Here is a 57,528-nt window from a genome sequence, read left to right as displayed (position 1 = left end):
ACCGCCCCTTGCAGCAAGAAGACGCGCAAAATTTGCCCACGGGTGGCCCCCATCGCACGCAAAATGCCAATCTCACGGCCTTTTTGCACCACCGATACCACCAGCACGCTGGCAATGCCCAACACCACCACCGCCAACACGACACCCCGGATGATGCTGGTGCTAATGGATTGGGCATTGAGTGCCGACACCAGCTGCGCGTTGTTCTCTTGCCAGCTTTCTATTTTGTACGGAAACTGGCGGCGCAGGGTGTCGGTCAGGGTTTGGGCTATCCAGACATCGTGCAGTGTTAAATCCAAGCCAGTGGCTCCGCCGGGCAGGGCCAGCAAATTTTGTGCGGTACGCAGCGGCACAATCACAGTGCGCCGGTTGAGGTCTTTGATGCCCAAATCGACCAATGCGGTCACGCGCAGGGATTCGTTCAGGTTGCCGCTGGTTTGTACGCTCAGGCGGTCTCCTACGCGCAGGCCCAAGTCTTGCGCCAGCTCACGCCCAATGATGGCTTCGCCCGGTGCCAGGCGCGCCGCGCCCGCAACTACCTTGGCGCGCAGGCCAATCATGCGGTCGTAGCGTTCTAGCTCTACGCCGGTCAGGGCAATGGATTGCACCGCCTCGCCACGCAAGGCCAATCCCGAGCCTGACACCATCGGCGAGACTCCGGCCACGCCCGGCCATTGTTCTAACAAGGGCATGAGTGCTTGCCAGTTGGCCACGGAGCGCAGGCGCTGCGCGCGCGGTTGCACATCGCTCAGGGTGGTGGTGCCATTGGGGTAGAGTGCCGCCGGTGTAACGACATCGTTGGGGGCGCGCAGGCTGATATGGGCTTGCGCTCCTAGTGTTTTGGCCAAGGTATTGCTTTGCAAGCCATTGATCAAGGCCGAGATGTAAGCAATCACCGCCACCCCGGCGGCCACCCCTACCATGATGAGCAGGGTTTGCATTCGGCCCTCGCGCAAAAAACGCAGGGCCACGCGCCATTCAAAGCCAAGCCACATAGCAGATTGGGCCTAACGGCCCATCGCGTTGGTCATGGCCGAACCAGCGTCACCGCCCGGTTTGCCCGCTGCCGCGCTGGCCGAGAGGGCGGTGCCGGGTGTCCACACCAGAGGCCGGGTTTGCACCCGTTGCCCCGCTGGTAAGCTGGCGCTGTGCAACACGGTATCACCGGGACGCAGGCCATCGAGTACCTCTACCGCATCGAGGGTGCGTAGCCCCAAACGCAGATTGCGCGGCTGGGCGCGGCCTTGGTCTAGCACCAGCACCGTAGCCTGCTGGCTGCTTGGGGTGCTGCCAGAATGCAGGGCCGACAGCGGCAGGGCCAGCGCTTGCTCGCGCCGGGCGGTTTCTACCTCTACCGACAGCGTCATGTCTTCACGCAGATAGGCGGGGGCTTGCTGCTCCAAACTGAGCTTGACTTCTACGGCACCGCGTTGGGCATCCACGGTCGGGGCAATCGACAGCACCCGTGCCGCAAAGGCTTGTGCTGGAAAAGCATCGGCCACCACGCTGGCCGGTTGGCCGGTTTGCAGTTGGTCTAAAAAGCGCTCATCGACTTGGGCCACCAATTGCGTCGGGCCAGCCAACGCCAGCCGCAGCAGGGCTTTACCAGCTTGCACGATTTGGCCTGGCTCTACCGTGCGTTGCAATACTTGGCCGGGCAGCGGCGCGCGCAGTTGGGTTTGCTCTAGCCGCGCTTGGGCGCTGGCCGTGGCAGCACGGGCGGCTTCCGCTTGGGCTTGGGCTTGGGCGATGTCGCTGCCCGCATCGGCATTGGCTTGTAGCTGGGCTTGGGCGCTCTGGTATTGCGCTTGGGCCACGGCCACGGCACGGCGGGATTCGTCCAATTGGGCCTTGCTGTAAAAGCCTTGGGCGACCAATTGTTCTGCTCGGCCTAAGCTGGCTTGGGCGGTGCGTAGCGTAGCCTGTGCTTGCGCCAGTGCGGCTTGGCTACTGGTGCGGCCGGTGCTACGCAAGCCCGCCAAACGGGCTTGGGCTTGGCGCTCGGCGGCCACGGCTTGGGCCAGGGCGCTACGTTGCTCATCGGCTTCTAGCTGCACCAGTGGCTCGCCTTGGCGCACGCTTTGGCCTTCTTGCACCAGCACCTGTTGCACGCGCCCGGTGATGGTACTGCCAATCTCTACCCGCGACAGCGTGGCCACACGCGCCGAAAACTGCAAAGTGCGTACCAGTGGCGCCGCCTGTACGGTTATCGCATCGACGGTTGGGGCGCGCAGTGCCAGCACTGCCGCTAGGCCCGCTCCCAGTAGCAGCACAACGGTAATTCCCACTACGGTGCGGCGGTTCAAAATAAGCCTCCGGCCACAGCCACCTGGGGCGGTGGTGTTACACCCAAATGGCGATAAGCGGCCTGGGTGGCGATGCGCCCACGCGGCGTGCGTTGCACATAGCCTTGTTGAATCAAATACGGTTCAATCACATCCTCAATCGTGCCGGACTCTTCGCCAATGCTGGCGGCAATGTTGTCCAAGCCGACCGGGCCACCATCAAAGCGGTGGATCAGTGCTTCTAAAAATTTACGATCCATGACATCAAAACCTTGCGGATCGACATCCAGCATCGCCAAGGCGCGTTGGGCAATTTCTTGGGTAATGTGACCATCGCCTTTGACATCGGCATAGTCGCGCACGCGGCGCAACAGCCGGTTGGCAATGCGCGGCGTACCGCGCGAACGCCGGGCCAGTTCAAAACCCCCGGCTGCGTCCATTGGTGTACCCAGCAAACCAGCGCTGCGCATGACAATCAAAGCCAACTCTTCCGGAGTGTAAAACTCTAAGCGCGCCACAATGCCAAAGCGGTCGCGCAGCGGGTTGGTCAACATGCCTGCGCGCGTGGTGGCCCCCACCAGGGTAAAGGGTTGTAAATCGAGCTTGATAGAGCGTGCTGCGGGCCCTTCGCCAATCATGATGTCGATTTGGTAATCTTCTAACGCTGGGTAGAGGATTTCTTCCACCACCGGCGAGAGGCGATGGATTTCATCAATAAACAGCACATCGTTGGCCTCTAAATTGGTCAGCAGTGCCGCCAAGTCTTTGGGTTTTTCTAGCACCGGGCCGCTGGTTTGGCGCAGATTGACCCCCAATTCGGCGGCGATGATGTGGCTGAGGGTGGTTTTGCCCAAGCCCGGCGGGCCAAACAGCAGCACATGGTCTAGCGCTTCTTGGCGCTTGCGCGCGGCACCAATAAAAATCTCTAATTGCTCACGCGCTTTGGCTTGGCCCACATACTCTTGCAGCAGCTTGGGGCGCAAGGCGCGCTCAATGGCTTCTTCTTGCGGCGAGGCCGGGGCAGCAGACACCATGCGCTTGGGCGGTGCGGGGGCAAAATCGTCGGTGTGGATGGTCACGGTGGTTTGGGCAGGCAAGGCAAGCGCAAACTATAGCTTGCCCGGCCCCATAGTGCGCCTTGTGCAGTTAAAGTGCGCTTCTGCCAGCTTGTGTTTGCCCTCGCTTTTTTGCCGTCAATTACTCCATCCTGAAGAATGGGGCCTGAAGCCGAAAGGATTTAAGCCAGGTTGACCAGGGAAAGCGGTAACCAATCCGCTACGTTGACAACAGGTCGTTCAGACGCACCAGCAAATGCTTCCTCAGTTTGCTGCTCTGCAAGGTTTTGATCATGCTGGGCCAAGGTAAAAGCCCGAAGGTTGAAACCGCAGCTTGCAAAAGCTGGAGCCGATTGCCGACATTCCCGAGGGGAGCGACATCGAAAGATGTCCGTCACTAGGCCCGTAAGGGCTGACTGCTGGAAAGACAGCTGATTTTTTGGAGAGATACATGGCAGTTTTTGTGTTGGATTTCCATGGTAAGGCATTGATGCCCTGCACCGAAAAGCGCGCCCGGCTGCTGCTGGCACGTGGTCGGGCGCGGGTGCATCGAATCGTGCCGATGGTGATTCGACTCACAGACCGTCAAATAGCTTCTTGTGATTTGCAACCTCTGCATTTGAAATTGGACCCCGGCAGCAAAACCACCGGTTTGGCCTTGGTGCGCGATGCTGAAATCATCGACCAGCAAAGCGGCGAAGTGCAAGCTGCTGCCGTGGTGCTGAACCTGATGGAGTTAATCCATCGCGGTAAGCAGATTTCCGAGGCGCTAACCGCACGGCGACAAATGCGCCGTCGGCGCAGGGGACATTTGCGCTACCGCGCGCCACGTTTCCTAAAAACCAACCTCACACTGGCTTGCGCCTGCTGCAACCAGAAAAAAGCCGCGCGCAGCATAGAAGAGTTTTTAGCCAAAGACCCCAAGCGCTTGGCCAAGATACTCGCAGATGCAAAAAAGCCCCTGCGTGATGCCGCCGCCGTCAATGCTACCCGTTGGGCGCTGGCCAATACCCTCAAATCCACCAACTTGCCGGTCGAGCTGGCTTCGGGTGGGCAAACCAAATTTAATCGCTGCACGTTGGGCATCCCGAAAACCCATGCGCTTGATGCTGCTTGCGTCGGAAAAATACAAGCCATCGAAAACTGGCAATGCCCCACGCTCACCCTCAAGGCCACAGGCCGGGGTAGCTACCAGCGCACCCGCTTGAATAAATTTGGCTTTCCAAGGGGTTACCTGATGCGCCGTAAGCGTGTGCATGGTTTTGGCACCGGCGACATGGTGCGCGCGGAGGTGCCCTCGGGCCTCAAGGCTGGCATCCATATCGGACGGGTGGCGATTCGAGCCAGCGGTTCTTTTAACATTCAAAGCTACCAAGATGGTCAATTCGTCGTAGTGCAAGGCATCAGCCACAAGCGTTGCCGCGTGATTCAGCGCGCTGATGGTTATGGCTACTTCTTCAACCGGGCCAACAGCGCAAAACGTGAACCGGCAAGGCCCCAAGCCAGGAACGCTGCGCGTTCCGCGCTCTGCCTCCCCGGCATGAATGCCGAGGTTTCACGCGCAATCTGATGAACCCTACTCCTGTTTCTTTTCTGCCTATCTTGCGCCGCTGCGGCTCGGCCAGTGCTGTGTTGGCAGGTTTGCTGCTGGGGCAAACGGTCAGGGCCGCAGAACCCGCACCTGAACCAGCGGCCAAAACCGCCCCTACCCCGGCCCCAGCGGCACCCGCTGCACCCGCCCCACTGCGCCTGAGCAACCCCGAAGAGCGCGCCTTGCTGATTGAGCGCATCAACGAGGTGATAGAGCGTACCAACCAAAAGTATGCTTCGCCCTCTCGGCGCAGTAGCCGTGCGGGCCGGGGCAAACGCAAAGCAGAGCCACCCACTATCCCCACCTTCGCGGTGGAGTTGGGCCGCCCCACTTCGCGCCCTGCGTCGAAAAAGACCAGCAAACGCACCCACAAAAAGCCCACCGCTGTTGCGGCTACGGCTGCCGCTGCCGCAACCAGCGCCGCTGCGGCTGTGCCAGCCCTTGACGAGACCACCGCGCCACCAGCGCCTCCCCTGAACACGCTGGCCCCCAGCGCAGCGCCAACGTCCAGCACCGCCACCCCAGTGGTAGCGCCAGCGCCCGAGATGGCGGTGGCTACTCCCAGCGCCAGCCGTCGCTATATTGCCGAGCGCGCCGCCCTGTTGGCGGCCACCGTGCCAGCACAAAATGCTGCTGCATCTCTCACCTCCCCCCTCGCACCCTTCAGCCTAGAACCATCCACACCACAAGCAGCGTGGAGCTACGCCGGGGCCACTGGCCCACAGGCGTGGGGGCAATTGCACCCCAGCTTTGCCCTGTGTGGCAGCGGCCAGCGCCAATCACCCATTGAATGGAGCGCACCGCCAGACAAAACCGGCCCCACAGCCCACTTGCCCTTGGGCAATCAAGTCTTCACTGGGGTGCTAGAACACACCGGGCGCTTTTTGCAACTGCAAGTGCAGGGCCTTAGCACCTTGGATTTGCGCGGCATGGAGTGGGAATTGCAGCGCATACAGCTGCACTACCCAGCCGAGGAACGCATCGGCAGCACCGACGAAGTGGTGATGGCAGTGGATTTGCTTTACCGCGCCCCGACCCAGCAATGGGCGGTGGTGTCGGTGCCCTTGCAGTTGGGGGCCGCTAACCCCTTTTTGGCCCAGCTGTGGGCCTATTTGCCCTTGCACGCGGGGGAGCGTGTAACCCTGACACCCGGTCAATTGCAGTTACACGATTTGTTGCCTGCCCAACGGCAGTATTACCAGTATTTAGGCTCGTTCACCCAACCGCCTTGCACCGAGGGGGTGTTGCGCTTGGTGCTAAAAAATCCTGCCAGCATCGCGCCAGAACAATTGCAACGCCTGATGGCCTTGCTGCCTCCCCATGCCCGGCCTGTGCAACCTTTGTATGGGCGACAGGTACTGCTGGGGCCTTAGGCGCTTTAGGCGCTTTAGGCGCTTTGGGCGCTTTGGGCAGCGGCGTGGCACCCTTCAGCCTTGGCTGCTGCGTTGCGTTATGCGCGCTCTAACTGAAACGCTGCCACCGCTTGCAACAACTGCTGCGATTGCTGCTGCAAACTATCGGCGGCGACCGTGCTTTGCTGCACACGCAAAGCATTTTGCTGGGTGGCTTGGTCAATTTGCACAATCGCTTGCCCTACTTGGCTCACGCCCGCATCTTGCTCGGTGCTGGCAGCGCTGATTTGGCCCACAATGGCACTCACCTGCTGAATCGCCGAGACCACATCGGTCATGGTTTCTCCGGCCTGATCCACCAACTGGCTGCCTTGGGCAACGCGGTCCACGCTGGTTTGAATCAGGGTTTTGATTTCTTTGGCCGCTTGGGCGCTGCGCCCAGCCAAGCTACGCACCTCCGAGGCCACCACGGCAAAGCCTCGGCCTTGCTCGCCCGCCCGCGCGGCCTCTACTGCTGCATTGAGTGCCAAAATATTGGTTTGGAAGGCGATGCCATCAATCACGCCAATGATGTCGGCAATTTGGCGCGAGGCTTGGTTGATTTCGCCCATGCGCTGCACCACCTGCCCGACCACTTCACCACCTTGCACCGCCACGGTGGAGGCATTCACGGCCAAAGATTTAGCCCGGTGGGCATGGTCAGCGTTTTGACGCACCGTGGCCGTGAGCTGCTCCATCGCGGCAGCGGTTTGCTCAATGGCCGCCGCTTGCTGCTCGGTACGGGCCGATAAATCGTGGTTGCCTTGGGCAATATCGGTGGCCGCACTGGTCATGTGCATGGCACCTTGGCGCACTTGCGTCACCAACTGGCGCAGGTGTTGCTGCATTCTGAGCAAATCGGCCATCAAGCCGGTAGCTTGGCCTTGCAGATGCAAATCGTGGCTGAGGTTGCCTTGGGCAATATGGCGCAGGGCTTGGCTGGCATCGGCGGGGTCACCGCCCAACTCGCGCTGCAAGGTGCGCGCCATCACACCGCCCAGCGCTACCGCCACCACAGCCGCCAGCAAGGCCAGCACCGTAACGGCAATTTGCGCCCGGTCGGCCCGCAGTTGCGTTTCTGCATGGGCTTGTTCAGGCGTTTTACGCGCGCTGCTGATTTGCTCCATCAGGGTAGCGCGCATGGCACGCCAAGCGGGTATTTCTTGTTGATTAATGGCAGCCGCAGCGGCAGCAGCATCGGTGCGTGCCAACTCCATAATGTGGTTTTGAATGGCAATTTGTTGGCTACGCTGCTGTGCTAAGGCGCGCAAGGGGGCCTCAAACGGCGTGCCTTGGGCGTGGCGTAGCGTTTCATCGTAGGCGCTGGCATAGGCATCCATAGCGGCGCGCACGTTGTCATAGGCGTTTTTGTTGTTGGGGTTGAGCGCAATGTTACGCAAGGCTTGGCCGCCCTGCAAACCTTGGGCATACAGCTCAGACAACCCAACCACCACGGCCTGCTCGGTGCCAATGTAGCGGTTAAAGTCGTGTTGTGTACGTACCAGCGCCCATAAACTGGTGGCCAAGGCCAACACAAACAACAAGGCCGGGGCCGCAGTACACAGAATCAGCCGGGTAGTAAAACGCATAGGATGGCCACAAAAAAATAAAGAGCGATACGGGGATGCCGAAAAAATAGCCCACCCCCTTTTTCCAATCAGGCCAAGTAGCGCCGGTGCCAGCCTAAGCCCTCCGAGGTGTTGCCCGCCGGGCGGTATTCACAACCCACCCAGCCAGCGTAGCCTAAGCTGTCCAGCACGTCGAACAAATAAGGGTAGTGCAATTCCCCTTTGTCCGGCTCTTGGCGCTCGGGCACGCCCGCTATTTGCACATGGGCCACCCGGCCTGTGGGCAGGTATTGGCGCAATTTGCTGGCCACATCGCCCTCGCTTACTTGGCAATGGTACAAATCCATCAGCACCTTGAGCTGGGGCGAATCGACGGCATCCAGCAGCGCATGGGCTTGTGCTTGGCGCTGCAAAAAATAGCCCGGCATATCGCGTGGGTTGATAGGCTCCATCAACAATTCACAGCCTTGGGCAGCGGCTTGCTGGCAAGCCCAGCGCAGGTTGTCTATCAAGGTGGCCTGCATGGTGGCCCCATCAGCCCCCACCGGCACGAGGCCACTCATCACATGGATGCGTGGGCACTCTAGCGCCGCTGCGTAGCGCAAAGCCGCTTGAATGCCAGCCCGAAAAACGGCCTCTTGCCCCGGCAATGCCGCTGTGCCACGCGCACCGCTGTCCCACGCGGCGGCCATGTCGGCCGGTGTGCTGCCAGCAGCGGGCGCATTAAACAACACTTGGCGCAGTCCGTGGGCGCGCAGGCGCGCGGCCAGTTCAGCCGCTGGCCAAGGGTAGGGGGCCAAATACTCTACGGCCTTAAAGCCATCGGTGGCGGCGGCTTCAAAGCGCTCTAAAAAGGGCAAATCGGGATAAAGCCAACTGAGATTGGCCGCAAATTGGGGCATGGTGACACGCACAAAAAAAAGAAAAAACCCTACACAGCCAGCACTGCCAGCGCGCCAGCACCTACGGCAGCATCAACTTTTAATGCAGCAGGCGCTCGGGGTTGGCATCGAGTTTGGCCAGCGCATCGCGGGCGGCGCGCACCGTCAGACCTTCTTCGTCTTGCACCGTGAGCAAACCGGTTTGCAGGTAAGCCGCCAAGCGGCGCAGTTGCAGCAGGTAACTGCGTCCATTGGGGCTGGCAAATAAATGCAGCTGCTGGCGCTGGCTGTGCCACACGTATTGCACCGGGCTGGTGTTGCCATTGTGGTCCAGGGTGAACCACGCTCCCACATGCAATTGGCGCGCCCAATCCACCATCGCCGCTTCTACGGGGGCCTCGTTGTCGGCAATCACGACCAAGCCGGACATATCCATGCCCAGCAGCATCTCGATGGCCTCGGCATCCAGGGGCATATCGCCCATCACGGCCTCGGTGATGCAATCTTCTAAATTTTCTAGGCGTTTGGACAGCGCTTCAATCTGCTCGTCGGCAATCGGCTCGGTTTTGGCCACAAAAGCTTCGGCCAGCACATCGGTCAGGGTTTTGAGGTGGGTTTCTTGGACCTCGGGGGCCATGTTCACCAGCGCCAGCCCTTGGCGCAGGCGCTCTAGCAAGCCGGGCAGGCTTTGAATGACTTTGGTGCGGTCGCTGCGGTGTGGTTTGGCCCCAGCGGCCCAGACCAAATCGGCAGCGGTGCGCTTAAAGGCCAAGGTGTCGGCATGTTGCGCCCCAGCGCGTACCCCGGACAAGGCCAGCACTTCGGCCCAAATTTTGAATAAAAAATCACGGATTTCATCGCGCACCGGCATGTCTTTGAGCATGGCACGCAATTCGATGGTGTATTGGATGGTCAGGGTTTCGCGCTGCTCTACCTGTTGCGCTACCGTCACTACGCGGGCAGTGGATTGCTTTTGCGTCAGGAATTTGGCCAAGAAGGCTTCAAACTCCTCGCGTACCAACTGAAATACCTTGCGCCCGGTTTCGGGGTATTGCTCAATCACTTGCACCACGCGGCGGATTTCGGCCTCCAAAGCGCTTCCGTCAATCGCGGTGGTATCAAAGCCCATCACGCAAGCGCCCATGCGGTCAATCAGCAGGCGCGTGGGGTGGTTTAAGTCGCTAAAAAAATCTGGCTCGGCCAGTGCTACGCGCAACACCGGCACCTGCAAGCGCGCAAACAACACGCGCACCGCCGGTGGAATGCGGTCTTCGGACAAAATGCTTTGGAACATCAGCGCCACCACCTCGATGATGGCTTTTTCGCTATCGGTGCCGGCCTTTTTCTTCAGCTCGGCGGAGCGCTCGCGCACCGTGCCCACTGCGCCCACCAATTGCACCGCGCCCACCGGACCGGCTTGGGGGGCCATCGCCGCCATGCTGCTGTAATAGGTTTGCGCCTGCATCTGCTGCTGGGCCAAGGCTTGGGCCAAGGCGGCAGAAGCCAAGGGTGCTGGCGCTGCGGGCTGCTGCATGGCGGCTGGACCAGCGGCACCAGCGGGCAAAGGGCCGCCAATGGAAGCCCCCACCGGCCCCATCATGGAAGACATCGGCCCGCCCATCATCATGGCGGGGCCGGTTTGGGGGCCACCTGCTGGCATACCCGGCCACATCAGGCGGCGCAGTTGGCCCATCACGCCATAGGCACGCTGGCGGGCGCGCATCAGTGGCGTGCCATTGGCTGCGTCTGGCGGCATGGAGGCCATCATGCTGGATGGCTGTGCAGCCAGCGCGGGGCCTGGCCCCGACATGGGGCCACTGGGCATCGCCGCCAAGCGAGAGGGCTGGGTGCCCTCTATGGCCCCCAAACCCGTGGCCGCGCCAGTACCACCGGGCGGGCGACTGACGCGCAAGCGCACATCGGGCTGGGCTACGCCTTGGCTGGCCAAAAAATCATTGCATTGTTGGTAAGCTGCTTGGGCTTGTACGGCCAACTCGCGTTGCAAAGAATCCATCACTGCTTGCAAATTGGCGCGCGGCAGCCCGGTAGCTATCCATTGTTCTACCAACAACAAACAGAAGGTTTCGGGGCGCAACACATCGCCGCTGCTCAGTTCTTGGCCTTCTAGCGCTTGAATGCGCCGTCGCAGGGCATCGAAAGGGCCACTGACCGCCTCCAATACCGTCAGGGCGATGCGCGAGGCCACAATTTTGTTTTCTACCACATCGTCGCTGAGCAGCTCTAGGCTCAAATCAAGGCTAAAAGCGCTGGAGCTTTTCTGGGGTGCGGCAGTAGGGTTGACGGGCGTTTGGCTGGCCTGCAACCAAATTTTTTGCGTGGCCTGCACCCAAGCGCTGCGGTGCTGGCCATACAGTTGCCAAGCATCGCGGTGCCCTTGCATCTCGCGCTGGGTGCCCGTTTGGTTGAGCAAGGCCGTCAGGAAATCCAAAATCACCTGATCGACACTGCCCAAACCAGCGTTGAGCGTTGTAACAAATTGCTGGCGAACCTGGCGCGCCAGATCACGTTGCGGAGAGGGTGGCACGGGCGCAGACATGGCGCAATCGTAATCGGGAAAACCAGTTTATGCTTAAACCGTGGCGCCAGCGTTGGGGTCGTTGGGGTCTTCTTGCTTGTTAGCAGTCTTTACCAAGTCCTCGCGCTTGACCCCCAGCCACATGGCAATGGCGGCGGCCACAAACACCGACGAGTAAATGCCAAACAAAATGCCAATCGTCAGGGCCATTGCAAAATAATGCAAGCTGGGGCCACCAAAGAACAGCATCGACAACACCATCGCTTCGGTGGAGGCGTGGGTGATGATGGTACGGCTCATGGTGCTGGTGATGGCGTGGTCAATCACCTCGGAGGTCGTCATCTTGCGGTACTTGCGGAAGGCTTCGCGGATGCGGTCAAAAATCACCACCGATTCATTGACCGAGTAGCCCAGCACGGCCAGCACCCCGGCCAACACGGCCAAAGAGAACTCCCACTGGAAGAAGGCAAAAAAGCCCAAAATAATCACCACATCGTGCAAGTTGGCAATGATGGCGGCCACGCCGTACTTCCACTCAAAGCGCATCGCCAGATAAATCACAATGCCCAGCACCACCATGCCCAGCGCCATCAGGCCGCCATGCACCAGCTCCTCGCCCACCTGCGGCCCGACAAATTCGGTGCGGCGCAGGGTCACGCCCGCATCAGCAGCCTTGAGCGCGGCCAATACCTGCTCGCTTTGTTGCGCCGAAGTGACCCCTTTTTGCACCGGCAAGCGAATCATGACATCGCGCGAGGTGCCAAAATTTTGTACCGTCACTTCGGTGTAGCCCAATTGGGCCACCGTGTCGCGCACCTTGCCAATATCGGCCGTTTGCTGGTAGGCCACCTCCATCACGGTGCCGCCGGTAAACTCCACCGACAAATGCAGCCCGCGCGAGAACAAAAAGAACACCGCCAGCGCAAAGGTGATGAAGGAAATCGCGTTGAACACCAACGCGTGCTTCATGAAGGGGATGTCTTTTCTGATACGGAAAAATTCCATGACCGGCTGTCCTTTAGTTGGTTTTGGCCACGCTGGTATCGTTGCCCTCGGGCTTCCACACCTGACCGATGGACACACTCTTGAGCTTCTTGGTGCCGCCGTACCAGAGGTTGACCAGCCCGCGCGAGAAGAACACCGCCGAGAACATGCTGGTGAGAATGCCTATGCAATGCACCACGGCAAAGCCGCGCACTGGGCCAGAACCAAACGCCAACAGCGCCAAGCCCACAATCAAGGTGGTGACGTTGGAGTCCAAAATGGTGGCCCAAGCACGCTCGTAACCGGCATGAATCGCCATTTGCGCCGATACGCCATCGCGCAGTTCTTCGCGGATGCGCTCGTTAATCAGCACGTTGGAGTCAATCGCCACGCCCAGCGCCAGCGCCATCGCGGCAATGCCCGGCAGCGTCAGGGTGGCTTGCAACATCGACAAAATCGCCAACAGCAGCAAGACGTTGACCGACAGCGCCAGCGTAGAAAAAATACCAAACAGTCGGTAATACAGGCACATAAATGCGGCCACGGCCACCATGCCCCAAACCACCGAATTAATGCCGCGCTCGATGTTGTCGGCGCCCAGGCTCGGGCCAATGGTGTATTCCTCGATGATTTCCATCGGTGCCGCCAAAGAGCCAGCGCGCAACAACAACGCGGTATCGTTGGCCTCTACGGTACTCATGCTGCCAGAGATTTGTACCCGACCACCGCCAATTTCGGCGCGAATCACGGGGGCCGTGACCACTTCGCCCTTGCCCTTTTCAAACAAAACAATGGCCATGCGCTTGCCGATGTTCTCGCGCGTGATGTCTTTGAAAATGCGCGCACCCTTGGCATCGAGGGTTAAGTTGACCGTGGGGTCTTGGGTTTGGCCATCAAAACCGGCTTGGGCATCGGTCAGGTTTTCACCCGTCAGTACCACCTGCTTTTTGACGATGATGGGGCGGGCATCGCGGTCTAGGTAGCGCTCGGAGCCAAACGGCACCGGGCCACTGCCCAGCTCAGCCGAGCGCGCCTCGGCGCTTTCGTCCACCATACGCACTTCTAGCGTGGCGGTGCGGCCCAAAATATCTTTGGCCTTGGCGGTATCTTGCACGCCGGGCAGTTGCACCACGATGCGGTCCAGGCCCTGCTGCTGAATCACCGGCTCGGCCACGCCCAGCTCGTTGATGCGGTTGTGCAGCGTGGTCATGTTTTGCTTGAGCGCTTGCTCTTGCACGCGGCGCAGGGCCTCGGGCTTGATGCTGGCTTGCAACACAAACTCGCCATTGGCAGCGCTGGCAAGCACTTGCAAATCGGGGAACTGGTCGGCCATCAGGTTGCGCGCAGCGGTTTGCGTAGCAGCATCGCGCAGTTTGACACTGACATTTTGGCCATCGCGGCTGATACCACTGTGGCGGATATTTTTGTCGCGCAGGGCGCTGCGAATATCACCGGCATAAGACTCGGCTTTTTTGGTCAGGGCGGCCTGCATATCCACTTGCAACATGAAATGCACACCACCGCGTAAGTCCAGCCCCAAATACATCGGTGCAGCGTGCAAAGAGGTCAGCCACGCCGGAGAGCGCGACACCAAATTGAGCGCCACGATATACATCGGGTCAGCGGCATCGGGCACCAGGGCCTTTTGCAGGATGTCTTTGGCCTTGAGCTGGTTATCGGGGGTATCAAAACGCGCCCGCACTGAAGTGCCCTCTAGGCGCAGCACATCGGGTTTGAGTTGGGCGGCATCGAGGGCCGCCTGCACGCGCTCCAGCACGGCGGCATCGACCTTGACCGTTGCCTTGGCCGAGGACACTTGCACCGCCGGTGCTTCACCAAAGAAATTGGGCAGGGTATAAAGCACCCCCACCAGCAGCGCAATCACCAAGATTGCGTACTTCCAGACCGGGTAACGGTTCATCGCGCTTGGACTTTCAGGACAACAGACGCAGCCCACGCACACAGGCCCAGGCCGACAGAAACAACAGCCTGCCAGGCTTTACTTGAGGGTGCCCTTGGGCAGCACTTGCGAGATAGCCATACGCTGCACTTGAATTTCGACCCCATTGGCCACTTCGATGTGCAAAACTTGCTCGGACAGGCGGGTCACTTTGCCCAGCAAACCGCCACCAATCACCACTTCGTCGCCCTTGGCCAAGGCATCAATCATGGCCTTGTGCTCTTTTTGGCGCTTCATTTGCGGGCGAATCATGACAAAGTACAGCACCACAAACATCAGCACCAGCGGCAACATGCTTTGCAGCGTGGACATGAGGTCACCCCCCCCAGCAGCGGCAGCGGGGGCGGTTTGGGCAAAAGCAGAAGAAATGAACACGCAAACTCCCAGAAAAACCAAAAATAACAGGACTGTCCAGCCCAGACGCAGGCCCATGTCTGTTGGAAAGACAAAGGCGCGATTGTATGCGGCAGGCCATCAGCCCCTCAAAGCGCTAGGCTGCTGGCGCATACACCTGCCTGCACCCTAGCCGCCACCAAACAACCAGCTGAGCAAGCGGCGCACCCAGAACCAATAAAACAAGCAAGCCATCAGCCCCCAATAAAACACCCACAGCCAGCGGCTGGGCACCATGCGCGTGCCTTGGCTAGAGACTACCTCCCAGCCACCGGGGCGCAGCAAAGGTTTGCCAGCGGCATCGAACACATTAAAGTTCTTTATCGAGGGCAACGAGCGAGCGTAGAGCTGGTCTATATCACCATCCATTTTGACGATGAGTACCAAACTGAGACAGTAGCCTGCCACACCGATGATGAGAAACTCCCAAAAGCCGGTGCTGCCAATCACCAGCCATAGCCCCATCATGGTAAAAAATACCACCGCACACACCGATGCTAAATACAAGCGTGCATAGTTAAACTTCATTTGCTGGGCGCATTGAAGCACCAAGGTACGGCACACGTTGCCGTGGGCGCTGGTATAGGCTTCGGTGTTGGGTTTTTGCAGGGCATCGCGGTTGTCAGCGGTAGCCACAAAGCGCTGCAATACCCTTTGCGGGGTTTTGTAGTCCAACATGGACAACTGCTGGGCCGTAATTTTTTGGCCTACCAGGCGTAGTTCTTCAAAATCGGATTCTTGCAGGCTCTCGACAATGCCGCCTTGGGTGAGCCATTGCCGGTTTTTGCCGTAGGCCACTGCCTTGTATTTTTTGCTGTTGCAGGCCACCTCGATGGATTCAATATCAATGCGGCCACCATAGACAATTTTGAGCATCCGGTGGTTGTCTAGGCCACTCCAGCCGTCATATTCTTGCTGCACCACAGAGGTGGATAAGTTAGCAATTTGGATGGGGTCTTGTTCTAGCTCAAAAATCTTTTTGGCGTATTCGGACGACTGCGGCGGTAAGCTGGTGTGGTGGTGAATTTTGAGGTCTATCGAACCCTCGTACATTTGCCCGGTTTCGTGCGAGCCAGCGCATTGCGGGCAGCTGAGTCGGCCGGTTTTTTTGCATTTTTCGCACGGACAAGCCCCCTTGCCGTTGCAGCGCGGGCAGGGCACGAGGGCATTGCCCCGGCAGGCCAAGCAGGGCACCGTCCCCTTAACGCATTCGGCATTGGGGCAAGGAATCATCTCCTTGACGGTTTGGTATTTGACCGACTGTGGCGAGCCATCCTTACCCCCCGTGAACTCATAAGGCACGTCTTTTTCTTGCACCACTTCGCCGCTGCCCAAGCAGGTCATGCACATGGTGCGGCCTTGGTCACAGCCGGGGGCGCGGCAGGGCAGTTTTTGGTTGCCTTTGCATTGCGGGCAGACATATTCGCGGTTGCCCGCGCACATATCGCAAACGATTTCGCCGTCTTTATTGCAGGTTTGGCATTTGTGCAGACTCCAAAAGCGCGTGGCGGTGCCCAAGTAGATGCCTTCTTCTAAATCCAAAGGCAGGCCGGGGTGGTCTTTGACCTTGTCGTCTAAGCGCTTTTCGGCATCGGTTTGCAGTTTTTCAATCAAGGCCACCATGCCACTTTGGGCCAGCTCGTCGGTGGGGCTGCGAATGTCTTTAGACTGGGACTTAAAGTAGCCATTGACCGGCGTGACCTTGATGTTCTTGTACAGAATAAAGGTGGCACTGAGCTTAAATTCTTGCTCGACCAGCTTGTCTTGTACCAGCTGCACCTCACTGGCCTTGAAACTGGTTTTTTCAGCCACCGTTTGCTGAATTTGTTGCAGCAACCAGCTGCTGCGCTGGCTTAGTGCGGCGATAGGTGCTGGAGCTGCGTTGGCATCAGAAGGGGGTGGGCTGGCAGAGGGCTTGTTCATAACGGACAGGGCAAAAATGGACGGTGGAGCAGTACAGGCACTGCCATGTTGCACCAGTTGCCATTTTTATCCGATTTTTGCCCCCGATAGCGAGACTCTGCGGCGCTAATCTTAGTAATAGCGGTTGGGCGCGGCCAATACGGCCATCGTAACGCGCGAAATGCAGACCAGTTTGCCCGCCTCGTTGCTGATGCGTACCTCCCAGACTTGGCTGCTGCGCCCAATATGTACCGGTTTGGCTACGCCATAGACCCAGCCCTCGGCCACAGCGCGGATATGGTTGGCGTTGATTTCTTGGCCCACGCAATGGAATTGCGCCGGGTCCACCACATGCGCTGCGGCCCACGAGGCCAACGTTTCGGCAAACAGCACCGAGGCACCACCGTGCAGCACCCCGGCGGGTTGGCGCGTGCGCGCATCCACCGGCATCCTGCCTTTGAGGTAGTCGTCCCCGGTTTCGAGCAGCTCAATGCCCAAATTGCCATTCACGCATTGGGCACCGCGCTCGTTCAATACATCCAGCGGTACGCCAGAAAACCAGATGGCCATAAGTTTTTCTCCTGATAGGGTGTGTGGGGCGCTACTTTAATGCGCTTTAATGCTTGGCAGCGCCCAAGTAGGCTTCTACCACTTTCGGGTTCTTTGCCAAGTCGGCGGCTTTGCCTTCTAGGGTGATGTCGCCCACCTCTAGCACATAGCCGTAATCGGACACTTGCAAGGCAGCGCGCGAGTTTTGTTCAATCAGCAAGGTGGCCACGCCGGTTTCGCGCAGGCGCGAAATCACTTGGAACACTTCGGCCATAACACGCGGGGCCAGCCCTAGCGAGGGTTCATCCAACATCAGCACTTTAGGGTCACTCATGAGGGCGCGGCCCAAGGCAATCATTTGGCGCTCGCCCCCCGACATGGTGCCCGCCAGTTGCAAGCGGCGCTCTTTCAGGCGTGGGAAGGTGGTGTAGATGCCCTCCAGCCCATCGCGGTACGACCAACCCGGTTTGCGCCGCCGGTAGGCTCCCAGCACCAAGTTGTCTTCTACCGTCATGGTGGAGAACAGTTCGCGCTTTTCGGGCACCAGCGCCAAGCCTTGGCCCAAGCGTTGCTCAACGCTGTCGTGGGACACATCACGGCCTTGGTAGTGGATTTGGCCATCAGCGTGCCCAGGCGCAGGCAGCACCCCCATAATGGAATTGAGCAGGGTGGATTTGCCCGCACCATTGGGGCCAATCACAGTCACGATTTGCCCAGCACGCACTTGGATGTTGGCGTTACGCAGTGCCTCGACCTTGCCATAGCGGGCGCTCAGGCCATTGGTACTGAGTACAACCGGGTGTTTGTCCTTGCTCATTCAATACCTCCCAAATAGGCGGCCAACACGGCCTCGTTGTTTTGGATTTCGGTGGGCAGGCCCTCGGCAATCTTGCTGCCAAACTCCATCACCACCAGCCGGTCGGTAATGCCCATGACAAAGTCCATGTCATGCTCTACCAGCAGCACCGACATGCCTTCAGACTTGAGCTGCTTGAGCAACTCGGACAGGGCTTGCTTTTCTTTCAGGCGCAAACCCGCCGCAGGCTCATCCAACAGCAACAACACCGGGTCGGTACACAGGGCGCGGGCAATTTCCAAAATGCGCTGTTGCCCCAAAGCCAAGCTACCGGCGGGGGTGTGCATAAACTCGCCCAAACCGACGCGCTTGATTTGCTCCGCTGCCAAATACAGCAGGCGCGCTTCTTCGGCCCGGTCCAGGCGCAAGGCAGCGCGCACGGGGTCCATATGGCCGCGCAGGTGCGTACCCATCGCCACGTTCTCTAGCACCGACAGGTGCGGAATCAAATGCACATGCTGGAAGCTGCGGCCAATGCCACGCTGCACGATGCGGCGCGAATCCAGCGTATCAATGCGTTCGCCACAGAAGCGGATTTCACCACTGGTCACGGGCAGCACGCCAGTGACCAAGTTGAACATGGTGGATTTACCAGCACCGTTGGGGCCAATCAGACCGACGATTTCACCGGCACGCAGGTCAAACTGCATGTCCTTCACAGCCACCAAGCCGCCAAACTGCTTGCGCGCCTCGTTCACTTCCAAAATGATGCTGCCGGGCGCGGGTTTGGCACGGCGTGGCATATCGCTGTAACCTTCAGGGGCAATTTCGGGGGCAACGACTTCTGGCTCGGGCGGATGTACGCGCGCCCACAGCGCCGTTACATTGGGCCAAATACCATAGCGTGCGTGGTGCAATAGCAAAATTACCATGATGCCGAAGAACAGCATTTCGTAGTTGCCATTGCTGCCCAGCAGCAGCGGCAGCCAGTCTTGCAATTGGCTTTTCAGGCCGGTGAGCAAGCCCGCACCCAAAATAGCCCCCCAGACATGGCCGACACCACCCACCACCGCCATGAACAGGTATTCAATGCCCATGTTCAGGCCAAAGGGCGTGGCACTGACGGAACGCTGCAAGTGCGCGTAGAGCCAGCCGGACAAACTGGCCATCAGGGCGGCCAACACAAACACCAGCACTTTGTATTGCGCCGTGTGGATGCCCATCGCCTCGGGCATGGTCTTGCCTTTGGCCAGCGCATGGATGGCGCGGCCCGGACGCGAATTGAGCAAGTTCAGCACTAACCAAACACAACCGCCTAAGCAGAACCAAATCAGGCCATACATGACGCGCGGATTAGACAAATCAAAGCCAAACAGCGTCAGCGGTGGAATGCCCGAGATACCGTCGTACTTGCCCAAAAATTCGAGCGTGCCAAACAGGTAATACAGCGACAAGCTCCAAGCAATGGTGGCCAGTGGCAGATAGTGGCCCGACAGGCGCACCGTCATCGCGCCAATCGCCAACGCGGCCGCGCCCGACACCAGCAAGCCCATCGGCAAGCCCAGCCAAGGCGACCAGCCCAGCGTGGTGGACAGGTAGGCGGTGGTGTAAGCGCCCAAGCCGACAAAAGCCGCTTGACCAAAGGAAGTCAGGCCACCCACACCCGTGAGCAGCACCAAGCCCAAAGCGGCAATGGAGTACAAACCGATATAGTTGCCCAAAGTGACCCAAAAGCTGGGTACGGGCAAAAACGGAAACAGAAAGAACCACGCAAACACAAGCCATTGCAGCTTTTTGGTGGAGAGAGAAGCAAGCAGACGCATGGGAATCGGGCTCAAGGTTGGAGGGGTGGCATCAACAAGACAGTCCGCATGACCATCACTCTTCATCGCTGTGCGGCGAGCGCCACGAGCGCCAAGCCAACACCGGCAGAATCAAGGTGAAGACAATCACCTCCTTGTAATCACTGGCCCAAAATGAGGAGTAGCTCTCTAGCAGCCCGACCAGCACCGCACCAATGGCGGCCAGTGGGTAGCTGGCCAGCCCACCAATGATGGCGGCCACAAAGCCTTTCAGGGCCACGACAAAGCCGGTGTCGTATTGCACCGTGTTCATGGGGCCAATCAATACACCGGCCAAAGACCCCAAGCCCGCCGACAAGCCAAAGGCCAAACGCCCCGCTTGGTTGGTGCCAATGCCCACCAGTCGCGCCCCATTGCGGTTGACCGCTGTGGCACGCAAGGCTTTGCCCATCAGGGTGCGCTCAAAGAACAAATACAGCAGCGCAATCAATGACAGCGACACCACAATCACCAGCGCGCTTTGGCCGGAAATGAGCAAGGCACCCACCGAGGTACTCCACTCAGTAAACGGCAGGGTACGCGAGCCTTCGGGGCCAAACACCAACAGGCCCAAACTCAACAGGGCAAAATGCACCGCCACCGAGACAATCAACAGCACCAGCACCGAAGCCTCGGCCACACGTTGGTAGGCCAAGCGGTAAATCATCAAACCCATCGGCACCGTGATGCCCAGCACCAACAAAATTTGCAACACCATCGGCATGGTGTGCCAAGGCAAGGCCGAGGCCAACGCCCACACCAGCAGGGGATAGAGCAGGTTCTCGGCGGCACTCCAGCCCAGCAACTTGGCCGATAGTGGTTTGTAGCGGCGTGCATACAAAGCCGCGCCCAACTCTGTCAAGAAGGTGGCGACTCCCAGCACCAGCAACAGCATCACCAAGCGCGGAAACTGCTCGGTTTGCAAAGCAGCCAGCGTCAAAGCGCCAAAGCCAATAAATTCACCTTGGGGCAAAAAAATCACCCGCGTGACGGAAAACACCAACACCAGCGCCATCGCCAGCAAGGCATAAATAGCTCCGTTGGTGATGCCATCTTGGGCCAAGATGGCGACGATACTTAAATCCATGTTCTCTCCTGATGCAGCCGGGCACTCGCTGGGGCTGTTACGGTGGTTCGGTGGGCGGGGGGTCAGGCGGTATTGATAACGAAAGCGTCGCAGTAGAAATGCGTAGCTGGCAGACCGGCTTGGGCAGTGAAAGCGGCACGGGCGGCATCAATCATCAGTGGATTGCCGCAGGCATAGACTTCGTGGGCCGATAAATCGGGCAGGTCTTGCAACACCGCTGCATGGACAAAGCCGGTACGGCCTTGCCAATCGGCATCGGGTTCGGACAACACCGGCACCAAGCGCACGCCGGGGAATTGCGCCTGCCACGCAGCCACCGATTCCACCGCGTACAAATCGCTCCAACGCCGTCCGCCCCAGTACAGCACCGCGCCACGTTGGGCGATGGCCGCACCGTGGGTACGCAGCAAAGCGGCAATCGGCGCGTAACCGGTGCCCGAGGCCAACAGCACGATGGGGGCGGTACCTTCGTGCAGCACAAACGTGCCATACGGCCCTTGGATACGCAACAAATCGCGGGCTTTCAGTTTGTCGTAAGCGTGTGGCGAGAAGCGTCCGCCCTCCATGCGACGCACATGCAGCTCTAACAGCCCTTCGGGGTTGGGCAGATTGGCCAAGCTATAACTGCGCCGCGCGCCATCCTTGAGCAACACATCCACATATTGCCCGGCTTGGAAGTTGAACCCCGAGGCCGCTGGCACCTGCAACTGCACGATAGCCACATCAGCACTGGGGCGTTGCACGTCCAACACCCGCGCACCCACCGTAACGACACGCTGGCCGGGCGCTTGGGGCACCTCTGGGGCTTGCAGCACCAAATCACCCAAAGGGAAGGCTTGACAAGTGCGGCATTGGCCCACAGGCACCGGCTCTGCACCCGCCGGGGCCGGTTCGGCATGGCGCACGCTGCCCGCTTCTAGCTCCAGATGGCAACTGTTGCAAGTGCCAGCACGGCAACTGTGCGGCAACCAGTAACCGGCGGCAATGGCAGCGTCCAATACCGTTTGCTCGGGCGTGCAGCTAAAGTGGCCGCCGTGGGGTTGTAGTTGTATCTGAAAAGTCTCGGACATGGTGATGCCGCCTGCAACCTTGGGGGCCGCTGCGCGGTGCGAGGGATTAAAAAAAACAGTGCGCCGTGGCCTGAACAAGCCACCAGCGCACCCGTGGGGGCAGCCTTAGCCGCAAACAATCACGGCTTCGGGGCGCGGCTTGCTGTGCAGCAGTTGCACCTTGTCGGCGCGGCGCTTGAGTACGGCACGCTGGTTGATATAGCCCTTGTCGGTGATTTCGCCTTCGTCCATGCTGGGCAGCTCGTCCAGCACCAGCGCCCGTTGGGCACTTTGCGAGGAGCCACCGCCTTCGGCCTTGAGCTTGCGCAGCCCCACTTGGATATGGGCGGCCAATTCCTCGGCAGACAGCCCTTTTGCAGCGGGACTCGGAAACACCAACAGCCCCACTTCATCGGCATCGTGCCCAGTGACCACCACATCTTGTGCCCACGGAGCCAGTGCTGTAACGGCTTTGACGCGCAAGGTGCCCACCGAGACCCAAGTGCCGGTGGTCAACTTGAAGTCTTCGGCCACGCGGCCATTGAACAGCACGCCCTTTTCCGGGCGCTGCTCATCCACCAACAGACCGGCATCGCCAATGATGTAGTAGCCTTCTTCGTCAAAGGCTTTGGCGGTTTGCTCGGGGTTGTCCAAGTATTCGTTGAACACTTGCGGCCCCTTGACGCGCATTTCCAGCTTGCCGTTGTTGGGCAAAAATTTGATACTGGTACCGGGCACGGGCAGGCCGATACAGCCGGGGCCGTCGAGCTTCCAATGCACATTGGTAATCAGGGGCGAGGTTTCGGTAGCTCCCCAAGCGGCGGTAAACCAAACGGATTCGCCCAGCACGCTCTTGGCGCTGCGCTCTAAGCGATCCCAAGTGGCTTGGGGCAAGGCGGCAGCCGCATAGAACACACCGCGCAAGCGGCCAAAGAAGTCGCGGGCAAAGCTCTCGTCCTCTTCCAAAAAGGCAATCAAGGCATCAAAGCCCTTGGGCACGTTGAAGTACAAATTGGGCTGCACTTCGCGCAGATTGCGGACTGATTTCTCCATCAAGCCCGGCACGGGGCGGCCTTCGTCGATGTAGAAGCTGCCACCGTTGCACAACGCCATGTTCAGGTTGTGGTTGGTGCCAAAAGTGTGGCTCCAAGGCAACCACGAGACAATGACCGGCTTTTCTTCGCGCAGAAACGTCCAAGTTTGGCGAATTTGCTCTTGGTTGGCGCACAACATGCGGTGCGTGTTGACGGCAATTTTGGGTTTGCCAGTCGAGCCAGACGTGAGCAGGTATTTGGCGTGCGTCTCGGGCGTGATGCGGGCAAAGGCGTCCATCACCGCTGGGGTTTCTTTGGCGCGGGCCAATTCGGCGAACGAGCGCCCCAACGAGACGCTGTAAGCGTTGTGGCTCAACACCACCGGGCAATCCAGACCGGCAGCACGGATGGCCGGGCCATAGATGGCACCATCGGCGGCGTAAATCAGGCCGGGCTGCAACTCGTGCAGGATGCCCGAGATTTTGCTGTATTCCTTAGCCAAGCGCGAATAAGCACTGGTGATGGCAGTGAAGGGGCGGCCAATGTGCATGGTGGCAAACATCAGCAGCGCTTGGTCTAGGCTGTTGTCTGACAGGCACACCACGGGCGCGTTTTCGGCCAAACCCCAATCCAGCAGCCCTTGGGCAATCGCGCCGATTTTGTCGCGCGTTTGGGCATAGGTCAGTTTGACCCATTCGCCATCGGGGCCACGTTCGGCCAAAAACAAGGCGTTGGGCGTGGTGCGCGCCCAATGCTCTAGCCAGTCGCCGATGCAGCGGGCCACGTTACCCAAAGGCTCCGGCGATGTCAGGATGAAGCCGCCGTTGGGCAGGTCTTGCTTGAGTACCGCTGGCGTGGCCAGCATGGCGGGGTTGGTAAAAAACGAGCTACTCATGGTGTGCGATTCCTGCGTGGTATTACTTCAAGAGCTTCCAAGCGTTCTTTTCAATCGTCACCAGCACGCGGCCATCAGCCCCAAAACCGGAGTGGTCGGTCGGGCTCATGGTGATGACGCCGTGGGTCACGGGCAGCTTGTTGGTTTTTTCGATGGCATCGCGCAGTGCAGTGCGGAACTCGGGCGTGCCGGGCTTGTTTTGCTTGGCCACGGTGGTGACGGCTTTGTCCAGCACCAAATAGGCATCGTGGGCATAGGCACCAAACGGACTGCGCGAACCGGCACCGTGCTTGCCTTCATAGGCTTTCAGGTAATCCAAACCGGGCTTTTTGCTGGGGTGGCTGTCGGGCAGTTGCTCACTGACCAGCACGTTCCCGGTGGGCAGCACCACGCCTTCATCGGCCGTGCCCGAAACGCGCAAGAAGTCATTGTTGGCCACGCCGTGGGTTTGGTAGAACTGGCCCTTATAGCCACGGTCACGCAAAGCACGCATGGGCAAAGCAGCAGGCGTGCCACTGGCGGCAATGAATACTGCTTGCGGATTGCTTTGCATCAGCTTGAGGGTTTGGGCCGTCACGCTTTGGTCGCTACGGGCATAGCGCTCTACCGCCGCCACTTTGATACCGTATTGAGCCGCGCCTTTTTGCACATCCTTGAGCCAGCCTTCGCCATAGGCATCGCTAAAGCCAATAAAGGCGATGTTTTCGATTTTGTTGGCCTTCATGTGCTCAAACAAGGCCGAGGACATCACACCGACCGATTGCGGCAGCGGAAACACCCATTCAATTTGCTTGGGCTGGAACGGGGCCAAGGCAACTTGTGGGGTCTTGCTGGCGGTGGCAGCTTCGGCAATCGCCAGCGAGGTCGGCACGGTGGTCGAGCCAATGATGGCATCTACCTTATCCGAGTCGATAAAGCGGCGCGCATTTTTAGCGGCTTGGCTGGGGTCAGAGGCATCATCCAACAGGATGTAATTGACGGGCAAACCACCCAAAGTTTTGGGCAGCAGTTCGATGCTGTTTTTTTCGGCAATGCCCAAGGAGGCGGCAGGGCCAGTGGTGCTGAGCGACACGCCGACATTGATGGTTTGTGCCTGTGCCAAAGCAGGTAAGGCCAAGCTGGCGGCGATGGCCAAGGCAGTCAGTGCGTTGCGACGTTTCATGGATTTGTCTCCTGTGGATTGCTGTTGTGAAAAAGTAAAAAGGACGCTCAGCGCATCGGGCGGATTTCCCAGCCGCAATCGCTTTGGATAATGGCCGCCGTGGTGGCGCGGCTATTGGCTTTGGAGGCCAACAAGACGTAATGGCCGGTGTGGTCTTCGGGCTGGGCAATAAACTTCAAGGGCATGACGTTGGCCACGTTGTCTTCAAAGCCCGGCAATTCGGACAGGCGTTTTTCTTGTTTGCCCAAGCTGGCTGGGCCGCGCAGCGGCGTGACCGTGCCGCCGGGGGCCACGCCATTCACGCGCACTTCGGGGGCAAATTCGTAGGCCAACTGCTTAATCAAACCAACCCCGGCGTGCTTGGAGGCCACATACAGCGGGCCACCACCACCGGCATGAAAGGCCGAGTTGGACAGGGTAAAAATCATGCTGCCACCGCTGGCGCGCAAATGCGGCGCGGCGGCACTGGCGGCCAGCACATAGCCTTTGACGTTCACGCCAAAGATTTCGTCAAAGCTCTCGGCCACCTGTTCGGTGGACATCTTTTCTAACTTGGTAAAAAAGTCCCACACCCCGGCATTGCCTACCAAGGTATCGAGCTTGCCAAAGCGCGCCACGGTCGCCTCGACCGCTGCCACATTGGCCGCAGGCGAGCGCACATCGCCCACCGAGACCACCACTTTGTCGCCAAACTCGGCCAGTAAGCCCTCGGCCTGCTCAGCGCTACGCACCATGACGCCCACACCGGCACAACCTTCGGCAATAAAACGCTTGACCACCGCGCGTCCGATGCCCGAGGCTCCGCCTGTGACCAAGGCCACATACCCATCTAGCCAACCCATAACCGCTCCTTGTGTGTGTACAGAAAACAACCCCGGCTGCAAGCCGGGGGTATCAGAGCCAAGCGCTTGCGCGCCAGGGACTTGGTCTTAGAGGAAGGTGTTGAGGTTCTTGGACATGAACACCGATTGGGTAATCAAAATCTTGCGCTTGGCAATCTTGAAGCTGTCACCGTCGGCACGGATTACATCCTCGCGGCGGCCCACCAGCAGGTCGTTGTCTTTTTCTACACGGCTGCGGTAGTTGACAAAGCTGGAATGCACCACAAACTCGCCCGGCTTGTCGCCTTGATAGACCTCCACACCACTGACCACGTGGGCGTGGCGTGTGGCCGGGTCTTCGGCCCAAGCGCTGGGCTGCTTGAAGCGGGTGATGCGGCGCGTCAGGTCCAGCAGGTTGTCGTTGTAGAGTGCGCCGCCATCAATTTGGTAAGCGCCTTTCTTGTCGTAACGACGGCGGTTTTCCATGGTCGGCATCCAATAGTGGATGTCTTCGGCCAGCAGCGCCAGCCAATCGTCCCAACGCTCGTTATCCAGCAGACGGGCTTCGCGGTACAAGAATTGCTCAATGCGGCGCTGGGTTTCAGCATCGACAGAAATCTCAGCCTGGGGTGTGGCGACGGCGTTCATGCGGCCTCCTTAGCGTTGGTGGTGGGCAGGGTAGGAACGTCACGTTGCGGCACGTCTTGCCATTCCTGCGCTTTCATCAAATCCAGCCAGCGTTGGTAGAACGCACGCTGGTTGGCTTCATTGACCTGACCACGGAACACGTTGCAGGGCATATCGGTGTCGGTGATGCGGGTGTTTTGGCCCAAGCCCAGATACAGGTCTTGCTGGCGCGTGACGAAACCGGCGTTGGTCTTGGTGCTGTATTCCCAGTTCTCGCCGTCGTCCATCTCAAACACGCCCGAGGGGCTGAAGGTCATCATGGTGCCCTTGCGCCACTTGTCCTTGATTTCTTGCGGAGCGTTCTTGTTGACGAAAGTCCAAGTGTGCAGCTCGATTTGGCCGGGGCCGCGTGGATGCCAAGTGCGGAAGGTGTTTTGACCGGGCAAGAACGAGGTGTTGGGGAACAGCGTGCAAGACGAGATGGCACCAATCATCTTGGAGCGCACTTCACCCAAACGCTCTTGCACCTTGGGTTGCAGCACGTACAGGTACTTCATCAGGTCTTTGTCGCCCAGCGTGGCGCAGTTGCCCACGATGTCTTGGTTGAACTCCCAGCCGTGGCCGTTAAAGTTGACTTGGTAGGATTGGTCGGCAAACTTGTGCACTTCGGCCACCGAACCACCCACCATCGCGTGGGCACCCGAGTCGTGCGTCCAGCCAGCGTGCAGGATGTCGCCCACAAAGTTTTCCGAAGCGTATTTCCAGTTGCACTGGATGACCGACTTGACGCAACCGCCAACAAACTCGGTGCCGCCTTCGTCCATATCAAAAATGGCATCAAGGTAGTAACGGAAATCACCCAAGTATTCGGCCAGCGAGGGGGCATTCGGGTCCAGCGTGGCAAAAATCAAACCCTTGTAGGTATCGATTTTTGCTACCGGGTGCAGGCTATGCTCGTTCTTGTCCATGCCGGTAGCTTCATAAGCCTCGGAGGCGTGCATCCCCTTGAGCGCACCGTCAATACCAAAGGCCCAGCCGTGGTAGTTGCAAACAAACTGGCGTGCGTTGCCCAAATCGGCAAACGTGACCTTGTTGCCACGGTGTGGGCAGGTGTTCAGGAAGCCACGGATGCTGTTGTCCTTTTGGCGCACGATGATGACGTTGTCTTCGCCCATGTAGGTCGAGAGAAAATCGCCCGACTTGGGGATTTGCGACTCGTGGCCGACAAACAGCCAGCAGCGGGCAAAGATTTTTTCCAATTCTTGCTCGTAAATGTCGCGGTCCCAAAAGATGTCGCGCGACATGCGGCCCTTGTCCAAGTCCATGACACGGTCTAGGTTGGCAATCGCCTCGGCCACAGGCCGACGCTTGAGCCGTTCAGGGGAAGTGGGTGTGTTTTGACTCACGTTGTTTGCTCCTTAAATGCCACCAGCCGCTTCGTCGGCTTCCTGGCTTAAATCCACCAGTACATCGTCACCTTGCGTTGTTACCTTGTAGGTACGCAACGCTACTTCGCAGGGCCAGCCCATAGGCTGGCCACTGGGAATATGGAAAGTCCCGTCATGCACGGGGCAGGCAATCAAGTCGCCATCGACAATCTCGCCTTCAGCCAGCGAGGCGGTGGCGTGGGTGCAGCCGTCTTGGGTGGCATAGAACGTGCCATCCACGTTATAGACCGCCAACTCACAAGCCCCTACCACCTGCTTACGCACCTGACCGGCGGGCAGCTCGCCCTTTTTGAACAGATAAATCGGTTGTTCGCTCATGGAAAATTCTTTCAGGCGTGCAACTGCACGAAGCCCAAGCCGGTGACCCATTCGGGCACAGCGGCGTAATCGATGATTTCGCCCTTGGCACCGGGCATAGCACCCATCGCGCAGGCCCACTGGCGGATTTCCATGCCACCGTTGCCACCGTTGGCGAGGATGTAGTCGTCGCTCAGTGCCCCGATACCGGCCACATCGCCACGCACGGCGTAGTCCATGATTTCGCGGTCAAAGGCTTCATTCACCTTGCCCATTTCGGGCACGCCCACCCAGTGGCTGATGCCGCCGCTGCCAATCACCACCACGCGCTCATCATCAGGGCTGGCCTCGACTGCCGCCTTGATAGCGCCGCCCACCTGAATGGCACGCTGCATCTTGATGAAGGGGTCCACCCCCGAGGCCAAATACACCGGAATCGTGCCGATGTGCTGGCCCTTGGCACGCACCGGCTCGATGATGAGCTGGTTCGGAATGGCCACCGCATGGTCCACCGTGAAAGCGCGGCCCACGGCCCAGTCAAAGCCATTGTCTTTGCCATGTTCGGCAATAAAGCTGGCCAGCTTTTGGTTGTCTGGAATCACGCCCCGGCGCAGGCCGGGCAGGGGGTCAATCGGGCCATCCACGTCGCCGGTGCCAATCAGGTACTGCGGCAGGCAGCCGGTACCAAACAGCATGTAGTGGTCCGCGCCAATCACCACCACGCTGGTGGCGTTCAGGTCGGCCAGACGCTCGGCACAGGAGGCAAACGCGCCCCACATGCGCTGGGCCACATCTTCTTGTGGCGCCTTGGGCGCAATGAACATCACCGGATCGTGCGGCACTAAAAAGCCGCCAACAATTTTTCCCACAGCCAGTTCCTTGGTTTATTGTTTGAGGGCAGCAGAGAACACCGGCTCTGTTGCGCTGGATTCGGGGCGCAGGGCCTTCATGTAGGCACTGGGCGAGCGGTTGGGGGCGTTCTCTTGCCAGAAGCCCATCGTCAGCATCGGGTGTACGCCGTGCTTTTGCAGCGCGGCTACATCGAAGGTTTGCACCCAATGGCGCTCTTGCTCGGTCAAGGCATAGCGGTCGAGCAGCTTGTCGGCCTCTTCCTTGAAGCGTTGTTTGATGCTGCGGTCAATACACAGTTGGTACAGCAGCTTTTCCACCACATTACGGCTCATGGAGTGATTCCTCTTACGCGCAGAAATCGCGCACCAGTTGCAGGAAGCGGGCGCGGTGCTCTGTTTGCACCCAATGACCGCACTGACCAAACAAATGGAACTCGGCTTTGGGGATGGCATGGGCCAACAACCAGCCGCATTGCACCGGCACCACCTTGTCTTCGCGGCCATGCAGCACCAGCGTGGGCGCTTGCACCTTCGCCAGCACGGCTTCGGGGAAGCCTTTGAGGATGGTGGGGCCGTCGGGATTCGGCTTGGGGATGAGCTGGCTCAGGGCCTCTTGGGCACCGGGGCGGGCGCTGGCCTCGTAGCGGGTGCGAACCATCTCTTCGGTGATGATGGATTGGTCAAACGGGAACAGGCGCATGGTGCGCTCCATGTTCTCCATCGACGGCTCATATTCGGTGGCCGAGCGCAGGCCGGGGGTTTGCTCAAACTCGCCAGCGGGTGTGCCCAACAGCACCAGTTTTTCGACGCGGTCGGGGGCAAAGGTGGCCAGACCAATCGCCAGCGCACCACCAAACGAGTTACCAACAAACGAAGCCTTATCGATGCCCAGTGCATCCAGAATGCCCAGCAGGTGGCGCACCCAGAGTTTCATGTCGTACTTGCTGCCCGATTTGAACTCGGTAAAGCCAAAACCAGCAATGTCCGGGGCAATCACGCGGAACTGGTCGGCCAAGTCGGGCATGACCTTGCTCCAGTTGGTCCACGCGGACACGCCGGGGCCGGAACCGTGCAGCAAAAACAGCGGCTTGCCCGTGCCTTGTTCAAGGTAGTTGGTCTGGTGGTCGGCGGCAACGAGGGTCTTGCCAATGCCGGGGTGCTGACTCATGGGGGTTTTCCTCCATACAGATGTGTATGTGTATGGGACGCGATTTTGATTTATCTCAAACTCTTTCTGCCTAGGGTATTCCCTAGGATTGAAGGATATTTATTTTTTTATCTTTGAAAAACAAAGACTTATGACAATTTTTTGAAAATTCCCTAGAAAAAGACTACAGTTCTTCACACCCGCAGCAGCACCGCCCTAGGTAGGCATGGCCGCGCCCCCTCCCTAGAATGGCAACCCGCTTTGTGTCTGTTTGCGCTATGCCCCCCCATTCTTCTGCTTCTCCTGACGATGCCACGCACGCGCCGGCGGCATCACCCCCCACCAAAGTCCAGCTCACGCCAGCCGACTGGATTGCCGCTGCCACCGATGTACTGCGCGACAAAAGCATTGATGCGGTGCGGGTCGATGTACTGGCTAAGGTACTCAAGGTGACCCGTGGCAGCTTTTACTGGCACTTCAAAGACCGCAACGACCTGCTAGAGCGCGTGTTGCAACGTTGGCGCGATGCGGCCACCGAGCAAATCATCGAGCGCTTTGAGAAAACGCCGCCGCTGCAACGCATTGGGGAGTTTTTAACCTTGCCCTTTCGTGGCCAAACGGCGCAAAACTCGGCCTCGATAGAGCTGGCGATTCGGGCGTGGGCGCGGCGCGACGCTTTGGCGCGCCAAGCGGTAGAAACCATCGACAGCTACCGACTGGCCTACGTAGCCCAATGCTTTGGCGATCTGGGCTTTAGCACCGAAGAAGCCAAAATGCGCGCCTTTGTGGTCTATGGCTACATGGTGAGCGAGGCTTTGCTACGCCAACAAGGCAGCGAAAGCGAACGCTTGGCGCGGCGCGCTTTTGTCGAGCGGATAGTATTGGCGCCGTCAATTACCCCATCCTGAAGGATGGGGCTTGAAGCCGAAAGGATTTAAGCCGGGTTGACCAGGGAAAGCGGTAACCAGCCCGCTACGTTGACAACAGGTCGTTGAGACGCACCAGCAAATGCTTCCTCAGTTTGCTGCTCTGCAAGGTTTTGATCATGCTGGGCCAAGGTAAAAGCCCGAAGCTTGAAACCGCAGCTTGTAAAAGCTGGAGCCGGTTGCTGACATTCCCGAGGGGAGCGATATCGCAAGATGTCCGTCACTAGGCCCGTAAGGGCTGACTGCTGGAAAGACAGCTGATTTTGGAGAGATACGTGGCAGTTTTTGTGTTCGATACCCAAGGTAAGGCATTGATGCCCTGCACCGAAAAGCGCGCCCGGCTACTGCTGGCGCGTGGTCGGGCGCGGGTACATCGCCTTGTGCCGATGGTGATTCGACTCACAGACCGTCAAATAGCTTCTTGTGATTTGCAGCCACTGCGTTTGAAACTCGACCCCGGCAGCAAAACCACCGGCTTGGCCTTGGTGCGCGATGCTGAAATCATCGACCAGCAAACTGGCGAGGTACAAACCGCTGCTGTGGTGCTGAACTTGATGGAGTTAATCCATCGCGGCAGGCAAATTTCTGAAGCTTTAACCGCTCGCCGCCAGATGCGCCGTCGGCGTAGAAACCAGTTGCGCCACCGTGCGCCGCGTTTTTTGAACCGTGGCAACCAGAAAGAAGGCTGGCTGGCCCCCTCGTTGCAACACCGGGTCGATACCTGCATGGCGTGGGTGCGGCGCATTCAGCGCTGGGTACCACTCAAAGCCATCAGCTCTGAGCTGGTGCGCTTTGATATGCAAGCCCTGCAAAACCCGGAAATTTCAGGGATTGAATACCAGCAAGGCACTTTGTTCGGCTACGAACTGCGCGAGTATCTGCTGGAAAAATGGGGCCGCCAATGCGCGTATTGCGATGCCCAAGACGTGCCATTGCAAATCGAACATATCCACCCTAAAGCGCAAGGCGGCAGCAATCGGACATCCAACCTCACAGTGGCTTGCGCCTGCTGCAACCAGAAAAAAGCCGCGCGTAGCATTGAAGATTTTTTAGCCAAAGACCCTAAGCGCTTGGCCAAGATACTCGCAGATGCGAAAAAGCCCCTGCGCGATGCAGCAGCCGTCAATGCTACCCGCTGGGCGCTGGCCAATGCCCTCAAATCCACCGGCCTGCCGGTCGAACTGGCTTCCGGTGGGCAAACCAAATTTAACCGTTGCACGCTGGGCATCCCGAAAACCCATGCACTCGATGCTGCTTGCGTCGGAACCCTGCAAGTTCTGCAAAACTGGCAATGCCCCACGCTAACACTCAAAGCCACAGGCCGAGGCAGTTACCAACGCACAAGGCTGAACAAATTTGGCTTTCCAAGGGGCTACCTCATGCGCCGTAAACGGGTGCATGGTTTTGGCACTGGCGACATGGTACGCGCCGAAGTGCCCTCGGGGGTCAAAGCTGGCATCCACATCGGTCGTGTGGCGATTCGAGCCAGTGGTTCTTTTAACATCCAAAGCTACCAAGACGGACAATCCGTCGTGGTGCAAGGCATCAGCCACAAACATTGTCGCGTGATTCAGCGTGGTGATGGCTATGGCTACTTCTTCAACCGGGCCAACAGCGCAAAACGTGAACCGGCAAGGCCCCAAGCCAGGAACGCTGCGCGTTCCGCGCTCTGCCTCCCCGGCATGAATGCCGAGGTTTCACGCGCACACTGATGATTGGACGTTTACAGGGCAGTTTGGCCCAAAAAAATCCGCCCCAAGTGTTGATTGATTGCCACGGCGTGGGCTACGAGGTAGATGTGCCCATGAGTACCTTCTACCAATTGCCCCACTTGGGCGAAGCCGTGACCTTGCTCACCCATTTGGTGGTGCGCGAAGATGCCCAACTGCTGTACGGCTTTGCCACGGCCTCAGAGCGCGATGCTTTTCGCCAACTCATCAAAATTTCTGGCGTGGGGCCACGCATGGCACTGGGTATTTTGAGTGGCATGGGGGTGGCCGATTTGGCCCAAGCCATCACCCTGCAAGAGAGTGGCCGCTTGGTCAAAGTACCGGGCATTGGCAAAAAAACCGCCGAGCGCCTGCTGTTAGAACTCAAAGGCAAGCTGGGCGCGGACATCGGCGCACCGGCGCAGGTTTCTAGCCCGGCACAGGCGGATATTTTGCAAGCCTTGCTGGCACTGGGCTACAACGACAAAGAGGCCGCCGCTGCCCTCAAAGCCCTGCCCGCCGAGGTGGGCGTCAGCGAGGGTATCAAGCTGGCCCTGCGCGCCTTGGCGCGCTAAGCCGCCAACGCCCCCCTGCCAGAAAAAAAGGCCGCGCGATAGCGCAAAAATTGCTGCTGCTCTAGGTGCTGTGGCAGCCCCGCGCTGCGGGCTTGCCCTATGTCCCTGTCGGGCACAATGTCATCTAAAAATTAATAATTTTCAGGGGACTTTTTTCATGATTAGCAGCCTGCGTACACGCCTGACGCTTTTTAGTATTGCCATCACGGCCATTTCTTTGTTGGTGCTCACGGGTGCAACGCTGTGGATGGTGTACGCTCACCTGCTGGAGGCCCAAGACCAACGCATGGGAGAACTCACCAAGCTACACGCCGCCGAGTTGGCTGCCTTGGTCCAAGACAAGCGCAAGGCCACCAGCGCCATCAAGGCGGCTGTAAGCACCGCAGCGCCAGAGGCTCCGGTACCAGACCCCATCCCGATGCTCAAGGTGATTAAAGCAGCTGGTGGCCTCGATGGCGCATTTTTTGTTTATACCGACAAACGCTTTGCCTTCATCCGTGATATGCCTGCCGATTTTGATGGTACCCAGCGCCCTTGGTACAAGCAGGCGGTGGCTACGGGCGGCTCTATCCTGACCGCGCCCTACATCGACATGATTTACAAAAAGCTCACTTTTGCCTTTGCCGAGCCAGTCACGCACAACGGGCAAGTGATTGCGGTGGTAGGCTCCAACATGACGATTGACAGCATCAACCGCACCGTCGCCAGCATTCAGCCCACCAAGAAGAGTTTTGCCTTCTTAATCAATGACGATGGCAACATTTTGGCCTACCCCAAGGCTGATTTGGTACTCAAGCCGGTATCGACCCTTGCGCCTAGCCTTAGCACCGCGCTACTCCAGCAACTGAGCAGCCAAAATAGCCATACCACGGTTGCCATCCAAGGGGCCGAACACCTGCTGTATGCGGCCAAAGTGGAAGGTACCCCTTGGCTGTTGGCGATTGGCGTGGATTACAACGAAGCCATGCAGCCACTGCACCAGCAATTGCAGTTGGCAAGCATCATCGCCGTGCTGTGCATACTGACCGCCATCGTGGCCATCAAAACCGTGCTGGGTAGCCAACTGCACCGCCTGACGCGCGTGCGTGATGCCCTGCAAGACATCGCCAGCGGTGAAGGGGACCTGACCCGGCGCATCGCCGATAACGGCAACGATGAACTGACACAAATTGCCACAGCCTTCAACCAGTTTGTCGATAAGATGGCCTCGGTGTTGCAGCAGATTCGGGCCTCGTCTGATGAGGTGCGTATGGCCTCGCACGAAATCGCCAATGGCAACCAAGATTTGTCTATTCGCACCGAGCAGCAAGCCAGCTCCTTGCAGCAAACCGCCAGCGCGATGGAAAATTTAACCAGCACTGTGCAGCAAAACGCCGAAAATGCCCGCCAAGCCAATCAACTGGCCAGTGAAGCTTCGCAAATTGCTGTCCACGGTGGACAGGTGGTCGGACAGGTGGTGCAGACAATGGGCGGCATTGACACCGCATCGCGCAAAATTGTGGACATCATCAGCGTGATTGACGGCATTGCTTTCCAAACCAATATCTTGGCACTCAATGCTGCCGTAGAGGCCGCCCGCGCAGGCGAGCAAGGGCGCGGCTTTGCCGTTGTCGCTGCCGAAGTACGCACCCTGGCACAGCGCAGTGCCACGGCCGCCAAAGAAATCAAGACCTTGATTGACGATTCAGTCACCCAAGTGAATGCAGGCAGTCAACTGGTACACGATGCCGGCATCACGATGGAAAAGGTGGTCGATAGCATCCGCCGCGTCAGTGCTATCGTGGCGGAAATCAGTGCCGCCAGCCAAGCGCAGAGCAGCGGCATTGCTGGCGTAGGCCAGTCCGTGGCGCTAATGGACCAAAGCACGCAGCAAAATGCGGCCTTGGTCGAGCAAGCGGCAGCGGCAGCGCAGTCGCTACAGCAACAAGCCAGCCAGCTGGCGGATGTGGTGGCGGGCTTCAGACTGTCGCATCAACCGTCTGCGTCTGCTGCCATGCAAACAGCGCCAACGCGGCGCTTGCGCTGACCGGCCACCCAAACCGGCGGCCAAATCATTCAAACGGTTGTGGACGCTTGGTTTGGTCGCTAGAAGGCGGCAAGATAGGCAAGGTGATTTGGGGCTGCTTGCCGGTCAGGGTTTTGAGGAAGGCCACAATGTCGGCGTTTTCGTTGGGGGTGAATCTGCGCCCCAGTTGCAAGCGCCCCATCGTGTCCACCGCTTCGCTCAAGGTGTTGGCGGCCCCATCGTGAAAATACGGATAGGTCAGGGCCACATTGCGTAGCGTAGGCACCTTGAAGTTGAAACGGTCGGCATCTTTGCCGGTTACGCCTGCGCGCCCTTCGGCGGGGTTGTCGGTTTGGTAGGGTTCGACAATGCCCATTTTTTGGAACGAATTGCCGCCCACGTTCACGCCGTTGTGGCAGGCGACGCAGCCGCTGTTCTTAAAGGTTTGGTAACCGCGCAGTTCTTGGGCATTGAGGGCCTTTTTGTTGCCCTTGAGCCATTGGTCAAAACGCGCATCGGGGGTGACCAGCGTTTCTTCGAAGGCCGCAATGGCCAGCGTGACCTCGTCAATGCTGAGTTTGTCGTTGCCAAATACCTTTTTGAACTCGGCTACATACTCGGGAATAGAGCGCAGCATATCGACAGCCAAATCGTGCGTGAAGGCCATTTCACCGGGGTTGGCAATCGGGCCACCGGCTTGCTCACGCAGGTCTTTGGCGCGGCCATCCCAAAATTGGGCCAAATTGAGGCTAGAGTTGAGTACCGTGGGCGAGTTAATCGGGCCTTTTTGCCATTTGTCGCCAATCGAGGTTTTGATATTGTCGGAACCGCCCATGCTCAGGTTGTGGCAGGAGTTGCACGAAATAAAACCCGAGCGCGACAGGCGTGGGTCAAAAAACAGCTTTTTGCCCAGCTCCACCTTGGCCGGATGGGTGACTTTGGCCGCTGGCACGGGCTGTATTGACTCTGGGTCAAGCTCTTTGGCCTGTACGGCACCGGCGGCCAGCAGGGCAGCGAATGCTACCCCTGTCAGGATGGTGCGAAAAATAGAATGTTGTGTCATTAAGCAGTCCTCCGTGCGAATCGAGTCGATTGGCACATTGTGGGGGCAAAAACCGTTGACTATTTGATACAACGCAAAGACAAAAGCTATCGCGCTCAAGCCTCCGGCCCCACGCGCACAGCAGGCCTACTTACCAAGGTGGTTTGAACCTGCTGTTTTAAGCTGCGCCAGCTTTATCATCGGGCCAGTTTTTGCACTTTTGTGCGTTTCTTATTTCACCCCGAAAGAGTACCATGCAGCACCAATTGGAAGTCCACGGCATGACCTGTGGCCATTGCGAACGCGCCGTCATCGAGGCGCTGCAAACCGTCGATCCACAAGCCCAAGTCCGCATTGACCGGGCGCAAAACCGGGTTGAGGTGGACAGTCAGCAGCCGCGCGAGGCACTGGCCGCAGCCATCACCGAAGAAGGTTACCGCGTCGCCGCTTGAGCCACTCAAAAACCCAAGCCATCCGCTGGCTCTAGCGTTACAGGCACTCGGGTGGCCAGCGCACACATCAGCTCATAGCCTACGGTGCCCGCTGCGTGGGCTACTTCGTCAATGGGCAACACGGTGCCGGTGCTGGCGCGTCCCCACAGGGTGACTTCGCTGCCCAAGCCGGCCGGCAGGCCAGCGGCCAGCACTGGGTTCAAATCAACCGTGATCATGTCCATACTGACCCGCCCCAGCAGCTGGGTACGAATGCCATTCACCAGCACGGGTGTGCCCGTGGGGGCGTGGCGTGGGTAACCGTCGGCATAACCACAGGCGGCCACGCCCAGCTGCACAGGGCCAGCAGCGGTAAAGCAAGAGCCATAGCCCACGCTATCGCCCGCTTGTAACGCTTGCAGGCCAATCAGGCGAGTGCTTAAAGTCATGGCGGGTTGTAAATCCCAGTCGCTGGCGCGGTGTTCGGGGTGGTCGGGCGAGCTGCCATACAGAGCGATACCTTCACGCAACCAATCGCCGCGCGCTTGCACATTCTGGCTATGGCGCAAGGTGGCGGCACTGTTGCCCAAAGTGCATTCACCGGGCAGGTCTTGGGTGGCGCTGGCAAAGGCGGCCAGTTGGTGGGCAATACCGCGTGGGCCATCGGCATCGCTAAAGTGCGTCATGAAGGAGATTTCTTCTACCTGCGGCAGCGCGTTGAGGCGCGCCCACGCACTGCGAAAACGCTGTGGCGTAAACCCTAGGCGGTTCATGCCCGAGTTCATTTTTAAGAAGACCCGGTGTGGCACTTGGGTTTTGTGCGCGGCCAGCCAGTCAATTTGGGCCTCGCAGTGGATGGTGTGCCACAGCCCCAAGCGCGAACACAGTTCCAAATCGCGCGCTTCAAACACGCCTTCGAGCAGCAAAATGGGGCCGCGCCAGCCCAGTTGGCGCACGCGCGCGGCTTCGTCCAAATCCAGCAGCGCAAAGCCATCGGCAGCGCGCAGGCCGTCAAAAACGCGCTCAATGCCGTGGCCGTAGGCATTGGCTTTGACCACTGCCCACAGGCGGGCATCGGCACCCGCAACGCGCAGGCGGGCCAAATTGTGTTGTAGGGCAGAGGTATGGATGGTGGCGTGGATAGGGCGCGGCATGGCAGGCACTGAGGGAATATGTGTAGGATTTTGGCACTGCTACACCAGCGCTTGCGTGATATAACCGCCCATCTTGGGTTGCGCTTGCCGCCAGCGTCTCTCTTGGCCTGTCTTTTTTGTCTTTGTGCTGGACTCCCTTGCCTGCCAGTGCCCCAGCATCCCCCCTTGTTATGGCCTTTTAATTAATGAAGCGCGGTTTCTACACCATCATGTCGGCGCAGTTTTTTAGCTCGCTGGCCGACAATGCCTTGTTTGTGGCGGCGGTTGAATTGTTACGCACTGGCGGCGCGCCCGAATGGCAACGGGCCGCCTTGGTGCCTATGTTTGCCCTGTTTTATGTCGTGCTGGCCCCTGTGGTGGGAGCGTTTGCCGATGCGTTTCCCAAAGGGCGGGTGATGTTTATCAGCAATGCCATCAAGGTGGCGGGTTGTTTGATGATGCTGTTTGGCTCGCACCCTTTGTTGGCTTATGCCGTAGTCGGCTTGGGCGCGGCGGCTTATTCTCCGGCCAAGTACGGCATCCTGACCGAGTTGCTACCGGCATCGCAATTGGTCAAGGCCAATGGCTGGATTGAGGGCTTGACGATTGCCTCGATTATTTTGGGCGTGTTATTGGGTGGGCAGTTGGTCGGGCCAGTGTTGGCACCGCTGCTGCTGGCTATTGATGTGCCCGGCCTCCATCTTGGCATTGAGACTGGGGCGCAAGCGGCCATTGCTACCCTCATCAGCCTGTACGTGGTGGCCGCTTGGTTTAACACCCGTATTCCGCTCACGGGGGTCGAGATGCGCCCCTTGCGCCATGACCCGCAACACAGCGCGCTTGGCAGCACGCTGGCGCTGCTGCCCGATTTTTGGCGCTGCAACCGCCGTTTGTGGCATGACCGGCTGGGGCAAATTTCTTTGGCCACTACCACGCTGTTTTGGGGGGTTTCGGGCAATTTGCGCTATATCGTGTTGGCGTGGGCAGGGGCCGCTTTGGGATATAGCACCACGTCGGCCTCGGCGCTGGTGGGGGTGGTGGCGATTGGCACGGCAGCCGGGGCCGTGTTGGCCTCGGCGCGGATGCGTTTGGATGGTGCCACGCGCGTGATTCCGCTGGGCATGGTGATGGGCGTATTGGTGATTTTGATGAACTTTATCGACACCCTTTGGCTGGCGGTACCGTTTTTGATAGTGCTGGGCGGTTTGGGCGGTTTTTTGGTGGTGCCCATGAATGCGCTGTTGCAACACCGGGGGCATAATTTAATGGGTTCGGGGCGCTCGATTGCGGTGCAAAACTTCAATGAGCAAGCCTGCATTTTGGGCCTGGGTGGCCTGTATGCACTGTCCACCAAGCTGGGCTTGTCGGCCTTTGGGGCGATTAGCGTGTTTGGCGTGGTGGTGGCGGGCACCATGTGGCTAATTCAGCGTTGGCATTGCCACAACTGCAAGCACCACAGCAAAGAGGTGGAGTACCTGCTGCACCTTGCGCGCCACGACGCGCACCACTAAAACTAAGATGCTGCCGTTGTGGGCAAGCCATCGCTGGCAATACGGCCATCAACCAGCTCGACTTGCCGGTCACAACGTGCCGCCAGCCGGGGGTCGTGGGTCACGACCATAAAGGTGGTGCCGCGCTCGGCGTGGATGCGCCGCAGCAGGGCAAACACTTCACTAGAAGAGGCGGTATCCAGGTTGCCCGTAGGCTCATCGGCCAGCACCAGGGGCGGCTCCATAATCAGGGCGCGGGCAATCGCCACGCGCTGCTGCATCCCACCCGATAGCTCATTGGGGCGCTTGTGCAGGACATGGCCCAAGCCTACCGCCGTCAGCAATTCGCGCGCGCGGGCTGCTTCGTGGGCGCTCACATGGCCTTGGGCCATCAGCGCGGGCAGGGTCACATTTTCCAGCGCCGAAAACGCGGGCAACAGGTGGTGAAACTGGAACACAAAGCCCAACAAGCGGCGACGGCGCAGCGTCAGTTCGGCATCACTGAGGCCCTGCACCGCCTCGCCGGCCAATTGGTAGCTGCCGCTGGTCAGGGGTTCGAGCAGCCCCAAAATATTGAGCAGCGTACTTTTGCCCGAACCCGAGGGGCCAATCAGGGCAATAAACTCGCCGCGCTGTACGTGTAAATCCAAGCCATGCAGCACCTCGGACTCGCTGGGTTGGCCGATGTGGTAGCGCTTGGTCACGCCTTCCAGTGCAATCAGAGGGGGCTTGGCGGAGGCGGGGGAAGAAGGGGGCACGGTGTGTACTTTCTGGGCAGCGGCGGATATTTGCCGATGAAAAAATGATATACACCTGTTGAAGCGCAAACTAAGCGCAAACTTTCAGGAGGCTTCCTTGAACCCACCATTGGCTTTTTTTGGGCCTCGTCCCTTTGCGGCGGCATTGCTGGCCGCCACGGCCTGCCACGCGGGCTATGCAGCCACCACGCCAGCGGCCACCACAGACAGCGCTGGTACCAGCTCGCGCATTGCCCAAGTGACAGTCTATCCGGGCAGTGCCACGGTAGAACGGGTAGCGCGCGTGGCCGCTGGAGCGCGCAGTTTTACCTTTGGCTGCCTGCCAGCATCGCTCGATAGCGCCAGTTTGCAAGTGCAAGCCGATGCGGCGGTGCGCGTGGGCGAGTTCCACATCGAGACCAAAGACCGCGATGTCACGCCAGAATGCGCCAGCCCCCTAGAGGGCCAAATTCGCAGCTTAGAAGACCAAATCGCCCAAGTAAAGGCCGAGCAAGAGGCGCTGCAACTGGCACAACGCTATTTAGGCAACGTCGCTGGGGCTGCCCCCGGCACCCCAGAGCCAAGCAAGGCCGAGGCGCGCCTAGCCCCGGCCAGTGCGGCGCAAATTACCGCCACCGCCGAGGCACTGCGCCAATCCTCACAAAACGCGCAGCAGCGCCAGCACCAATTGGAGCGCCGCCAGCAGGCGCTGGAGTTGGCCCTGAAACCCCTGCAAACCGAGCAAAGCCGCGTCGCCAGCCAGCAGGCGCAGGTGGTATCGGTGACGGTCAATTTAGCCACCGCGCAAGAGGCAGCACTGCGCTTGTCTTACCAAGTGCGTGGCCCCAGTTGGCAGCCCAGCTACCGCGCTACGCTGCAAGCCGATAAGGCCAGCGTGCAACTAGAGCGCTTGGCCTTGGTGGCCCAATCCAGCGGCGAAGATTGGAACAACGTGCAACTGACGTTATCCACCGGCCAACCGGGGCGTGCCACCCAAGGGCGCTTGCCCCGCCCGTGGACGCTGGATGTGGCCCCACCCCCCAGACCAGCCGCCCCTGCCGCCGCCATGATGATGGCCCCAGCACCGGCTCCAGCCATGCGCGAGAACATGGCCGCCAAAACCCGCGCCTTGGTGTTGGAAGAAGAAATGCCATCGTTTGACGTGAGCGTATTGAACAAAGGCTTTGCCACCGAGTTTGCCGTGCCCCAGCGCATCAGTGTGCCCTCTAGCGGCCAGCGCGTCACGCTGGCGTTGGGCAGCCAACAGACCAACGCACAATTGTTCACCCGCATCGCGCCTGCAGAAGAAGAAGCCGCTTATTTGGTCGCCCAGTTACAAACGCCGCCCGGTGTTTGGCCTGCTGGCCCGGTCGGCTTGTACCGCGATGGTGCTTTTGTTGGCAATGGACGCCTAGACTTTGCCGCCAACACCGACAGCAACGCCCAAGGCAGCAGCCTGTGGTTTGGTCGTGATGAACTGGTGCAAGTACGCGCCAGCGCCCCGGAGCAAATGACCAGCAGCACCGGCCTGACCGGCAGCCGCACCGAGCGCCGCACCCGGCGCAGCTACCACATCGACAACCGCCACAGCAGTCCCATCACCTTGCAAGTGCTGCACGCCGCCCCGGTATCGCGGCATGAGAAAATCGAGGTCGAATCCCACTACCAGCCCGCACCGCACAGCACAGCTTGGAACGGTCAGCCGGGCACCATCGTTTGGCAACAACCCCTGGCCGCTGGGGCCAGCGCCAGCTTCAGTGCCGAACACACCATCCGCCACCACCAAGAGCTAGAGCTGCTAGAACGCCATTAACACCCAGCCCGCCCCATCGCTACGCCCATGCCTGTCCACTACGATGCCCCACCCGTCCCCCTAACTCTGCGCTTTTTGCTGGTGCATCCAGCCCACTTCATCGCGTTGGGTTGTGGGGCCGGGCTGGCACGTACAGCCCCCGGCACGGTGGGCACGGCGTGGGCTTGGCTGGCCTTTTTGCTGTTGCAGCACTGGCTAGACCCTTGGCGCATGGGGCTGCTGATAGGCTTTTCTCTTCTGGGCGGCTGGTGGGCTTGCACCGTCACGGCGCGTGCTTTGCGCGTGGCCGATCCGGGGGCTATTGTTTGGGACGAGGTTGTCGCCTTTTGGCTCATCCTCTGGCTGGCCATGCCAATGGGTTTCTGGGGCCAGTTCAGCGCCTTTGTGCTATTTCGCTTTTTTGATGCCGTCAAACCCGGCCCGGTGGCTTGGGCCGATAGCTTGTTCAAAGGGTTTGGTTGGCGCGGCGGCTGGGGTATTTTGTTCGATGATTTGGTGGCGGCGTTTTGCACGCTGCTGGTGATTGCCCTGTGGCGCTTTTTCTCATGACGCACACCTCACAAGACCTCCCAACTCTGCTGACAACGCTGGCAAGCACATTACAAACCCGTGGCTGGATGCTGGCCACCGCAGAAAGCTGCACTGGCGGCCTGATAGCCGCTGCTTGCACCGAGCAGGCAGGCTCTAGCCTGTGGTTTGAACGCGGCTTTGTCAGTTACTCCAACGCCGCCAAAACCGAATTGCTGGGCGTACCCGCAGCACTGATAGCGCAACATGGGGCCGTAAGCGAAGCCGTAGCCCGTGCGATGGCCGAAGGCGCCTTGGCACATTCTGCGGCCCAAGTAAGCATTGCTGTCACGGGGGTGGCTGGCCCCAGTGGGGGCAGTGCCGACAAACCTGTAGGCACGGTTTGGTTGGCTTGGTGCGTAGGCGGGCGCACCTACAGCCAATGCCAACACTTTGCGGGCGACCGGCAACAGGTACGCGCCGCCACCGTGGCCTATGCTGTGGAGCATTTGCTGGTGTTGCTAGCGACACTAACCGTTCCTGCCCTGATACTGGCTGCAGGCCGGGGCGAGCGTATGCGCCCCCTGACCGACCACACCCCCAAGCCTTTGCTGGCCGTGCAAGGCCAACCCCTGTTGCAATGGCATTTACAAGCACTGGCACAGGCAGGCGTAACACGAGCCACCATCAACACCGCTTGGCTGGGCGAACAAATCCACCACTACTTTGGCGATGTGTTCGAGTGTTGCAACACCGGGCACCCGCTGGCACTGAGCTACTCGCGCGAACAACAAGATTTTGGCCGAGCGCTAGAAACCGCTGGCGGCATTGCCCGTGCCCTGCCGCAACTGGGCGACATTTTTTGGCTGGTGGCGGGCGATGTGTTTGTGCCCGGCTTTGGTTTTGCACCCGAGGCGGTGCAAGCCTTTACTGCCAGCGATGATTTGGCGCACCTGTGGCTGGTGCCCAATCCGGCACACAACCCCCAAGGGGATTTTGGTTTATCGCCCGAGGGCCGCGCCCTGAACCTGCCCGAGGCCGACCCTGCACCACGCTACACCTACAGCACCATTGCCCTATTGCGTGCGGAGCTGTTTGCACCGCCGTGGTGCGATATTCCAGCAAGCAACCCGCAGGGCATCGCGGCACCACTGGCCCCGGTGCTACGCCGGGCGATGGATGCTGGGCGCGTGGGGGCCTCGCTCTACCACGGAGCGTGGACCGATGTGGGCACGCCCGAACGGCTGGCACAGTTGAACGCCAAGCCAGCGCCTTGAGCCACCCCACATCGGCAAAAAAACCCCGGCTAGGTGAAAATCCAGCTATGGATGCACCTCTCAGCCCCGCCCCTTCTGCTTTGTATGCCCAGCGTCGCGCACGCTTGGCGGCCCAACTCGGCCCCGATGGCATTGCCATTATCCCCACGGCACCAGAATACGCACGCAACCGCGATAGCGAATTTCTGTTCCGCTTTGACAGCTACTTCCATTACCTGTGCGGCTTTACCGAACCCCAGGCCTGGCTGCTCATTGATGCCAACGGCCACAGCACGCTGTTTTGCCAACCCAAAGACCTAGAGCGTGAAATCTGGGATGGCTACCGCCTCGGCCCCGAGGCTGCACCGGCAGCTTTGGGCGTGGACGCGGCGTTTTCTGTGGCCGAGTTAGACCAGCGCCTGCCGCGCCTGCTTGAAAACCGTAGCACCGTTTGGTATCCGTTTGCCACCCATACCGGGCTAGAAAGCCGGGTAGCGGCTTGGTTGGGCAGCGTGCGTGGCAGGGCGCGCCAAGGGGCTTTGTGCCCAGACGGGCAACGCGACCTGTGCGCCCTGCTGGACGAAATGCGCCTGCTCAAAGACGACTACGAGTTGGCCGTGATGCGCCGCGCCGGGCGCATCAGCGCCCAAGCGCATATCCGCGCCATGCGCCGCAGTGCAACCACCCTGCGTGCCGGGCAAGAACTGCGCGAATACCATCTGGATGCCGAACTGCTGCACGAATTCCGCCAACATGGCTCGCAATACCCAGCTTACAGCTCCATCGTCGCTGGGGGGGCCAATGCCTGCGTCTTGCACTACCGCGCCGATACCGCACGCATCCACGCTGGCGATTTGGTGCTGATTGATGCGGGCTGTGAGCTTGACGGCTACGCCAGCGACATCACGCGCACCTTTCCAGCCAATGGGCGCTTTAGCGGGCCACAACGGGCGCTGTACGACCTGGTACTGGCAAGCCAACAAGCGGCGATTGATGCCACGCGCGCCGGAGCACGCTTCAATGACCCACACCAAGCCACGGTGGCGGTACTGTCGCAAGGCTTGTTAGATTTGGGCCTGCTCGATGCCAAGCAAGTCGGCAACGTGCAAGATGTGATGGAGCAGCGCGCCTACTTCCCGTTCTACATGCACCGCACCAGCCATTGGTTAGGGATGGATGTCCATGATTGCGGCAGCTATGTAGAACCGTCCGAAAGCCAACATACCACCGAGCGCCTAGACCCCCTCAGCGGCCAAACGGTGCAAGAGCGCCCCAGCCGCATTCTGCGCCCCGGCATGGTACTGACGATTGAACCGGGCTTGTATGTGCGCCCCGCGCCCGGCGTGCCCGAGCAGTTCCACCACATCGGCATCCGCATCGAAGACGATGCCATCGTGACGGAAACAGGCTGCGAACTCATCACCCGGGGCGTGCCAGTCAAGGCCGATGAGATTGAAGCCCTGATGCGCGACTAAAGCCAAGCCTTAGCGCTGCACCTCTTGCAGCCATTGGGCCACGTCTTGCACCACCACACTGGCCGCTTCTGCCAAAGCGTGCGTGCCACCGGCGGCATCGGCGCTGGCTGCGGGCTGCTGCGTGGTAAAAACCCGCTGGCCCAACAGCTGCTCTCCGCTGGTGCTGGGCACCACCACCGTAGCGCGCACACGCACCAATCCCACGCTGTCGGTGGTGCTGGTGAACACCTGGCTAAACTCTTCTAGCTGCACACGCAACACCGCCGGACGCACGCCGGTGGCACCGGGGGCGGCGGCTCTGGCATCGGTGCCGCGCAATACCGCCCGACGCTGGCCCAAAGTGCTACGCAACGCTTGCTCTAGCAACTGCGCCGGGGGCTGGTTCCAACGCGCCAGCTGGTAAGCGCGCAGTTGGCGGGCATTGTCGTAGGCCAAACGGTACTGCACAGCGGTGCTGGCATCGGCCTGACCTGCGCCCTGCACATCGGCCAACACCACTGGTGACAAGGGGGCCAGCGTACTGGCGGGCAAGGTGTCCATCCAGCCGGGGCCAAAATCGTAAAGCACCGGCCGGGCAGGCGCTTGCGGCACCGCTGCACAGCCCACCAGCAGGAGCAAGCTGCCCATTACAGCAAGATTTTTGTACATCATCGGGACATTGTGTACCAAGCTGGCACCTCTGGCAGCCTCTGGCAGCCCGTGTGGCCGACTTAGTTGCACTGTGCGCGCACCTCTTCTAAGCTGGTCAGGCCAACCAGTACCTTGTCGATGCCATCTTGGCGCAGGGTACGAAAATGGCTGTGCTGCATCGCTGCTTGCTGGATTTCCTCGGGACGTGCGCGCTGTTGGATGCACAAGCGCACTGGGGGCACTACGCGCAGCAACTCATGCAAGCCCAGCCGCCCGCTCAGGCCGCTTTGGTGACAATGGCTGCAACCGGGAGCGTGGGTGCGTAGCAACTGGCCGCCTTGGCCATACTGTTGCAGCCACTGCGCCCGCTGTGCTTGCGGGCTAGGGCGCAATGCCTCGGGGAACGGGCGCAGGTACTCATGCAACAGCACTTGGATGTAGTTTTCATCAGCCACCTCGGTGCGTTTACAGTGCTTGCACCACTGGCGGGCCAGCCGTTGCGCCAACACGGCCAACAAGGAATCAGCAAAGTTAAACGGGTCCATGCCCATGTCCAGCAGCCGAATAATGGTTTCGGGCGCACTGTTGGTGTGCAGGGTGCTAAGCACCAAGTGGCCCGTGAGCGAAGCCTCAATCGCCATGTGCGCGGTTTCTTGGTCGCGGATTTCACCCACCATGATGATGTCGGGGTCGGCACGCAAAAACGAGCGCAGCGCTTTGGCAAACGTCCAATCTATTTTCGGGTTGACTTGCACTTGGCGCAAATCGGGGTTGGTGATTTCTACTGGGTCCTCGGCGGTCCAAATTTTGCGCTCGGGGGTATTGAGGTGCTGCAGCACCGAGTGCAGCGTGGTGGTTTTGCCCGAACCCGTCGGCCCGACGCACAACACCATGCCATAGGGACGCTCTACCGCATCGGTCAGCTGGCGCTGGTTGTGGGGCGAGAGGTTCAGTGCCGCCAAACTGACCGGCTTGGCCGACGACAACAGGCGCAGTACCACGTCTTCGGCCCCATCTTGCGTCGGGATGGTGGCCACGCGCAGTTCTAAATGGTGCCCACTGGCAAACTTGCTGAAATTGATTTTGCCATCTTGGGGCTTGCGCCGCTCCGAGATGTCCAACTCGCACATAATTTTGATACGCGCCACCAAGGCCGAACGGTAGGTGTGGGGCAGCTCCATATAGGGGGCCAACACGCCATCGCGCCGAAAGCGAATGCGGATTTTGCGCTTGCTTGGATACGTCTCGACGTGGATGTCCGAGACCCCTTGTTTTTGCGCGTCGATAATCATGGTGTTAATCAGGCGCACCAAGGAGTTATCGGTTTGGCTAATGATGGGGCCAGTGTCTGCGGCTTCTTCTTGGCTGCTGTCTTGCTCTAAAGAGGCGCGCAACTCGCTGGCCGAAGCCGGGGCGGCTTGTTCTTGCGGCCGACCACCAATGGCCGGGCTGGCCGCCGTACTCAAGCCTGCATGGGCATAACTGGGCTGGATTAAATCGGCCAATTGGGCCGCACTGGCCAAGGCCGCTAACACGCGCGATTGGGTTAAAAACTCCAGCGCATCAATGGTAGAACGCAAAGACGGGTCTTCTGCCGCCACCACCAACAAGCCCGGACGCAACAACAGCGGCAGCACATGCAGGCGCTGCGCCATCGCAAACGGAACTTTTTTCAGGGCCTCGGGCTGAATCTGAAAGCGCAGCACATCCACCACCGGGTAGCCCATTTTGCGTACCAAGGCGGTTTGCAAGTCTGCGCGCGAGATTTGGCCGCTTTGCACCAGCATTTCGCCCAAAGGGGCACCCCGTTCTAGCTTTTGCTTTTCTAGCACCTCGGCCAACTGCTGGCGCGTGACCAAGCCCAAAGCGGTTAAAGCCTCGCCGATGCGGACCACGGGCATCCGTGCTTGCTGCTCTAGGGCGCTGAGCAGTTGCTCTGGATCGACAATCGCTGCGCGCGACAACACATTGCTCAGGTTGGCATCACTGTGGCGCTCTGCGGTGGCTACGGGGGCGGTAGGCGCAGAGGCGGCTGGCGCTGCTGGTTTTGCCTCTGGCGTGGGCGTAGGGGCTTCTAACCACTCTAGTTTTTGGTAGGCTTCGCGCGGGTAAAAAATGCACTCTAGGCCGCTGCTGCCTTCTTTGGGCTGAAACAAAAACAACCCCATGCCGTTTTCTATATGCCCAACGGTACTGCCCTGCACCGGGTCAGCATGGCGCAAGGTGAGCAAAAAACGCTGTTTGGGTGCAGAAGCGGCACCATCCGGCGCGGCTTGCAAGGTTTGGCTCAGCCACAGGCTGCGAATCATGGCAAAACGCAGGGTCATGGTGGTGCGTGCGGGGGGCTGCTGCACCAAAAAGAACCGTCCGGCTTGGTTGACCGCTACCAACAGCAGGGCGCGTGTTTGTCCGTTGATGGCCTGCATATGGCAATCCATGCCCTCCGGACTGACCGGCATGGGCAGATAAGCGCCACCAGGGGGTAAGGGCCAATCTATCGGTGCTGCATCGGCAGCGACTGGCTCAGCGGGAGAGGGGGTGGCGGCATTCATATTTTGACAAAAACCTATGAAGATAATCGGGCCAGAAAACCACAGTATGCACAGGGCGGCGCGGCGCTACTACCGCAAAATTGCCATCGCCTTTAGCGGTGCAAGCCGCGTCGGTATTGCATCGCCTCGGCCACATGGCCCACTTGGGTTTGCTCGGCCCCAGCCAAATCGGCAATGGTGCGCGCGACGCGCAAAGCGCGGTGCATCGCCCGCGCCGACCAGCCCAATCGGGCCGCTGCTTGTTGCAAAAACTGCGCGGCTGCTGGCTCTAGCAGCACATGGGCATCAATGGCTTGTCCTTGCAAGCCTTGGTTGGGTTTGCCTTGGCGTAGCAAAGCCCGCTGACGCGCTTCTACCACGCGCACACGCACTTGTGCGCTGGCTTCGCCTGCGGGCGTGCCCAGTAGGTCTTGGGCGGGCAGGGCGGGCACTTCGATATGCAAATCAATGCGATCCAGCAGCGGGCCACTGAGTTTGCCTTGGTAGCGGGCAATTTGGTCCGGGGTACAACGGCAGGCACGCTGACTGGCCCCCAAATAGCCACAGGGGCAGGGGTTCATGGCGGCAATGAGTTGAAAGCGCGCCGGAAACTGCGCCCGCTGCGCCGCACGGGCAATGGTAATTTGGCCGCTTTCTAGTGGTTCGCGCAGGGCCTCTAAGGCAGGGCGCGCAAACTCGGGCAGCTCGTCAAGGAATAAAACCCCGTGGTCGGCCAAAGAGATTTCTCCCGGCCTCGGCGGCGAGCCGCCCCCCACCAAGGCCACGGCGCTGGCGGTGTGGTGCGGGCTGCAAGTGGGGCGTTGACCCCAGCGCGCCAAATCAAAGCGCCCGGCCAAGCTGGCTACGGCGGCGCTTTGCAGGGCTTCATCGACACTCATGGCAGGCAAAATACCCGCCAAGCGTTGCGCCAACATGGATTTACCCGAACCCGGCGGCCCCAGCAACAACAGGCTATGGCCACCAGCAGCGGCAATTTCCAGCGCGCGCCGCGCCCCAGCTTGGCCTTTGACATCGGCCAAATCAGCGCCAATGGCGGCTGTTTGTGCCGCTTGGGCGCTCATGCGCGCCCAGCCATCCTCGTCTGGGGCGGGTTCGGCGTCCAACAAACCACCCGGCGGCAAAAACTGGCGCACCACATCCAACAGATGGCGCGCCCGATAGACCTGTGCATCGGGCACCAGGGCGGCCTCTTCGGCGCTGCCCGGCGGCAACACCAACCGCGCCTGCACCTGCCCGGTGTGCAGTGCCAAACTGGTGGCCAGCGCACCGCGCACCGGGCGCAACTGGCCGGACAAAGACAACTCCCCGGCAAACTCGTAGCCCGCCAGCTGGGCAGTATCAATTTGGCCACTGGCAGCCAAAATACCCAGCGCTATCGGCAAATCAAAGCGGCCTGAATCCTTGGGCAAATCTGCCGGGGCCAAATTGACGGTAATGCGCTTGTTGTGCGGAAACTCCAACCCCGCGTTTTGCAGCGCCGAGCGCACCCGTTCGCGCGCCTCTTTGACCTCTACATCGGCCAGCCCCACCAGCGTAAAACTGGGCAGGCCATTGGCCAAATGCACCTCAACCGTCACCGGCGGGGCCTGTAAGCCCAACAGGGCGCGACTTTGCACTAATGCAAGACTCATTCGTGTTTTCTCCCCAGATAGGTGCAAGAAGGCCAGATGCTGGCCCTCCAGAGCCATCCATCCCTCGATGCACCAAAACAGTGCATCACTAAGCACCCAGCGCTGCCTCTACTGTAAAGGCAGGCGGGCTAGAAAAGTTGGCACGCTCTGTGCTTAAAGCCTACAAAACCCATTCCACTATCTCTACTACCACAGGACGAATCATGATTGCAGCATCCCTCAAAACCCTTGGTGTCGCTTTGGCCTGTGCGCTGCCCCTGTTGGCCAGCGCCCAAGTCACGGGCAACCTGAGCCTGACCAGCAACTACAAGTTTCGTGGTCAAGACCAAGATGCCAGCCGCAGCAAGGACGTTAAGCCAGCGCTGCAAGGGGGTTTTGACTACGCCTTTGGCGAGTCGGGCTGGTATGTGGGCAACTGGAACTCTAGCGTGGACTGGCTCAATGGCAACTCGCTAGAAATGGATGTGTATGGCGGCTACAAATTCAAAGCTGCCGACTTGGATTGGGACGTAGGGGCCTTGGCCTATTTGTACCCCGGCAACAGTGTGGGCAACACGCTAGAACTCTACGGTGCCGCCACCTACGGCCCCGTGACGGCCAAATACTCGCATACCGTGTCCAAAGATTACTTTGGCTGGGCGGGTGCCAAAACCTCGGGCAGCCGGGGCCGCAACACCGGCTACCTGAACTTGGCCTTTGCCAAAGAAGTGGCCCCCAGCGTCACGCTCAAGGCGGCAGTGGGTTACACCCGCTTCTCTAGCGACATCAAAGATTTGGGCGTACCCAATTATGTCGATTACAGCGTGGGCGGTGCCTACGATTTGGGCAGCGGTTTGTCCTTGAGTGCCGCCATCGTCGGGGCCAACAAGAAAGCCTATTTTGGTGATGTGAACAAGTCGCGCTTGCTGCTGACCCTGACCAAAACCCTCTAAGCCTACAACCCACAGCGGGCACTGGTGGTGCCCCTTTTTCTGGAGGAATGAATCATGAAAATGGTAACTGCCATCATCAAGCCCTTCAAGCTCGACGAGGTACGCGAGGCACTCTCCGACATCGGCGTGCAAGGCATCACCGTGACCGAAGTCAAGGGCTTTGGTCGGCAAAAGGGCCACACCGAGTTGTACCGGGGAGCGGAATACGTGGTGGACTTCTTGCCCAAAGTGAAACTCGAAGCCGCGATTGCCGACGATTTGGTCGAGCGCGTGATTGAGGCCATCGAGACCGCTGCGCGCACCGGCAAAATTGGCGACGGCAAAATTTTTGTCTCGCCGCTGGAGCAGGTGGTACGCATCCGCACTGGCGAAAACGGCCCCGAAGCCCTCTAAGGCCACCCCACCCTTGCGAGAGAGATCGCCATGAAAAAACTTCTTGCCTCCGTTTTGCTGGGTGTGGGCCTGCTGGCCAGTACCCTGCCCGCCACGGCCCAAACCCCTGCCGCCCCAGAGTCTGCTGCCGCCGTGCTGGCCGCCCCGGCAACAGCGCCCGATGCTGTGGCCCCTGCTGCACCGGCCCCGGCAGTCGCTGCGGCCCCCGAAGCTGCTCCAGCAGCTGCACCAGCGCCCACGCTCAACTCCGGCGATACCGCTTGGATGTTGACCTCGACGCTGTTGGTGATTTTGATGATTATTCCCGGCTTGGCACTGTTTTATGGCGGTTTGGCCCGCTCGAAAAACATGCTGTCGGTGCTGGCCCAAGTGTTTGTCATTTTTGCCTTGATCAGCGTGCTCTGGCCTTTGTATGGCTACACGCTGGCCTTTACCGGCGATGGGCTGTTCATTGGTGCGCTAGATAAGCTGTTCCTCAAGGGCATTGCCCCAGACACGCTCTCTGGCCTGTTACCCACCATCCCTGAATATGTGTTCATCGCCTTCCAAGGTACTTTCGCCGCCATCACGGTAGCGCTGATCGTGGGTGCTTTTGCCGAGCGCATCAAATTCTCTGCCGTACTGATTTTTGCTGTGCTGTGGTTTACCTTCAGCTACCTGCCCGTGGCGCACATGGTCTGGGGCGGTGGTTTCTTGGCCAAAGATGGCGCACTGGACTTTGCGGGTGGCACCGTGGTGCATATCAACGCGGGTATTGCCGGTTTGGTCGGTGCCTACATGGTCGGCAAGCGCATTGGCTACGGCAGAGAAGCCCTGACCCCGCACAGCCTGACATTGACGATGGTAGGCGCTTCCCTGCTGTGGGTAGGCTGGTTTGGTTTTAACGCTGGCTCTGCTGGTGCGGCCAACGGTGCTGCTGGTCTGGCCTTTATCAACACCGTGCTGGCCACGGGGGCCGCTACCTTGGCTTGGTTGGCTACCGAAGCCCTGCACAAAGGCAAAGCCTCCATGCTGGGTGCGGCCTCGGGTGCGGTGGCCGGTTTGGTCTGCATCACGCCAGCGGCTGGCTTTGTTGGCCCAATGGGTGCCATCGTCATGGGTTTGATTGCTGCCCCCATTTGCGTCTGGGGTGTGGGTGGCCTGAAACGCCTGCTGGGTGTGGATGATGCCTTTGATGTGTTTGGCGTACACGGCTTGGGCGGCATCGTTGGTGCGTTGCTCACCGCCGTATTTGCTGCACAAAGTTTAGGCGGTACCGGTGGCCTGACCCCCGACACCTTTTCGATGGGGCACCAACTGTGGGTGCAAACGGAAGGCGTACTGTTGACCATCGTCTGGTCGGCTGTGGTGTCGTTCATCGCCTACAAAATTGCTGATGTGCTGGTGGGCTTGCGGGTCTCGGAAGAAGCCGAACGCGAAGGCTTGGACATCACCTCGCACGGCGAGACGGCTTACACCCGCTAAGCCGCCCCGGCCCAGCGGTGGTGTCTGGTGGTGCCACCGCTGGGGTCTTGTTTCCCTGTTTTGCGACGGACTCCTCTGGCCTGTGATGGGCCACTTTACCCGCCCCGCCGGCGGGTTTTTTTATGGCCGCCAGACAGCACGTCAAAATGCAGTCCTATGAACCTGCTCGCCTTTGACACCAGCACCGATACCCTCTCCATCGCCGTGGCGCGTGGCCCAGCCCAGTGGGACTACCGTGGCCCCGGCGCGGCCCAATCTTCCGCCACCCTGATTCCAGCCATCCAACAACTGCTGGCCCAGGCAGAATTGGCCTTAGAACAACTCGATGCCATCGTGTTTGGCCGTGGCCCCGGCTCTTTTACCGGCCTGCGGACCGCTTGCGCCATTGCCCAAGGGCTGGCCTTGGGGGCAGGTGCTGGGCGTGGCCTGCCGGTCTTGCCTGTGGATACCCTGATGGCCGTGGCCGAAGAAGCCCGCCAGCAACATGGCTGTACCCACATCGTGGCTACCCTAGATGCCCGCATGAACGAGGTGTACCACGGCCTCTACCAATGGCAGGACGGCCTCTGGCAGACTCCAGCTGATTTTGGTTTGTGCTACCCCGAAGCCCTACCCGTACCCGAGGGCTGGACGGTGGCGGGCAATGCCCAAGCGGCCTATGGCTCACGCTTGGCGGCACATGCCCAGCATGTGCAGGCTTGGCCCAGCGCCAGCGCTTTGCTGCGTTTGGCCCCGGCCCTGCTGGCCGCCGGAGCGGCCGCGCCCGCAGACCAAGCCCTACCGCGCTATGTGCGCGACAAAGTCGCCAAAACCACCGCCGAACGCGAAGCCGAACGGGCCGCCCTGCAACAACCATGAGCGCTCAAATCTCCCCCCTTGCCTCCGATAGCCATAGCAATGGCACAGTCTTTCAACCCGAGGTGCGCCTACAAGCTTTAAGCATCAACGATTTAGACGCCCTATTGGCGATTGAGCAACGTGCCTACTCGCATCCGTGGACACGCGGCAACTTTACCGATGCGCTGGCCAGCGGCTACCAAATTCAACTGCTCAAAGGTGGCCCTGAGCTGCTGGGCTATTTTGTGGCGATGCCGGGCGTGGATGAGGCCCACCTGCTCAACCTGACCGTAGCGCCAGAGTTTCAAGGCCAAGGCTGGGCGCGTTTGCTGCTGGATGCACTGGCACTGTGGGCGCGCGGCCAAAAAGCCCAATGGCTGTGGCTGGAAGTGCGCGTCAGCAACTTGCGCGCGCGCCAAATTTACGAGCGCTACGGCTTTCGGCATGTAGGTGAGCGCAAACGCTACTACCCCGCCGCCGATGGAATGCGCGAAGATGCCATCGTCATGAGCGTGCCTTTATGAGCCTGCATTTAGATGCCCGCCAACGTGCCATGCTGCAAGAAATGGGCGTGCAAGTGTGGTCGCCCGCCCCCGCCATCAGCCATACCCACCATGCGCCGCTGATGCCAGCACCCGTAGCCAGCACACCACCACGGACCGCAGCAGTGGCAGCAGTGGCAGTAGCAGCAGCGCGCCCACCGACAGCCCAAGCACCCGCCACGGTGGCCCCCGTGCCTGCCGCCGTACCCCAACCCCACAGTGGGCACGCATTGCCACAGCCGGTACTGCACCCACCACAACGGCTTTACCCAAACACCAGCAGCACCAGCAGCACCGACAACGCCAACAAGGGGCCGGTTTGGTTGCTGGTGGCCGAAGGCGAACCAGACACCAACCCGCTGCTGGCCGACGAAGCGGGCACCCTGCTGCACAACATGCTACAAGCGCTGCAACTGCACCAGCCGCCAGCACAGGTATTCTTTTGTGGTGTAGGGTTGAACAGCAGTTTTACCAGCGCCCTGCAAACCCCACCCCAATCGGTGTTGCCTGCCTACCTAGAGCAGGTACAACCCAGCATGGTGCTGCTGATGGGGCGCTTGGCCGCCCGTACCGTACTCAATCGCCAAGAGCCACTGGGCCAACTGCGCGCCTTGCCACACCACATCGGCCCCTATCCGGCCATCGTGACCTACGAAGCCCCTTATCTGCTACGCCACGGCAAATACAAAGCCGCTGCTTGGGCTGATTTATGCCGCGCCCTTGCCCTCGTGCAAGCCGCCCGCCAAGCATAGCGCCGTCATACCCACGACACAGTGCAGTGCCATAATCGGGTTTTCCCGCGTTTTAGTTTTACTTCGCCGAAATTTTTCATGGAAACCTACCCGAGTCGGTAGCTTTCAGCTCTCAGGCCAGCTGCCGGGGCTGAAAGCGCCCCCCGCCATCCCCCGCCAGCCTGCCATCCCTGGGAGCGAGCCATGCTCAATATTTTCACGCTTGCCAATGGGCGCCTCGTACAGCAAGAAATCGAAGCCCTAGAAGACCTATCGCACTTCAAGCCCATTTGGGTCGATTTGCAATCGCCCACCTTGGACGAAAAACGCTGGGTCAAACAACATTACGGCCTGTCCATCCCTGAAGACGCGATGGACGAAGACATCGAAGAATCGGCCCGTTTTTACGAAGAAGACAACGGCGAGCTGCACATCCGCAGTGACTTTTTGATTGATGACGAGGAAGACTCGCGCTCGGTGCGCGTGGCTTTTATCCTCAACCTCATCAACCCCGATTTGCGTAGCAAGGGCGTGCTGTTTTCTATCCACGAAGAGGATATTCCGGTGTTTCGTCTGCTGCGCTTGCGCGCGCGCCGCGCCACCGGCCTGATTGAAGACGCACGCGAAGTATTGTTGCGCCTGTTTGATACCGATGCCGAATACTCTGCCGACACCCTAGAAGGCATCTACGACGATTTAGAGAAGGTCAGCAGCCAAGTGCTCTCGGGCAATGTGACGGATGCCCGTGCCAGCGAAGTGCTATCGGCCATCGCCCGGCAAGAAGACTTGAATGGCCGCATTCGGCGCAACGTGATGGACACGCGCCGCGCCGTCAGTTTTATGATGCGTAGCAAAATGCTCAATGCCGAGCAGTTTGAAGATGCGCGGCAAATTTTGCGCGACATTGACTCGCTTGACAGCCACACCGCGTTTTTGTTCGACAAAATCAACTTCTTGATGGATGCCACGGTCGGCTTCATCAACATCAACCAGAACAAAATCATCAAAATGTTCTCGGTGGCCAGCGTGGCCTTGCTGCCGCCCACCTTGATTGCCAGCGTCTATGGCATGAACTTTCAGTACATGCCCGAACTCTCGCAAAAATGGGGCTACCCCTACGCGCTGGCACTGATGGTAGCCAGCGCCTTGGTGCCGATGTGGTACTTTCGCAAACGCGGCTGGCTCAAATAAACCGACTGCGCTAGGCGTTTTGCCAAGGGCGCTTTATTTCTCGACGAAGGCACGCTCAATCACAAAGTCGCCCGGCGTGGTGGTGTTGCCTTCCTTAAAGCCGCGCTGCTCCATCATCTCTTTCAGGTCGGCCAGCATGGCGGGGCTGCCGCACAGCATCACGCGGTCGGTCTCGGGGTTGAGGGCGGGCAGCCCGATGTTTTGCGGGAAGGTACCGTGGTTAATCAAATCGGTGATGCGGCCTTGGTTGCGGAATGGCTCGCGCGTGACGGTGGGGTAGTAAATCAGCTTGTCTTGAACGATTTCGCCCAAGAACTCATGCTCAAACAGCTCTTTCTCAAACAGCTCTTGGTAGGCCAACTCTTGCACTTGGCGCACGCCATGCACCACCACTACTTTGTCAAAGCGCTCGTAGGTTTCGGGGTCACGCGCTACGGCCAACCACGGCGCCAAGCCGGTGCCGGTGCCAATTAAATACAGGTTTTTGCCGGGCAGCAGGTAGTCAATCAGCAAGGTGCCGGTGGGCTTTTTGCCGACGATGATGGTGTCACCCACTTGGATATGTTGCAGCTTGGACGTCAGCGGGCCATCTTCTACTTTAATCGACAAAAACTCCAGATGCTCCTCGTAGTTCGGGCTGGCAATCGAGTAGGCACGCAGCAGCGGTTTGCCGTCCACGCGCAAGCCAATCATGGTGAAGTGGCCGTTAGAGAACCGCAATGCGGTGTCACGGGTGGTGGTGAAGCTAAACAATCGGTCTGTCCAGTGGTGAACCGACAGCACACGTTCTTCGAGAAAAGCGCTCATGGTGGATAAAAAAGTAAGGAAGCAGAGGCCCATTTTTCAGGGAAAACCCGTTCATTTTCCCACGTTGCTTCCCACCACAGGTTAGCTGCTTATGCCAGCGACAGCCAGCATGGCCAGCAAGACAAAAATTTGGGGAGGATTTGGGGGTCACAGATTTGGGGGTCAGATTCTAATTATTCTCAAGCACCACACCGCATTTGCTGGTGCTTAGTGGAACCCAAACACTTCCTGCAAGCTACGCGCCGTGATGGCACGGTCAAACCAAAGCTCTAGTTGCTGGAGGTTGGCCTGCTCTACATCGGCCAGCGTAGCAGCACCCAAAGGATCAAAGCGGGCCACCAACAAGCGTTGCAAGCTACGCGCTTGGCCTTCTTGGCGGCCTTTTTCTAAACCCTTTTGCTCCGACTCATCCGCCCATTGCTCTAACCGCGTTGCCAATGTCATTTTGGTAGTGGTAAAATTACCAATGATTAATTATTTTAAGAAATTTAATGATTGAAGAAAAAATTGTTTATCTCTGTCGTTCATGCAAAAGTGACAATCTTGTAAAAAATGGTCACTCCATGAGT

51 protein-coding genes and 1 pseudogene (1 of these 52 only partly in view) are annotated in these 57,528 nt (G+C 59.4%); 20 read left to right on the top strand and 32 right to left on the bottom strand.

Translation table 11 applies throughout. From position 1 onward, the window contains the following. The 3 genes in view from PHX60_RS12180 to ruvB are tightly spaced (at most 12 nt apart) and all read right to left on the bottom strand, a layout consistent with a single transcriptional unit that may run on beyond the window. Positions 1–995, bottom strand: partial view of an FtsX-like permease family protein gene (locus PHX60_RS12180; protein ID WP_300078026.1) — the 5' portion only. 229 nt of this gene lie to the left of the window's left edge; 995 of the gene's 1,224 nt are visible here — the first part of the coding sequence; its start codon is at positions 993–995; the stop codon falls past the left edge of the window. A 12-nt stretch (positions 996–1,007) separates the two neighbouring features. Continuing rightward, the gene (locus tag PHX60_RS12175; protein WP_300078023.1) at positions 1,008–2,306 is read right to left on the bottom strand and encodes an efflux RND transporter periplasmic adaptor subunit; all 1,299 of its coding nucleotides are present in this window, start codon (positions 2,304–2,306) and stop codon (positions 1,008–1,010) included. Next, on the bottom strand, positions 2,303–3,364 hold the full coding sequence (gene ruvB, locus PHX60_RS12170) for a Holliday junction branch migration DNA helicase RuvB (RefSeq protein WP_300078052.1): 1,062 nt from the start codon (positions 3,362–3,364) through the stop codon (positions 2,303–2,305). The genes PHX60_RS12175 and ruvB overlap by 4 nt, the downstream gene beginning before the upstream one ends. A gap of 427 nt (positions 3,365–3,791) precedes the next feature. Between ruvB and PHX60_RS12165 the strand changes: the two genes are divergently transcribed. Next, positions 3,792–4,910 (top strand): RRXRR domain-containing protein, encoded by a 1,119-nt coding sequence (locus PHX60_RS12165; protein WP_300078020.1) that lies wholly within the window; start codon positions 3,792–3,794, stop codon positions 4,908–4,910. Continuing rightward, on the top strand, positions 4,910–6,304 hold the full coding sequence (locus PHX60_RS12160; RefSeq protein ID WP_300078017.1) for a carbonic anhydrase family protein: 1,395 nt from the start codon (positions 4,910–4,912) through the stop codon (positions 6,302–6,304). Before PHX60_RS12165 ends, PHX60_RS12160 begins: the two co-directional genes overlap by 1 nt. Positions 6,305–6,381: 77 nt before the next feature. Here PHX60_RS12160 and PHX60_RS12155 read toward each other — a convergent pair whose 3' ends face one another. The 21 genes from PHX60_RS12155 to PHX60_RS12055 form a co-directional block, all read right to left on the bottom strand. Next, a complete protein-coding gene (locus tag PHX60_RS12155; protein ID WP_300078015.1) occupies positions 6,382–7,911 on the bottom strand; it encodes a methyl-accepting chemotaxis protein in 1,530 nt (509 codons plus the stop codon). Between the two features lie 68 nt (positions 7,912–7,979). Beyond that, on the bottom strand, positions 7,980–8,792 hold the full coding sequence (gene otnI, locus PHX60_RS12150; protein ID WP_300078013.1) for a 2-oxo-tetronate isomerase: 813 nt from the start codon (positions 8,790–8,792) through the stop codon (positions 7,980–7,982). A gap of 79 nt (positions 8,793–8,871) precedes the next feature. After that, positions 8,872–11,328 carry a DUF1631 family protein gene (locus PHX60_RS12145; protein ID WP_300078010.1) on the bottom strand — a complete coding sequence of 819 codons (2,457 nt, stop codon included), beginning with the start codon at positions 11,326–11,328 and terminating at the stop codon, positions 8,872–8,874. A 33-nt stretch (positions 11,329–11,361) separates the two neighbouring features. Further along, positions 11,362–12,312, bottom strand: a complete 951-nt coding sequence (gene secF, locus PHX60_RS12140; RefSeq protein WP_300078008.1) for a protein translocase subunit SecF — start codon at positions 12,310–12,312, stop codon at positions 11,362–11,364. 13 nt (positions 12,313–12,325) lie between these two features. Next, entirely contained in the window at positions 12,326–14,212 is a 1,887-nt protein-coding gene (secD, locus tag PHX60_RS12135; RefSeq protein WP_300078005.1) for a protein translocase subunit SecD, read from the bottom strand. Between the two features lie 78 nt (positions 14,213–14,290). Beyond that, positions 14,291–14,626 carry a preprotein translocase subunit YajC gene (gene yajC, locus PHX60_RS12130; protein ID WP_300078002.1) on the bottom strand — a complete coding sequence of 112 codons (336 nt, stop codon included), beginning with the start codon at positions 14,624–14,626 and terminating at the stop codon, positions 14,291–14,293. Between the two features lie 147 nt (positions 14,627–14,773). Continuing rightward, entirely contained in the window at positions 14,774–16,567 is a 1,794-nt protein-coding gene (locus PHX60_RS12125) for a hypothetical protein (RefSeq protein ID WP_300077999.1), read from the bottom strand. A 111-nt stretch (positions 16,568–16,678) separates the two neighbouring features. Beyond that, positions 16,679–17,116 (bottom strand): hotdog fold thioesterase, encoded by a 438-nt coding sequence (locus tag PHX60_RS12120; RefSeq protein WP_300077996.1) that lies wholly within the window; start codon positions 17,114–17,116, stop codon positions 16,679–16,681. Positions 17,117–17,162: 46 nt separating this feature from the next. After that, positions 17,163–17,912 (bottom strand): ABC transporter ATP-binding protein, encoded by a 750-nt coding sequence (locus PHX60_RS12115; RefSeq protein WP_300077993.1) that lies wholly within the window; start codon positions 17,910–17,912, stop codon positions 17,163–17,165. Further along, a complete protein-coding gene (locus PHX60_RS12110; protein ID WP_300077990.1) occupies positions 17,909–19,714 on the bottom strand; it encodes a branched-chain amino acid ABC transporter ATP-binding protein/permease in 1,806 nt (601 codons plus the stop codon). The genes PHX60_RS12115 and PHX60_RS12110 overlap by 4 nt, the downstream gene beginning before the upstream one ends. 55 nt (positions 19,715–19,769) lie before the next feature. Next, positions 19,770–20,819, bottom strand: coding sequence for a branched-chain amino acid ABC transporter permease (locus PHX60_RS12105; RefSeq protein ID WP_300077987.1), 1,050 nt, complete (start codon positions 20,817–20,819; stop codon positions 19,770–19,772). Between the two features lie 62 nt (positions 20,820–20,881). Next, the gene (locus PHX60_RS12100; RefSeq protein ID WP_300077984.1) at positions 20,882–21,889 is read right to left on the bottom strand and encodes an FAD-binding oxidoreductase; all 1,008 of its coding nucleotides are present in this window, start codon (positions 21,887–21,889) and stop codon (positions 20,882–20,884) included. A gap of 105 nt (positions 21,890–21,994) precedes the next feature. After that, entirely contained in the window at positions 21,995–23,797 is a 1,803-nt protein-coding gene (locus tag PHX60_RS12095; protein WP_300077981.1) for a feruloyl-CoA synthase, read from the bottom strand. A 22-nt stretch (positions 23,798–23,819) separates the two neighbouring features. Then, positions 23,820–24,959, bottom strand: a complete 1,140-nt coding sequence (locus PHX60_RS12090; protein ID WP_300077978.1) for an ABC transporter substrate-binding protein — start codon at positions 24,957–24,959, stop codon at positions 23,820–23,822. A gap of 47 nt (positions 24,960–25,006) precedes the next feature. Beyond that, positions 25,007–25,801 (bottom strand): 3-(cis-5,6-dihydroxycyclohexa-1,3-dien-1-yl)propanoate dehydrogenase, encoded by a 795-nt coding sequence (hcaB, locus tag PHX60_RS12085; RefSeq protein ID WP_300077975.1) that lies wholly within the window; start codon positions 25,799–25,801, stop codon positions 25,007–25,009. An 87-nt stretch (positions 25,802–25,888) separates the two neighbouring features. After that, positions 25,889–26,428: a 3-phenylpropionate/cinnamic acid dioxygenase subunit beta gene (locus tag PHX60_RS12080; RefSeq protein ID WP_300077972.1), complete on the bottom strand. Its 540-nt coding sequence runs from the start codon at positions 26,426–26,428 to the stop codon at positions 25,889–25,891. After that, positions 26,425–27,813, bottom strand: coding sequence for an aromatic ring-hydroxylating dioxygenase subunit alpha (locus tag PHX60_RS12075; protein ID WP_300077969.1), 1,389 nt, complete (start codon positions 27,811–27,813; stop codon positions 26,425–26,427). The genes PHX60_RS12080 and PHX60_RS12075 overlap by 4 nt, the downstream gene beginning before the upstream one ends. 12 nt (positions 27,814–27,825) lie before the next feature. Beyond that, positions 27,826–28,173, bottom strand: a complete 348-nt coding sequence (locus PHX60_RS12070) for a non-heme iron oxygenase ferredoxin subunit (RefSeq protein ID WP_300077967.1) — start codon at positions 28,171–28,173, stop codon at positions 27,826–27,828. Between the two features lie 11 nt (positions 28,174–28,184). Then, the gene (locus PHX60_RS12065; protein WP_300077964.1) at positions 28,185–29,021 is read right to left on the bottom strand and encodes a hypothetical protein; all 837 of its coding nucleotides are present in this window, start codon (positions 29,019–29,021) and stop codon (positions 28,185–28,187) included. A gap of 15 nt (positions 29,022–29,036) precedes the next feature. After that, positions 29,037–29,336: a hypothetical protein gene (locus tag PHX60_RS12060; protein WP_300077961.1), complete on the bottom strand. Its 300-nt coding sequence runs from the start codon at positions 29,334–29,336 to the stop codon at positions 29,037–29,039. A gap of 13 nt (positions 29,337–29,349) precedes the next feature. Then, positions 29,350–30,171: an alpha/beta hydrolase gene (locus PHX60_RS12055; RefSeq protein ID WP_300077958.1), complete on the bottom strand. Its 822-nt coding sequence runs from the start codon at positions 30,169–30,171 to the stop codon at positions 29,350–29,352. Between the two features lie 257 nt (positions 30,172–30,428). Between PHX60_RS12055 and PHX60_RS12050 the strand changes: the two genes are divergently transcribed. From PHX60_RS12050 to PHX60_RS12035, 4 genes are all read left to right on the top strand, one after another. Further along, positions 30,429–31,058 (top strand): TetR/AcrR family transcriptional regulator, encoded by a 630-nt coding sequence (locus PHX60_RS12050; RefSeq protein WP_300077956.1) that lies wholly within the window; start codon positions 30,429–30,431, stop codon positions 31,056–31,058. Between the two features lie 293 nt (positions 31,059–31,351). Further along, entirely contained in the window at positions 31,352–32,788 is a 1,437-nt protein-coding gene (iscB, locus tag PHX60_RS12045) for an RNA-guided endonuclease IscB (protein ID WP_300077953.1), read from the top strand. Next, positions 32,788–33,360 (top strand): Holliday junction branch migration protein RuvA, encoded by a 573-nt coding sequence (ruvA, locus tag PHX60_RS12040; protein ID WP_300077950.1) that lies wholly within the window; start codon positions 32,788–32,790, stop codon positions 33,358–33,360. The genes iscB and ruvA overlap by 1 nt, the downstream gene beginning before the upstream one ends. Positions 33,361–33,517: 157 nt before the next feature. Then, complete coding sequence (locus tag PHX60_RS12035) at positions 33,518–35,386, top strand: methyl-accepting chemotaxis protein (protein WP_300077947.1); 1,869 nt, start codon at positions 33,518–33,520, stop codon at positions 35,384–35,386. A 25-nt stretch (positions 35,387–35,411) separates the two neighbouring features. On the opposite strand, the gene PHX60_RS12030 is transcribed toward PHX60_RS12035, so the two are convergent. Continuing rightward, positions 35,412–36,428 carry a cytochrome-c peroxidase gene (locus tag PHX60_RS12030; RefSeq protein ID WP_300077944.1) on the bottom strand — a complete coding sequence of 339 codons (1,017 nt, stop codon included), beginning with the start codon at positions 36,426–36,428 and terminating at the stop codon, positions 35,412–35,414. 233 nt (positions 36,429–36,661) lie between these two features. On the opposite strand from PHX60_RS12030, the gene PHX60_RS12025 reads away from it, so the two are divergent. Beyond that, complete coding sequence (locus tag PHX60_RS12025; protein ID WP_300077942.1) at positions 36,662–36,859, top strand: heavy-metal-associated domain-containing protein; 198 nt, start codon at positions 36,662–36,664, stop codon at positions 36,857–36,859. 5 nt (positions 36,860–36,864) lie between these two features. Here the strand turns inward: PHX60_RS12025 and alr are convergent, their stop codons facing one another. Beyond that, on the bottom strand, positions 36,865–37,992 hold the full coding sequence (gene alr, locus PHX60_RS12020; protein WP_300077940.1) for an alanine racemase: 1,128 nt from the start codon (positions 37,990–37,992) through the stop codon (positions 36,865–36,867). Positions 37,993–38,177: 185 nt separating this feature from the next. On the opposite strand from alr, the gene lplT reads away from it, so the two are divergent. Further along, positions 38,178–39,482 (top strand): lysophospholipid transporter LplT, encoded by a 1,305-nt coding sequence (gene lplT / locus PHX60_RS12015; RefSeq protein WP_300077937.1) that lies wholly within the window; start codon positions 38,178–38,180, stop codon positions 39,480–39,482. A 2-nt stretch (positions 39,483–39,484) separates the two neighbouring features. Here the strand turns inward: lplT and PHX60_RS12010 are convergent, their stop codons facing one another. Then, positions 39,485–40,219 carry an ABC transporter ATP-binding protein gene (locus PHX60_RS12010; RefSeq protein WP_300077934.1) on the bottom strand — a complete coding sequence of 245 codons (735 nt, stop codon included), beginning with the start codon at positions 40,217–40,219 and terminating at the stop codon, positions 39,485–39,487. Between the two features lie 97 nt (positions 40,220–40,316). Between PHX60_RS12010 and PHX60_RS12005 the strand changes: the two genes are divergently transcribed. The 5 genes and pseudogenes from PHX60_RS12005 to PHX60_RS11985 all read left to right on the top strand — a co-directional run bounded on the left by PHX60_RS12005 (position 40,317) and on the right by PHX60_RS11985 (position 45,249). Continuing rightward, complete coding sequence (locus PHX60_RS12005) at positions 40,317–42,011, top strand: mucoidy inhibitor MuiA family protein (protein ID WP_300077931.1); 1,695 nt, start codon at positions 40,317–40,319, stop codon at positions 42,009–42,011. Between the two features lie 27 nt (positions 42,012–42,038). Beyond that, positions 42,039–42,560 (top strand): phosphatidylglycerophosphatase A, encoded by a 522-nt coding sequence (locus PHX60_RS12000; RefSeq protein WP_300077928.1) that lies wholly within the window; start codon positions 42,039–42,041, stop codon positions 42,558–42,560. Next, a pseudogene (locus PHX60_RS11995) lies at positions 42,557–43,045 on the top strand (CinA family protein); the annotation flags it as partial. The gene PHX60_RS12000 and the pseudogene PHX60_RS11995, both read left to right, overlap by 4 nt. Beyond that, a complete protein-coding gene (locus PHX60_RS11990; RefSeq protein WP_300078049.1) occupies positions 43,028–43,795 on the top strand; it encodes a nucleotidyltransferase family protein in 768 nt (255 codons plus the stop codon). The pseudogene PHX60_RS11995 and the gene PHX60_RS11990, both read left to right, overlap by 18 nt. Positions 43,796–43,842: 47 nt before the next feature. Continuing rightward, complete coding sequence (locus tag PHX60_RS11985) at positions 43,843–45,249, top strand: aminopeptidase P N-terminal domain-containing protein (protein WP_300077925.1); 1,407 nt, start codon at positions 43,843–43,845, stop codon at positions 45,247–45,249. A 9-nt stretch (positions 45,250–45,258) separates the two neighbouring features. On the opposite strand, the gene PHX60_RS11980 is transcribed toward PHX60_RS11985, so the two are convergent. The 3 genes from PHX60_RS11980 to PHX60_RS11970 all read right to left on the bottom strand — a co-directional run bounded on the left by PHX60_RS11980 (position 45,259) and on the right by PHX60_RS11970 (position 50,062). Beyond that, positions 45,259–45,876, bottom strand: a complete 618-nt coding sequence (locus PHX60_RS11980) for an ABC-type transport auxiliary lipoprotein family protein (protein WP_300077922.1) — start codon at positions 45,874–45,876, stop codon at positions 45,259–45,261. A gap of 83 nt (positions 45,877–45,959) precedes the next feature. Further along, positions 45,960–48,431 carry an ATPase, T2SS/T4P/T4SS family gene (locus PHX60_RS11975; protein ID WP_300077919.1) on the bottom strand — a complete coding sequence of 824 codons (2,472 nt, stop codon included), beginning with the start codon at positions 48,429–48,431 and terminating at the stop codon, positions 45,960–45,962. 92 nt (positions 48,432–48,523) lie between these two features. Then, complete coding sequence (locus PHX60_RS11970; RefSeq protein ID WP_300077916.1) at positions 48,524–50,062, bottom strand: YifB family Mg chelatase-like AAA ATPase; 1,539 nt, start codon at positions 50,060–50,062, stop codon at positions 48,524–48,526. Between the two features lie 203 nt (positions 50,063–50,265). On the opposite strand from PHX60_RS11970, the gene PHX60_RS11965 reads away from it, so the two are divergent. The 7 genes from PHX60_RS11965 to corA all read left to right on the top strand — a co-directional run bounded on the left by PHX60_RS11965 (position 50,266) and on the right by corA (position 56,152). Then, positions 50,266–50,994, top strand: coding sequence for a TorF family putative porin (locus tag PHX60_RS11965; RefSeq protein WP_300077913.1), 729 nt, complete (start codon positions 50,266–50,268; stop codon positions 50,992–50,994). A 54-nt stretch (positions 50,995–51,048) separates the two neighbouring features. Next, a complete protein-coding gene (gene glnK / locus PHX60_RS11960; protein ID WP_300077910.1) occupies positions 51,049–51,387 on the top strand; it encodes a P-II family nitrogen regulator in 339 nt (112 codons plus the stop codon). 30 nt (positions 51,388–51,417) lie between these two features. Further along, on the top strand, positions 51,418–52,851 hold the full coding sequence (gene amt, locus PHX60_RS11955) for an ammonium transporter (RefSeq protein ID WP_300077907.1): 1,434 nt from the start codon (positions 51,418–51,420) through the stop codon (positions 52,849–52,851). 156 nt (positions 52,852–53,007) lie between these two features. Further along, positions 53,008–53,709: a tRNA (adenosine(37)-N6)-threonylcarbamoyltransferase complex dimerization subunit type 1 TsaB gene (gene tsaB, locus PHX60_RS11950; protein WP_300077904.1), complete on the top strand. Its 702-nt coding sequence runs from the start codon at positions 53,008–53,010 to the stop codon at positions 53,707–53,709. Next, positions 53,706–54,212 (top strand): ribosomal protein S18-alanine N-acetyltransferase, encoded by a 507-nt coding sequence (rimI, locus tag PHX60_RS11945; RefSeq protein ID WP_300077901.1) that lies wholly within the window; start codon positions 53,706–53,708, stop codon positions 54,210–54,212. Before tsaB ends, rimI begins: the two co-directional genes overlap by 4 nt. After that, positions 54,209–54,982, top strand: coding sequence for a hypothetical protein (locus PHX60_RS11940; RefSeq protein WP_300077898.1), 774 nt, complete (start codon positions 54,209–54,211; stop codon positions 54,980–54,982). The genes rimI and PHX60_RS11940 overlap by 4 nt, the downstream gene beginning before the upstream one ends. Before the next feature lie 183 nt (positions 54,983–55,165). Further along, positions 55,166–56,152 carry a magnesium/cobalt transporter CorA gene (gene corA, locus PHX60_RS11935; protein WP_300077895.1) on the top strand — a complete coding sequence of 329 codons (987 nt, stop codon included), beginning with the start codon at positions 55,166–55,168 and terminating at the stop codon, positions 56,150–56,152. A 33-nt stretch (positions 56,153–56,185) separates the two neighbouring features. Here the strand turns inward: corA and PHX60_RS11930 are convergent, their stop codons facing one another. Further along, entirely contained in the window at positions 56,186–56,959 is a 774-nt protein-coding gene (locus PHX60_RS11930; RefSeq protein ID WP_300077892.1) for a ferredoxin--NADP reductase, read from the bottom strand. Positions 56,960–57,166: 207 nt separating this feature from the next. After that, entirely contained in the window at positions 57,167–57,403 is a 237-nt protein-coding gene (locus PHX60_RS11925; protein ID WP_300077889.1) for a hypothetical protein, read from the bottom strand. Positions 57,404–57,528 lie beyond the last annotated feature (125 nt).

Origin of the sequence: Giesbergeria sp. (assembly GCF_028686475.1) — a bacterium.
GTDB lineage: Bacteria > Pseudomonadota > Gammaproteobacteria > Burkholderiales > Burkholderiaceae_C > Simplicispira.
This window is presented reverse-complemented; position numbering and strand designations above follow the sequence as displayed.

What these genes read in the sequence shown, in the direction of transcription:
- PHX60_RS12145 (WP_300078010.1), bottom strand. Translation starts at nt 11,328, where the DNA reads ATGTCTGCGCCCGTGCCACCCTCTCCGCAACGTGATCTGGCGCGCCAG.
- PHX60_RS11965 (WP_300077913.1), top strand. Translation starts at nt 50,266, where the DNA reads ATGATTGCAGCATCCCTCAAAACCCTTGGTGTCGCTTTGGCCTGTGCG.
- PHX60_RS12100 (WP_300077984.1), bottom strand. Translation starts at nt 21,889, where the DNA reads ATGTCCGAGACTTTTCAGATACAACTACAACCCCACGGCGGCCACTTT.
- tsaB (WP_300077904.1), top strand. Translation starts at nt 53,008, where the DNA reads ATGAACCTGCTCGCCTTTGACACCAGCACCGATACCCTCTCCATCGCC.
- rimI (WP_300077901.1), top strand. Translation starts at nt 53,706, where the DNA reads ATGAGCGCTCAAATCTCCCCCCTTGCCTCCGATAGCCATAGCAATGGC.
- PHX60_RS12070 (WP_300077967.1), bottom strand. Translation starts at nt 28,173, where the DNA reads ATGAGCGAACAACCGATTTATCTGTTCAAAAAGGGCGAGCTGCCCGCC.
- PHX60_RS12025 (WP_300077942.1), top strand. Translation starts at nt 36,662, where the DNA reads ATGCAGCACCAATTGGAAGTCCACGGCATGACCTGTGGCCATTGCGAA.
- lplT (WP_300077937.1), top strand. Translation starts at nt 38,178, where the DNA reads ATGAAGCGCGGTTTCTACACCATCATGTCGGCGCAGTTTTTTAGCTCG.
- PHX60_RS12030 (WP_300077944.1), bottom strand. Translation starts at nt 36,428, where the DNA reads ATGACACAACATTCTATTTTTCGCACCATCCTGACAGGGGTAGCATTC.
- PHX60_RS11925 (WP_300077889.1), bottom strand. Translation starts at nt 57,403, where the DNA reads ATGACATTGGCAACGCGGTTAGAGCAATGGGCGGATGAGTCGGAGCAA.
- PHX60_RS12095 (WP_300077981.1), bottom strand. Translation starts at nt 23,797, where the DNA reads ATGAGTAGCTCGTTTTTTACCAACCCCGCCATGCTGGCCACGCCAGCG.
- PHX60_RS12060 (WP_300077961.1), bottom strand. Translation starts at nt 29,336, where the DNA reads ATGAGCCGTAATGTGGTGGAAAAGCTGCTGTACCAACTGTGTATTGAC.
- PHX60_RS11970 (WP_300077916.1), bottom strand. Translation starts at nt 50,062, where the DNA reads ATGAGTCTTGCATTAGTGCAAAGTCGCGCCCTGTTGGGCTTACAGGCC.
- corA (WP_300077895.1), top strand. Translation starts at nt 55,166, where the DNA reads ATGCTCAATATTTTCACGCTTGCCAATGGGCGCCTCGTACAGCAAGAA.
- PHX60_RS12120 (WP_300077996.1), bottom strand. Translation starts at nt 17,116, where the DNA reads ATGGCCATCTGGTTTTCTGGCGTACCGCTGGATGTATTGAACGAGCGC.
- PHX60_RS12035 (WP_300077947.1), top strand. Translation starts at nt 33,518, where the DNA reads ATGATTAGCAGCCTGCGTACACGCCTGACGCTTTTTAGTATTGCCATC.
- PHX60_RS11975 (WP_300077919.1), bottom strand. Translation starts at nt 48,431, where the DNA reads ATGAATGCCGCCACCCCCTCTCCCGCTGAGCCAGTCGCTGCCGATGCA.
- PHX60_RS12115 (WP_300077993.1), bottom strand. Translation starts at nt 17,912, where the DNA reads ATGAGCAAGGACAAACACCCGGTTGTACTCAGTACCAATGGCCTGAGC.
- alr (WP_300077940.1), bottom strand. Translation starts at nt 37,992, where the DNA reads ATGCCGCGCCCTATCCACGCCACCATCCATACCTCTGCCCTACAACAC.
- PHX60_RS12080 (WP_300077972.1), bottom strand. Translation starts at nt 26,428, where the DNA reads ATGAACGCCGTCGCCACACCCCAGGCTGAGATTTCTGTCGATGCTGAA.
- PHX60_RS12125 (WP_300077999.1), bottom strand. Translation starts at nt 16,567, where the DNA reads ATGAACAAGCCCTCTGCCAGCCCACCCCCTTCTGATGCCAACGCAGCT.
- PHX60_RS12105 (WP_300077987.1), bottom strand. Translation starts at nt 20,819, where the DNA reads ATGGATTTAAGTATCGTCGCCATCTTGGCCCAAGATGGCATCACCAAC.
- PHX60_RS11985 (WP_300077925.1), top strand. Translation starts at nt 43,843, where the DNA reads ATGGATGCACCTCTCAGCCCCGCCCCTTCTGCTTTGTATGCCCAGCGT.
- PHX60_RS12000 (WP_300077928.1), top strand. Translation starts at nt 42,039, where the DNA reads ATGCCTGTCCACTACGATGCCCCACCCGTCCCCCTAACTCTGCGCTTT.
- PHX60_RS12050 (WP_300077956.1), top strand. Translation starts at nt 30,429, where the DNA reads ATGCCCCCCCATTCTTCTGCTTCTCCTGACGATGCCACGCACGCGCCG.
- PHX60_RS12055 (WP_300077958.1), bottom strand. Translation starts at nt 30,171, where the DNA reads ATGAGTCAGCACCCCGGCATTGGCAAGACCCTCGTTGCCGCCGACCAC.
- otnI (WP_300078013.1), bottom strand. Translation starts at nt 8,792, where the DNA reads ATGCCCCAATTTGCGGCCAATCTCAGTTGGCTTTATCCCGATTTGCCC.
- ruvA (WP_300077950.1), top strand. Translation starts at nt 32,788, where the DNA reads ATGATTGGACGTTTACAGGGCAGTTTGGCCCAAAAAAATCCGCCCCAA.
- secD (WP_300078005.1), bottom strand. Translation starts at nt 14,212, where the DNA reads ATGAACCGTTACCCGGTCTGGAAGTACGCAATCTTGGTGATTGCGCTG.
- PHX60_RS11930 (WP_300077892.1), bottom strand. Translation starts at nt 56,959, where the DNA reads ATGAGCGCTTTTCTCGAAGAACGTGTGCTGTCGGTTCACCACTGGACA.
- amt (WP_300077907.1), top strand. Translation starts at nt 51,418, where the DNA reads ATGAAAAAACTTCTTGCCTCCGTTTTGCTGGGTGTGGGCCTGCTGGCC.
- PHX60_RS12165 (WP_300078020.1), top strand. Translation starts at nt 3,792, where the DNA reads ATGGCAGTTTTTGTGTTGGATTTCCATGGTAAGGCATTGATGCCCTGC.
- secF (WP_300078008.1), bottom strand. Translation starts at nt 12,312, where the DNA reads ATGGAATTTTTCCGTATCAGAAAAGACATCCCCTTCATGAAGCACGCG.
- hcaB (WP_300077975.1), bottom strand. Translation starts at nt 25,801, where the DNA reads ATGGGTTGGCTAGATGGGTATGTGGCCTTGGTCACAGGCGGAGCCTCG.
- glnK (WP_300077910.1), top strand. Translation starts at nt 51,049, where the DNA reads ATGAAAATGGTAACTGCCATCATCAAGCCCTTCAAGCTCGACGAGGTA.
- PHX60_RS12110 (WP_300077990.1), bottom strand. Translation starts at nt 19,714, where the DNA reads ATGCGTCTGCTTGCTTCTCTCTCCACCAAAAAGCTGCAATGGCTTGTG.
- PHX60_RS11980 (WP_300077922.1), bottom strand. Translation starts at nt 45,876, where the DNA reads ATGGGCAGCTTGCTCCTGCTGGTGGGCTGTGCAGCGGTGCCGCAAGCG.
- PHX60_RS12090 (WP_300077978.1), bottom strand. Translation starts at nt 24,959, where the DNA reads ATGAAACGTCGCAACGCACTGACTGCCTTGGCCATCGCCGCCAGCTTG.
- PHX60_RS12160 (WP_300078017.1), top strand. Translation starts at nt 4,910, where the DNA reads ATGAACCCTACTCCTGTTTCTTTTCTGCCTATCTTGCGCCGCTGCGGC.
- PHX60_RS11940 (WP_300077898.1), top strand. Translation starts at nt 54,209, where the DNA reads ATGAGCCTGCATTTAGATGCCCGCCAACGTGCCATGCTGCAAGAAATG.
- PHX60_RS12155 (WP_300078015.1), bottom strand. Translation starts at nt 7,911, where the DNA reads ATGCGTTTTACTACCCGGCTGATTCTGTGTACTGCGGCCCCGGCCTTG.